Below are 55,749 nucleotides of genomic sequence, written 5' to 3' on the forward strand. Positions count from 1 at the left end.
GCAGCGTGGTGGCAGGCTTCATCGACGGCGCCCTCAGCCTCAACCGCAATGAGTACGGCATCAAGACCTTCCCCGGCGTCATCGGCGAGACCGTGGCCGTCAGCCTGAACGCCGAGGCCGGCAAGGTGGCCCCGGCCGCGAAGAAGTAATCCAGCCGGACCTATGGTCTTCACCGCCTCCGGCCGTTCCCTGGACGACCGGAGGCGCTCGTTTCCTGGAGGCAGCCCTTTCTGGAGGCACCCATGGCTCCATCGATCCAATCCCTCAGTGAGCTGCGGCAGGACGTCCCCTCGGGCCTGGCCTACCGCGTGAGGCTGCCGAAGCCCGCCCATCCCCGGGCCCTCGTGGTGCTCCTGCACGGCGTGGGAGGGCGGGAGACCGACCTTGCCGATCTCGCGGCCGGCGTGGGTCCGGACACCCTGGTGGTGCTGGTCCGCAGCCGCCTCCCGCTCGGGCCCGACCAGTTCGGCTGGTTCCGCGTGGCGTTCACCCCGGAGGGCCCGAAGATCGCCGCGGGTGAAGCCGAGGACAGCCGCCACGCGCTCATCCGCCTCGTCGACCACCTGCAGGCCGACCACGGCGTGGAGGCGCGCCGGACCGTCCTCGCCGGGTTCAGCCAGGGCGGCATCATGAGCGCCAGCGTGGCCCTCAGCGCGCCCGAGCGCGTGGGGGGCTTCGCCATCCTCTCGGGCCGCATCCTGCCGGAGCTCGAGCCCCGCATCGCCAAGCGGGAGTGGCTGGCGCACCTGCGGGCCTTCATCAGCCACGGCGAGCACGACTCCACGTTGCCCGTAGCCTGGGCCCAGCGGTCCGACCAGTGGCTGGCCGACCTCGGCATCCCCCATGTCACCCGGCTGTATGGCGCTGGCCACACCCTGAATCCCGAGATGCGGGCCGATGTCCTCGCCTGGATCGGCGGGCTGGCCGAGGCTGCCTGAACGACCCTTCGGCATCGGAAAATCCCTAAACGGGGATGAGGATGCCCGCGTATGGTATGGCACATGTCTCCCTGGAGGAGGGTCCGTATGTGCCATCATCCGCGCCTCACCGCGCTCCTGCCCCTGATCTGCCTGAGCCTCGCCGCCCAGGCCCCTTCGAACGGCGCCAAGGCTCCGGGAGCGGCGGCCGCCACGCCCGCGGCAGCCCAGGCGCCCGGGGCCCTGAAGCCCTTCGCCGAGGTCATCAAGGACGCCAAGGAGCAGAAGGGGTTCTTCACCCTCTGGACCAAGGACGAGAAGGTCTGGATCGAGGTGAAGCCCGAGCAGCTGGACGCGCCCTTCTTCCTCGCGATCAGCAGCACCCGCGGCCTGGGAGAGCGCGGCCTCTATGGCGGCATGATGGATGCCAGCTACCTCGCCAGCTTCCGCCGCGTGGGGAACTCCCTCCAGCTGCTGGCGAAGAACACGACCTTCACAGCGCCCGAGGGCTCGGCGGCGGCGCGGGCCGTGGCGGAGGGATTCACCGACAGCCTGCTCTCCAGCGCCCCCGTGCTCAGCCAGCCCCATCCCGAGCGGAAGTCCTTCCTGGTGGAGGCCAACGCCCTCCTGCTGAAGGACATCCCCATGGGCGCCACCCGGCTGGAGGCGGCCTATCGGCAGCCCTACGGCTTCGATGCCGCCAACAGCTTCTTCGAGAAGGTCCGCGGCACCGAAGACCAGGCCGCCTTCCGGATCCAGGCCCACTACGCCCTGGCCCGCGTGATCCTGCCGCCGCCGCAGATGCCGGGCGCCCCGCCCATGCCCTTCACGCCGCCCCCGGCCACGCTGGAGGACATCCGCAGCCTGTTCCTGGGCTGGCACCTCTCCTTCGCCAAGCTGCCGGATCAGCCCATGACTCCGCGCCTGGCGGATGACCGGCTGGGCTACTTCGCCACCACCCGCTGGGACTTCGGCGACGACACCCGGGTGGATCCTAAAGTGCACTACATCCACCGCTGGCGCCTGGAGAAGAAGAACCCCGCCGCCCCGCTCTCCGAGCCGAAGCAGCCCATCGTGTTCTGGCTGGACCGGAACATCCCCGAGAAGTACCGTCCGGCCGTCACGGCCGGGGTGCTCGCCTGGAACAAGGCCTTCGAGGAGCAGGGCTTCAAGGACGCCATCCAGGTCAAGGTGCAGCCCGCCGACGCGGACTGGGACACCCACGACGCCCGGCATGCCTCTCTGCGCTGGCTCACGGGCACGGACATCGGCTTCGCCATCGGGCCCAGCCAGGTGGATCCCCGCAGCGGCGAGATCCTGGACGCGGACATCGGCATCGGCGAGGTCTGGGCCCGCGGCACCCGCACGGACGCCCGCGAGACCCTGCCGCCCCGGGCCCAGGAGCCCTTCCTCTACCGGCGCGACCAGGACCTCTGCACCTACGCGGCCGAGGCCCAGCAGGAGATGGGCTTCGCCCTGGACCTCCTGGAGACCCGCGGCGAGATCGCCCCGGGAAGCCCCGAGGAGGACGCCTACGTGGCCGCCGTGCTCAAGGACGTGATCACGCACGAGGTGGGCCACACCCTGGGCCTGCGCCACAACTTCCGGGCCTCGACCATCTACTCCCTGGACCAGGTCTCGGATCCGGAGTTCACCAAGTCCCACGGCCTGACCGGCTCCGTCATGGACTACAACGCGCTGAACCTGGCGCTCAAAGGCCAGCGCCAGGGCGAGTACGTGATGAGCACCCTGGGCCCCTACGACCACTGGGTCATCGAGTACGGCTACAAGCCGCTGGCGCCCACGGAGGAGAAGACGGCCCTCGCCAAGATCGCCGCCCGGAGCTCCGAACCGGAGCTGGCCTACGGTACGGATGAGGAGGCGCTGGGCTTCATGGGCCTCGAGGGCATGGACCCCGAAGTGAACCGGCGCGATCTCGGCTCGGATCCACTGGCCTTCTACCAGAAGCGCCTGAGCCTCTCCAAGGAGCTCTGGGACCGCCTGCAGGCCAAGACGTTCAAGGATGGGGAGGAGTACCAGCCCCTGCGCCGGGGCCTGCTGCGGGCCCTGGGCCAGGTGGGTCTCTCGGCCAACTTGAGCGCCAAGTACATCGGTGGTGTGGTCCACCTGCGCGACCACGCGGGCACGGGCCGGGCGCCCATCACGCCCGTCCCCGCCGCCCGCCAGCGCCAGGCCCTGAAGCTGCTGGAGACCGGGATCTTCTCCGTCGACGCCTTCCGCTTCAAGCCCGAGTTCCTCTCGCGGCTCACCACGGACCGCTTCGCAGGCCCTGTGAACGCGGATCCCTCGCCCGCCCAGTGGGTGCTGCGGACCCAGACCCAGGTGCTGGCCCAGCTGTTCCAGCCCGCCGTGGCCCAGCGCATCCTGGACGCGCCGGACAAGCTGGCGGATCCCAAGGGGGCCTTCCGCCTCTCGGAGCTCTACGACGCCCTGCAGGGCGCCATCTGGACCGAGTTGAAGAGCGGACGCGAGGTCTCGGTGATGCGGCGCAATCTGCAGCGGGAGCATCTGCGCCAGCTCAGCGCCCAGGTGCTGAAGGCCAATCCCCTCACGCCGGCCGACGCGCGGGCCCTGGCCCGGGAGGCCCTGCGCACCCTCCAGCCCGCCCTGAAGGCTGCGCCCCTGAAGCCCGGCTTCAGCAAGGAGACCAAGGCCCACTTCGCCGACTGCCTCGCCATCGTCGACGAAAGCCTCAAGGCCAGCCTGCAGCGCATGACGCTCTAGCCATCTGCAGAACACGGCGGCGCCCCGGGGTCATCTCCCGGGGCGCCGCCGTGTCTGGGCGCCGAGCCTTAGAATCTCCGCCCGATACCCAGCCACACGTTGGGACCGGTGGAATCGGTGTCGGCGGTGACCGTGGGCGGGGCCAGGGAGCCGCTGGCGGCGACGTCGTGCTTGAGGCGGGCCCAGGTGTAGCTCACGCCGGCCTCCGCGTACCAGGTGCGCTTCTCCGAGAAGTAGACGTCCACGCCCACCCCGAGGGTGTACATGGGGAACCAGCCGTCGTTGTCGACGCGGATCAGCGTCTCGTCCAGCACAGGATTGCGGAGGGTCAGGAGCGTGCGGTCCTTCTCGTAGGCCAGGCCCAGGCCGCCCTGGAGGAAGGGGATCACGCGCCGGTCCTTCCCCAGCGGGCGGAACTGGGCGAGGACCAGGAGGTCCGCGTAGACCGTGTATTTCTGCTCGAAGCTGAGCGTCGCGGGGCCCACGAAGGTGTCCACGGTGGCCGCGCCGTCGATCTTCCCCCGGGAGTAGTCCAGCTCGAGCCCCACCTTCCAGCGGGGATCCAGGTCCCGGAAGACCTGCAGACCCAGGTTGAGGTTGGCCACGTCGTCCCAGGTCTTGAACGACTGGCCCGTGGCCGCGTTGATGTCCTTGATCTGGCGGTTGGTCTCTGTCTGCTTGGGCCAGCTCTGCTGGAGGTAGACGGTCATGGTCCAGGGCGTCGCCTCCTGGGCGGCGGCTGGCGCTCCCGTCAGGAGGAGGAGGGCCGCGCCAAGCAGGGTGGAGATGGGCAGGCCGGAAGCGGGCAGGCGGAGGCGTGCGGAGGGCGTCGTCATGGGCTCACCGGAAAAGGTGCCCCATGGATAATCCCGACCCGAACAAGTGTCAATGTGAAAAGAGGATTCATGGGTCGTCTTGACAGGGGGAGCCCGGATGACAACCCTGGTCCATGCCCCTCTTCTCGCGTCCCGATGGTGATCTGATCCGCGGCGAGGATCCCGTGCGGCGCATCATGCCCTACCTCATGCGGGGTCGGAACGAGAGCTGCGTCTACCAGGAATCCGTCTACCGCATCGCGGCCGCGCGCGTCTGGCTCAAGGCCTACAACCGCACCCACCATCCCCGCGCCACGCTCTTCCACTTGGTGGCCTACGCCACCGCCGTGGCGCTCGAGACCCGCCCGCGCCTGAACCGGTTCGTCTCGGGCGGGCGAACCTACCAGCGCCGCGGCGTGTCCATCTCCTTCGTGGCCAAGCGGGAGTTCACGGACGACGGGGCCGATGTCACGGTGAAGCTGGCGTTCCCCAAGGGCGAGAGCTTCCCGGACTTCTCCCGGCGCATCTCGACGCGGGTGGACGAGGCGCGGGAGAAGGACTGCGCCGTGGACAAGGAAGTGGCGCTGATCATGCGGTTCCCCGGCCCGCTGGTGCGCGGGCTGGTGGCCCTCGCGCGGGGGCTGGACCGCTGGAACCTCTTCCCGGGCTTCATGATCCGGGACGACCCCATGTTCGCCACGGTCTTCCTCGCCAATCTGGGCTCCGTGGGCGTCTCCGACGTGTTCCACCATCTGTATGAATACGGCACCGTCTCCATCTTCGGGGCCGTGTCGGCCCCCCGGCGCGCGGTCTTCGCCGGCCGGGACGGCGCGACCTCCGAAGAGGCCCTGTCCGTGCGCTGGACCTTCGACGAGCGCATCGACGACGCCTTCTCCTGTGCCCGCTCCCTGGCCCTGGTGCAGAAGATCCTTGAGGATCCGGCCCGCTGGCTGGGTCCGCCGGAGGGAACCCCCGTCTGGTCGGGCGTGGACCCGGGGACGCCGGAATCATGATCGCCGGGGCGATCGCCGCCCTGCGGCCCTCCGAACGGATGACGACCCTGGTCCTGGCGGGCCTGCTGCTGCTCATCGTGCTGGTCCGGCCCGACGGAGGGATTCCCCGGGCCGCCACCTTCGCAGGGCTGCTCCTGGCGGTCCTGCTGGTGGGCCGGGTGAAGGGGAAGGCGGCCGCGGTGCTACGTGACTTCCTGCCGATCCTGGTGGTCCTCCTCGTGTTCCTCCTGCTCCAGCCGCTGGTGGTGGCGGTCAACGTCCACCGCTGGGACGCGGCGCTCGCCGCCGCCGACGCCCGCTGGTTCGGCCGCCTCGCTGAGGCTTGGCACGGCGCCTTCGGGCGGCCCGCCGCGTTCACGGATCTGATCTACCTCGCCTACGCCAGCTTCTACTTCCTGCCCATCACGGTGGCGGCGCTGGCCTGGCGGCGGCTCGGCCCCGAAGGCTTCGAGCGGGTGGCCTTCCGGATCTTGCTGGGCTTCTACCTGTCCTTCCTGGGCTACTTCCTCTGGCCTGCGGAAGGCCCCCGGGTGCCGGAGGCGCTCGCGGCCGCGAAGCTGGGCGGCGGCGCCGTTTCCCAGGCCGTCCGCGCCTTCCTCCACAGGGCCGAATCCACCACCCTGGACGCCTTCCCCAGCGGCCACACGGCCCTCTCCGTGCTGCCGGCCCTGCTGGCCACGCGACCCTTCCCGCGCCTGGCGCCGCTGCTCTGTGTCTGGGCCCTGGGCGTGGTCTTCGCCACGGTCTACATCGGCGTGCACTACGTGGTGGATGTGGCGGCGGGCCTCCTGCTGGCGGGCATCACCCTGGCCTTGGCCGCTCCGCTGTCGCGCTGGATGGGAGCTGCCACCGGCCTTTTCACCGATTCGGAATGAACCTCAACGCCCGGTCTGTGGTCCGCCTGCGGGGCCCTTCCGATCCGGAGCCGGACTGCCCAACATGTGGGCAGGAGCCCCCATGCGCCTGCCCCTGCACCAGATCGACGCCTTCGCCTCTCGTCCCTTCGAGGGGAACCCTGCGGCCGTGATGCCGCTGGATAGCTGGTTGCCAGATGCCCTCATGCAGTCCATCGCGGCGGAGAACAACCTTTCTGAGACGGCCTTCCTGGTGAAGGAAGCCACAGGATGGCGTATCCGTTGGTTCACCACTGTCTCTGAGGTGGATCTCTGCGGTCATGCCACCCTGGCGAGCGCCTGGCTCATCCTCCACGAACTCGAACCCGAGGCGAGAAGCGTGTCGTTTCATAGCCGCAGCGGTTCCTTGACGGTGAACTGCGAGGGAGAGGAACTGGTTCTGGACTTTCCGTCCCGTCCCGGCCGGACCGCACCTGAGTTGGCGGATGCGTTGGCGAAGGCCCTGGGTGTCCGTCCCCGCGAGGTGCGCCTCGCCCGGGATGCGATGGTGGTCCTGGATGACGAAGCCGCGGTTCGTGAGGTGCACCCTGACTACGAGGCCCTCAGGGCGCTTCCCGCCATGGGCACGCTCATCACAGCTCCCGGCCGGGCCTACGATTTTGTCTCTCGATGTTTCTTTCCCGGGGATGGGGTGCCGGAGGACCCCGTCACCGGCAGCGCCCACTGCACGTTGATTCCCTACTGGGCCGAGCGCCTGGGGAAGACACGTCTGCGCGCCTTTCAGGCGTCGCTCCGCGGTGGAGAACTGGCCTGCGAACTTGCCGGGAATCGCGTCCGGATCGGAGGCCGGGCCGTGAAGGTGCTGGAAGGCCACTTCCTCTTGCATTGACTGTGGCGAATCCAGCTGGGCCCCTTCAGCGCTCGAGGATGAAGGTCACGGGACCGTCGTTCACCAGCTCCACCTCCATGTGTTCCTGGAAGAAGCCGGACTTCACGCGGGGATGCTGGGCCTTGAGCAGGTCGAGGAACCTGCGGAAGAGCACCCGGGCCGCGTCCTGGGCCATGGCCTGATCGAAGGAGGGGCGCCGCCCCCGCGCGACGCTGCCCGCCAGCGTGAACTGGCTGATGGCCAGGATCTCGCCGCCCACGTCGGCGAGGCCGAGGTTCATCTTCCCGGCATCATCCTCGAAGACGCGCAGGGAGGCGATCTTGGCGGCGGCCCAGGCGCAGGTCTCCTCCGTGTCGCCGGTCTCCAGGCCCGCGAGTACCAGGAGGCCCGGCCCGATGGCGGATTCCAGCTCTCCGCTGCGCACCGAGGCCCGCTTCACGCGCTGGATGACGGCTTTCATGGAATGCCCCCCTCCGAACTGTGCCATGGCGGAGGGGGGCGGGGCCATCGGGTGGATCCGGAGTTGGCCGCATTCATGCTGAACCTTCAGGTCTGCTTCGGCGTAAGCTGGGTTTCCCACCCATTCTTTCCAAGGAGCTCGAGCCCATGAAACGTCATGTGTCCCTGTCCAGCCTCCTGGGGTCTGGCCTTGTCCTGGCTCTGGCGCTGCCCCTGGCCGCCCAGGGGGCCAAGGCCCCGGCCGCCGCGGTCAAGAAGAGTCAGCTGCCGCCCCTCATCGACCGGGACAAGTTCTTCGGCAACCCCGAGATCGCCGCGGCCCAGATCTCCCCCGACGGGAAGTGGATCGCCTTCCTCAAGCCGTACAAGGAGACCCGCAACATCTGGGTCAAGAAGGTGGGCGAGCCCTATTCCAAGGGACACCTGATCACCGCGGATCCCAAGCGCCCCATTCCGGCCTTCTTCTGGAGCCGGGACGGCAAGCAGATCCTCTTCGTGCAGGACAAGGACGGCGATGAGAACTACAACGTCTATGCCGTGGATCCGGCGGCACCCGTCGCGGCGGGCAAGGAGGTCCCCGAGGCCCGCAACCTGACGGCGGCCAAGGGCGCCCGGGCCCAGATTCTCTCGGTGCCCAAGGGCGATCCGGACACGATCTACGTGGGCCTCAACGACCGCGATGCCGCCTGGCACGACGTCTACAAGGTGAAGATCTCCACGGGCGAGCGGACGCTCCTCCGCAAGAACACCGAGCGCATCGCCGGCTGGGTCTTCGACAAGCAGGCGAACCTGCGCCTGGCCCTGCGCACCACCGACAAGGGCGACACCGAGATCCTCCGCGTGGATCCCGATGGCTTCAAGAAGGTCTACGAGTGCTCGGTCTTCGAGTCCGCGGCGCCGGTCAACTTCCACAAGGACGGCAAGCAGGTCTACCTGGAGACGAACAAGGGCGCCCGGAACCTCACGGAGCTGGTGCTCTTCGATCCCGCCACCGGCAAGGAGGAGAAGCTCGAATCCGATCCCAAGGGCCGCGTGGACTTCGGGTCCGCCGTGTTCTCCGACCTGACGGACGAGCTGATCGCCACGACCTACGATGATGAGCGCACCCGGATCTACTGGAAGGACAAGGCCTGGGAGGCGGACTACAAGCTGCTGCAGAAGAAGCTGCCCGGCCGGGAGATCAGCCTGGGCTCCATGACCACTGACGAGCAGCTGGTGATGGTGACGAGCACCAGCGACCGGGATCCCGGCACGCGCTACCTCTTCGACCGCCGCACCAAGAAGCTGAGCCTCGAATATGTCTCCCGCGAGGACCTGCCCCGGCAGGACCTGGTCGCCATGCGGCCCATCCGCTACAAATCCAGCGACGGCCTCGAGATTCCCGCCTACCTGAGCCTGCCCAAGGACGTGCCTGCCAAGGGGCTCCCCCTGGTGGTGGTGCCCCATGGTGGCCCCTGGGCCCGGGACAGCTGGGGCTACAACAGCCTGGCCCAGTTCCTGGCCAACCGCGGCTATGCGGTGCTGCAGCCCAACTTCCGCGGCTCCACGGGCTACGGCAAGGCCTTCCTCAATGCCGGCAACAAGCAGTGGGGGGACCTCATGCAGGACGACATCACCTGGGGCGTGAAGCACCTGGTGGCCCAGGGCATCGCCGATCCCAAGCGGGTGGGCATCCTGGGCGGCTCCTACGGCGGCTACGCCACCCTGGCCGGCGTGACCTTCACGCCGGACCTCTACGCCGCCGCCGTGTCCATCGTCGGTCCCTCCAACCTGCTGACCCTGCTGGAGACCATCCCGCCCTACTGGGAGGCCGGCCGCATCGTCTTCCACGAGCGCATGGGCAACCCCAACACGCCCGAGGGCAAGAAGCAGCTGGAGCGCCAGTCCCCGCTGAACTCCGCGGCGAAGATCCACACCCCGCTCATGGTCATCCAGGGCGCCAACGATCCCCGCGTGAAGAAGGCCGAGAGCGACCAGATCGTCATCGCCCTGCGCGACCGGGGCTTCCCGGTGGAGTACCTCTGCGCGCCGGACGAGGGCCACGGCTTCCAGCGTCCTGTGAACAACCAGGCCATGTTCGCTGCCGCGGAGACCTTCCTGGCCAAGTATCTCAAGGGCCGCTACCAGGAAGGCGGCAAGCCCGATGTCATGAAGCGCCTGCCGGAGATCACTGTCGATCCCAAGACCGTGGTGCTGGCGAAGAAGGCCGACGCGGCATCCGTGACCGTCCCTAAGCCCATCGGCAAGCCCACGGCCGGCACCTTCACCTACGCGGGCGCCTTCGCCATGGGGCCTCGCTCCATGGCCATCTCCATGGTCCGGACCGTGAAAGAGGAGGGCGGCGCCTGGGTGGTGACCGATGCCACCAAGCTGCCGGGCGGTGACGCGATGGACACCACCACCATGGCCCTGGATACCCTGGCGCCCCTGAAGCGCCAGGTGAAGCAGGGTCCCGTGGTCATCGACATCGCCTTCGATGGCGCCAAGGCCGCCGGGACCATGGCCATGGGCGGCAACGCCAAGCCCTTCAGCATCGAGCTGGGCGGCGGAGCCTACGCCGAAGGCTCTGGCGCCGAAGACGCCCTGGCCTGCCTGCCCCTGGCGGAGGGCTACACCGTCACCTTCCGCAACGTGGACATCCAGCGCCAGAAGGTCCAGCTCAAGCAGGCCAAGGTGCTGGGCCAGGAGGACCTGAAGGTGCCCGCGGGCAGTTTCAAAGCCTGGAAGGTGGAACTCACCTCCGCCGAGGGCGATCCCGGCACCAAGACCCTGTGGATCGACACCGCCACCCGCAAGCTGCTCAAGACCGTGGAGACGAGCCCCCGGATGGGCGGCGCGGTGGTCACGGTGGAACTGCAGAACTGAAGGCCGACAGGCGATGGAAGGGGCCGGGCCGGTGCCCGGCCCTTTCTATCTCCGCACCTTCCGCAGGATCTTGCCGGATAGCTCGCGGGCCTCGGGGTGGCCAAGGGCCACCGCGGCCAGGCCGTAGGCGGCGGCGCAGGCGCCGATGAGGGGCAGCAACCGCAGGGCCAGGCTCGCCCGGCGGAACCCATGAGGGGCGTCCATTCCCAGAAGGCCCGCCCCCGCCCAGGCCAGCAGGCCCATGAGGACTGAGGCGGCCAGGGCGCGGGCGGTGGCCTTCAGGAGGGGGCGCAGGTCCAGGCCCGGCAGGCGCGGGCGCAGGCGCAGCAGGACGCCCAGCAGGCCCGCGAGGCTCGCCAGCCCATTGGCCAGGGCCAGGCCGCCGGTGCCCAGGGGCTTCAGCAGCGCGAGGCTCAGGGCCACGTTCAGCAGCAGCGTGCCCGCGGCCAGGGCGGCGGGGCCACGGTAGTCCTTGAGGGCGTAGAGGGCCTGGTTGCCCAGCCGCTGGGCCGCCACGAAGACCAGGCCCACGGACTGGAACACCAGCGTCAGGGCCGTCCAGTCCGAGGCCGCCGGCGTGTAGGCGCCCGTGCGGAAGAGCAGGGCGCAGATGGGCCGCGAGAGCACCGCCAGGCCCACCGAGGCGGGCAGCACCATGAGGGCGGAGGCGGAAATGGACTGGGTGAGGCTGCGGTTCATGCCCTGCCAATCCTGGGATTCGGCCTGGCGGGAGAGGGCGGGCAGGCTCGCGGTGGCGAGGCTCATGGCGAAGAGGCCCAGCACCATCTCGCCCATCATGCCGCTGTTGTAGAGCACCATCTGGGCGCCGTTGGGCAGCATGGAGGCCAGCATGGCGCTGACCAGGGCGTTGATGGGATAGATGCCTGCCGCCAGCAGGCCTGGCCCCATGCGCTTGAGGGTCTTGAGCACCCATGGATCCCGCAGGTGAAGGCCGAAGGAGAGGCCGAACCCCTCCTTTCGCACGGCGGGAAGCACCACCAGCAGCTGGAGCGCTCCGCCAGCCAGTACGGCGATGGAGCAGACGACGGCCACGGTCTCCAGGGGGATGGTGCCCTTCAGTCCCAGCACTCGCAAGGCCGTCCATCCGAAGGCGATGAAGGCCAGATTCCAGAACACGGATACCGAGGCCGCCAGGGCGAAGCGGTGGCGCAAGTTCAGCAGGCCCGTGAAGCCCGCGGTGAGGCTCACCAGAGCCAGGTAGGGGAACATGATGCGGCCCAGTTTCGTGGTGAGCTCGCCCTGGACCTCGGGGCGCCCCATCATGAGCAGGCCTGCCAAAGGCCCCATGAGCAACAGCACCAGGACCACACCCAGCAGCAGGATAGCCAGCAGCGTGCCCAGGAAGCGCGCCGCCACGGCCCGCACGGCGGCCTCGCCCTCGGCGGCTTCCGCTTCCGCCAGCGTGGGCAGGAAGGCGGCCGTCATGGTGCCCTCAGCCGTGAAGCGGCGCAGCAGGTTGGGCAGGCGGAAGGCTACGGCATAGGCATCCGCCGCAGCGCCCGCCCCCAGCACGTGGCTGAGGAAAAAGGTCTGGAGCAGCCCCGTGAGGCGACTCAGCAGCGTCATGAAGCCCACGACCCCCGCGGAGCGGAGCAGGCTGGGGCGGGTGGGGGTGGGATCGCTCATGGTCGGCACAGGGCGTGGTGGTCCATGAGGCTCCCAGAAGACTGGAGCCGCTAGTCGGAATTGAACCAACGACCATCCGCTTACAAGGCGGGCGCTCTACCAACTGAGCTATAGCGGCACGGGGTCCAGTCTATCGGGTTTTGGGGCTTTCCTGAACGGCGCGGGGGGGAGGTGGAGGCCGACCTGGGTCTTATGGATCCAAGAGCGCATTCCCCGCTCGGAACGGCGCGAGCGTGGTGGCCAACCTGGTTGTTATGGATCCGCGGACGGGGCCCCGCTCGGAACGCTGCACTGCAGCGTCCCTCGCGACCCGTCAGCGCGGATCCCCAGCGGGATCCCGCTTCAGGTCTTCCATGAACGTCTCCATCCACTTCGTGGAGAAGGCGCCGGAGATGAAGTCGGGGTGGTCCATGATGCGGCGGTGCAGGGGGGCGGTGGTCTTGATGCCCTCGATGACCAGGGTGTCCAGGGCGCGCCGCATGCGGGCGATGGCCTCGGTGCGGTTGGCGCCGAAGGCGATGAGCTTCGCCACCATGGAGTCGTAGTGGGGCGGGATGACCGCGTCCTGGTGCATGGCGGTATCCACGCGGATGCCGGGGCCGCCGGGGAAGTGCAGGGCGCTGATGCGGCCGGGGCAGGGCGTGAACTTGAAGGGGTCTTCCGCGTTGATGCGGCACTCGATGGCGTGGCCCTTCTGGATCACGTCCTCCTGGCGGAAGCTGAGCTTCTGGCCCGCGGCGATGCGGAGCTGCTCCTTCACGATGTCGATGCCCGTGACCAGCTCCGTGACGGGATGCTCCACCTGGACGCGGGTGTTCATCTCCATGAAGAAGAAGTCGCCGCGCTTGTCGAGGAGGAACTCGATGGTGCCGGCGTTGTAGTAGCCCACGGCCTGGGCGGCCTTGACGGCCGTCGCGCAGATGCGCTGGCGCAGCTCCGGCGTCAGCGCCGCGCTGGGGCTCTCCTCGATGAGCTTCTGGTGGCGGCGCTGGATGGAGCACTCGCGCTCGCCCAGGTGCACCACGTTGCCGAAGAGGTCGCCCATGATCTGGACTTCGATGTGGCGCGGTTCCAGGAGGTACTTCTCCATGTAGACGGCATCGTCGCCGAAGGCGCTCTTGGCCTCGCTGCGGGCGGTGTTGTAGAGGTCCGGCAGCTCCTCGGGGTTGTTGACGATGCGCATGCCGCGTCCGCCGCCGCCGGCGCTCGCCTTCACGATGACGGGGTAGCCGATCTGCTCGGCCACCACCAGAGCCTCTTCCACCGTCTCGATGATGCCCTCGCTGCCGGGCATGAGGGGCACGCCCGCCGCCAGCATGGTGGCCTTGGCTTGGGCCTTGTTGCCCATCTTCCGGATGATCTCGGCGTTGGGCCCGATGAAGGTGATCCCGCAGGCCTGGCAGACCTCCACGAAGTGGGGGTTCTCACTGAGGAAGCCGTAGCCGGGATGGATGGCCTCGGCGCCGGTGACCTCGGCGGCGGCGATGACCTGGGGGATGTTCAGGTAGGACTTGGAGGACGGCGGAGGCCCAATGCACACCTCCTCGTCGGCGAACCGCACGTGGAGGGCGTTGCGATCGGCCTCGGAGTAGACGGCCACGGTCTGGATGCCCATCTCCTTGCAGGCCAGGATCACGCGCAGCGCGATCTCACCCCGGTTGGCGATGAGGATCTTCTTGAACGGCGGTTCGTCCGGCGCGGTGGGTGCGGGCTGCGAGCCCTTGCGCTTGATGGCGGAGGCCATGGCTAACCGATCCGGACCGCGAAGAGGCGCTCGCCGTATTCGACGGGGGTGCCGTTCTCCACCAGCACCTTCACGACCTCGCCGGAGACGTCGCACTCGATCTCGTTCATGAGCTTCATGGCTTCGACGATGCAGAGCGTCTGGCCGGGCTTCACGAAATCGCCGGGGGACACGTAGGGCGCGGCGGTGGGGTTCGAGGCGCGATAGAAGGTGCCGACGATGGGGCTGGTGACGTAGTGGATGCCGGGCTCATCCGCGGGGACGGCCGGCTGGGCCGCGGGGACCGCCGCGGCGGGGGAGGGCTGGGCCGCGGGGACGGCGACCACCATCTGAGGGGCGGCCATGGGGGTGGCCTGGACCACAGGAGCCGGGCCGTCCTTCCGGATGCGGAAGCGCATGTCGCCGGCTTCGAACTCGAATTCCTGGAAGGGCTCGCGACCCACCAGGGCGATGAGGGCCTTGATCTCCTCCAGGCCCAGGGGGGCGCCGGGGGCGGTCCGGGGGGCCGCAGCCTTGGGGGCGGTCTTGGGGGTGGCCTTGGCGGCAGCGGGCTTGGGGGCCAGGGCGGGCTTCTTGGTCGCAGGGGATTTCTTGCGTGAAGGGCTCATCAATGCTCCAACGGTCGGATCAGGCTGGGGAAGGGAACGAGCATAGCAAACCAGCCGGACAGGGTCAGGTCACGATTCTTCCGGGGGATCCACGGCCACGGCTTTCTTGCGCAGCCGGGGGCCGGTTTCTTCGGGGCGGAATTCTTTGCGCGCGGCATCCAGGATGCCGTTGAGGAATTGCGTGCCTTCCTGGTCGCTGAATTCCTTCACGATCTCCAGGGCCTCGTTGATGACGATGGGGAAGGGCACTTCCTTCACGTACATCAGCTCGAAGAGCCCCAGGCGCAGCAGGTTGCGGTCCACGGCCGCCATGCGGTGGATCTTCCAGTGCTCGGCGTATTTGGCCAGCACGTCATCGATCTCCTCCATGTGGCCGTACACGCCGTCCACCAGGCGCCGGGCATAGTAGAAGGCATCCCGGTTCAGGTCCTGGATGGCGTAGAACCCGGCGAACACCTGGTCCGGCTGGTAGCCGGTGAGGTCCATGGCGTACAGCATCTGAAGGGCGTACTCCCGCCCCCGGCGGCGAACTCCCATCTACTTGCGTCCCTTCGTTCCGGCCTTGAGGGCGTGCGCGAGGTCGGCCATCTCGAGGACGCTCTGGGCGGCCTCCCAGCCCTTGTTGCCCATCTTGGCGCCGGCCCGGTCGATGGCCTGCTCCACGCTGTCGGTGGTCAGCACGCCGAAGGCCAGCGGCAGGCCGGTGTCCAGGGCCACCTGGGCGGCGCCCTTGGTGACCTCGGCGGCGATCATGTCGAAGTGGGGCGTGCCGCCGCGGATCACCGAGCCCAGCACGATGACGCCGGCGTAGCGGCCGCTCTGGGCCGCCAGCTTGGCCGCCTGGGGCAGCTCGAAGCTCCCGGGGACGCGGATGAGGTCCATCTGGTCTTCATGGCCGCCGTGGCGGAGGATGCAGTCCTTCGCGCCCTCGATGAGGCGGTCGACGATGAAGTCGTTCCAGCGCGAGGCCACCAGGGCGAAGCGGTCGCCGTCGTGGACGCGAATGTGGCCCTCAAAGATCCCCATGGGAACCCCCCGAAAGGTGGTCAAGAACTGATGAGACTAGCACAAAAGAATCCCATTGCCACAGATGAACACGGATGAACGCGGATCGGCTCCGGCTCATCCGTGTTTATCTGTGTTCATCCGGGGCAAAAAGCTAGACCTGGACGGTGTCGGCCACTTCGCGGAAGTCCGCGATCTGGTCGAAGTTCATGTAGCGGTAGATGTCCTTCGCCTTGGCGTCCACGATGCCGATCTGGGCCTTGTACTCCTCCACCGTGGGGATCTTCCCGAGGAGGGCGCAGATGGCGGCCAGCTCGGCGGAGCCCAGGTAGACGCGGGTGTCGAGGCCCAGGCGGTTGGGGAAGTTGCGGGTGGAGGTGGACATGGCCGTGCTGCCCTTGCGGACCTGGGCCTGGTTGCCCATGCACAGCGAGCAGCCGGGCATCTCCATGCGGGCGCCGGTGCGGCCGAGGATGCCGTAGTAGCCCTCCTGGGTGAGGATGTAGGCGTCCATCTTGGTGGGCGGGGCGATCCAGAGGCGGGTGGAGAGGTCGGTCTTACCGTCCAGCAGCTTCCCGGCGGCGCGGAAGTGGCCGATGTTGGTCATGCAGGAGCCGATGAACACCTCGTCGATGGTGTCGCCGGCCACGGTGGATAGCAGCTTCACGTCGTCCGGATCGTTCGGGCAGGCCACGATGGGCTCCTTCACGTCCGCGAGGTCGATCTCGATGACGGCGGCGTATTCCGCGTCCGCGTCGGGGGCCAGCAGCTCGGGCTTGGCGATCCAGGCCTGCATGGCCTTGATGCGGTTCTCCAGCGTCTCCCGGTGCTCGTAGCCGTTGGCGATCATCCACTTCATGAGCGTGATGTTCGAGGTCATGTACTCGATGATCGGTTCCTTGTCCAAGCGCACGGTGCAGCCTGCGGCGGAGCGCTCGGCGGAGGCGTCCGTCAGCTCGAAGGCCTGTTCCACCTTCAGCTTGGGCAGGCCCTCGATCTCGAGGATGCGGCCGCTGAAGATGTTCTTCTTGCCCTTCTTCTCGACGGTGAGCAGCCCCTGCTGGATGGCGTAGTAGGGGATGGCGTTCACCAGGTCGCGCAGGGTGACGCCGGGCTGCAGCTCACCCTTGAAGCGCACCAGCACGGACTCAGGCATGTCCAGCGGCATGACGCCCGTGGCGGCGGCGAAGGCCACCAGGCCCGAGCCCGCGGGGAAGGAGATGCCGATGGGGAAGCGGGTGTGGGAGTCGCCGCCGGTGCCGACCGTGTCGGGCAGGAGCAGGCGGTTCAGCCAGCTGTGGATGACGCCGTCGCCGGGCTTCAGGGACACGCCGCCGCGGTTGGTGATGAAGGGGGGCAGCTCGCGGTGGGTCTTCACGTCCACGGGCTTGGGATAGGGCGCGGTGTGGCAGAAGGACTGCATCACCATGTCGGCGGAGAACTGGAGGCAGGCCAGGTCCTTCAGCTCGTCGCGGGTCATGGGGCCCGTGGTGTCCTGGGAACCCACGGTGGTCATCTTGGGCTCGCAGTAGGTGCCGGGGCGGATGCCCTTCACGCCGCAGGCGCGTCCCACCATCTTCTGGGCCAGGGAGAAGCCCTTGCCCGTGTCCTTGGGCACGGCCGGCAGGCGGAAGGCGGTGGAGGCGGGCAGGCCCAGGGCCGCGCGGGCCTTGGTGGTCAGGCCGCGGCCCACGATGAGGGGGATGCGACCGCCGGCGCGGACCTCGTCGAAGATCACGTCGGACTTCACCTTGAACTCGGCGATGACCTTCCCGTTCTTCAGGGCCTTGCCTTCGTAGGGACGCAGCTCGATGACGTCGCCCATCTCCATGCCGTTGACGTCCAGCTCAATGGGCAGGGCGCCGGCGTCTTCCATGGTGTTGTAGAAGATGGGGGCGATCTTGGTGCCGAGACACACGCCGCCGAAGCGCTTGTTGGGCACGAAGGGGATATCCTCACCCGTGAACCACAGCACGGAGTTGGTGGCGGACTTGCGGGAGGAACCGGTGCCCACCACGTCGCCCACGTAGGCCACCAGGTTCCCCTTGGCCTTCAGGGCCTCGAGCTGCTTGAGGGGGCCCACCTTGCCCGGGTCGTCAGGATTGATGCCGGGCCGGGCGTTCTTCAGCATGGCCAGGGCGTGGAGCGGGATGTCGGGGCGGCTCCACGCGTCGGGCGCGGGGGAGAGGTCGTCGGTGTTGGTCTCGCCGGTCACCTTGAACACGGTGAGCGTGAGGCTCTGGGGCACCTCGGGCCGGCTGGTGAACCACTCGGCTTCGGCCCAGGACTTCAGCACGGTCTGGGCATTCTGGTTGCCCTTGTCGGCCTTGGCCTTCACGTCCGCGAAGGCATCGAAGACCAGCAGGGTCTTCTTGAGACCCTCCGCGGCGATCCCGCCCACGGTGGCATCGTCCAGCAGGTCGATGAGGGGCTTGACGTTGAAGCCGCCCAGCATGGTGCCCAGCAGCTCCGTGGCCTTCTCGCGCGAGACCAGAGCCACCTTCTCCTTGCCGCTGGCGACCGCGGCCAGGAAGGCGGCCTTCACGCGGGCGGCGTCGTCCACGCCGGCGGGCACGCGGTGGGTCAGCAGGTCGAGAAGGAAGGCCTCTTCGCCCTTGGGGGGATTGGCCAACAGGTGGGTGAGCTCGTCGGTCTGAGCCTCGGTGAGCGGCAGGGGCGGGATCCCGAGGGCGGCACGCTCGGCAACGTGTTGGCGATAGGCTTGCAGCACGGTCAACTCCCCCAGGAAACGCCGCTTGGCGCGAACGATATGACTTTGGCGGGGCACCATCCCCCGCAGAGGGCAGGCATAGACTCCCGCCAGGTCCATTCTACATGGGCCGCTCTGGGGAGCGCCCACCGGCGCTGTTGTGGGGGCTAACTTCGGGGCTAATTCCTAGTAGCCTGCCGCCTGACCGTCCTTCCGCGACTCGCTGGCACCGAAGTAGACCTTCTGCCTGGGATCCCAGCGGATGGCCTGGTAGCCGCCGTAGCCGCCGAACATCCAGCCCACGCCATGGCCGCGGTTCATCAGCTCGCGGACCGTCTCGTATGGGAAGCCACTTTCCAGTTGGATGGTACCCGGCAGCCTCCCCTTCTCGCCGGTGGGCTCCGGCGAACCGTCGTGGCTCATGCGCGGGGCGTCACCAGCCTCCTGGGCGTTCATGCCGAAGTCGATGAGGTCCATGACGATCTGCGCGTGGCCGATGGGTTGGAACTCACCACCCATGACGCCGTAGCTGAGGAAGGGCTGGCCATCCTTGGTAATGAAGCCAGGGATGATGGTGTGGAAGGGCCGCTTGCCGGGGGCGTAGGTGTTGGCGTTGCCTTCTTCGAGGTTGAACAGCTCGCCGCGGTCCTGGAGACAGAAGCCCAGGTCGCCGGGCGTCATGCCGCTACCCATGCCGCGGTAGTTGCTCTGGATGAGGCTCACCATGTTGCCTTCGCCATCGGCGGTGGTGAGGTAGACCGTGTCGCCTTCCTTCAGGGGCGGGTGGCCCGCCTCCAGGCGGCGCGAGGCGCGATCGCCGATGAGGGCGCGGCGCTGGGCCGCGTAGTCCTTCGACAGCAGCCAGGAGAGCGGAACCTTCATGAAGGCCGCGTCCGCGTAGAACTTGGCCCGGTCCTCGAAAGCCAGCTTCTTGGCCTCCGTGAACAGGTGCACGTGCTGCGGGCTGCCGAAGGGGATCTTCGAGAAGTCGTAGCCCTCGAGGATGTTCAGCATCTGGAGGGCGGCGATGCCCTGGCCGTTGGGGGGCAGCTCCCACACGTCGTAGCCGCGGTAGTTCACGCTGACGGGCTCCACCCAGTCCGAGTGGTGGGCCGCCAGGTCCTCGTAGCTGAGGAAGCCGCCGTTGGCCTTCATGTAGGCGTCGATCTTCCGGGCGATCTCGCCCTTGTAGAAGGCATCGCGGCCGTCCCGGGCCAGGATCTCCAGTGTTTTCGCCAGGCGCGGGTTGCGGAACACTTCTCCGCTCACGGGGCCGCGCTTGCCGTCCACGGTGAAGGTCTCGAGGAATCCGGGGTACTTGCCCAGCACGGGCACGCTGCGGCCCCAGTAGTAGGCGATGAGCTCGGAAACCGGGAAGCCCTCCTTGGCGTAGCGGATGGCGGGCGCCAGCACCTGGGCCATGGGGAGCTTCCCGAACTTCCGGTGCAGCTCGAACCAGCCGTCCACGCAGCCGGGCACGCTCACGGGGAGCGGCCCCTGGGGTGGGATGTGCTTGAGGCCCAGCTTCTTGAAGTGCTCGAGGGTGAGTGACTGCGGCGAGCGCCCGCTGCCGTTGAGGCCGTGGAGTTTCTTCGTCTTCGCGTCCCACACGATGGCATAGAGGTCGCCGCCCATGCCGCTGCCGGTGGGTTCCATGAGGCCGAGCGCCGCGTCCGCCGCGATGGCCGCATCCACCGCGGACCCGCCCTGCTTCAGGATGTCGAGCGCGATCTGGGTCACCAGGGCCTGGCTGGTGCAGGCCATGCCGTGCTGGGCCGCCACCTCGGAGCGGGTGGCGAAGGCCCGGCCCGTGACGCGGTCGCCGGCGAGCAGGGAGAGGGCCGCCACGGAGAGCGCAAGGCAGGCCACAGGAAGGCGCGTCGAGAAGCGCATGGGGAACTCCGGGAGAGGTCCCCATTGAATCCCCGGTTGCCTCGCAAGTCGAGGCTTCATTTCAGGGCCCGCTGCGCCATGCTGGTGTCGAGGTGTCCCATGACGTTCGATGCTGCCACCCGGGAAGCTCATCTCCTGCGTTACCGTACGGGCCCCGCCCTGCTGCGCCGGGTCTGGGAGGAGGTGCCGGCGGAGGCCCGCACCTGGCGGCCCGCCGAGGGAAAGTGGAGCGCCCACGAGGTGGTGGTCCACTGCGCGGATTCCGAGACCTATGGCGCCATCCGCATCCGGCTCCTGTTGGCGGATCCCGAGCCTCTCATCGTGGGCTACGACGAGAACGCGTGGGCGCAGCGCTTCGACTACCATGCCTCGGATCCGGAGCTGGCCCTGCGGCTGATCGAGGCGGCGAGGGCACACACGATCACCCCGCTCGAGCGGCTTCCGGAATCGGCCTGGGGTCACATGGGACGTCACACGCACAGCGGTTCCTACGGCACCGATGACTGGCTTCGGAACTACGCCGCCCACCTGGAGGTCCACGCCGCCCAGATCCGGCGGAATGTGGCGGCCTGGAACAATCGCTGAACCTCCGTCGCCAAGTGTCGTAACATCCTCGCCGGCCACGGCTAGAATGAGCGACTCCCTGAAGGAGATTCCATGCCTCTCGTACGCATTTCCCATCGTTCCGGCGTGAGCGACGCCTACCGGCAGGCCTTGTCGGATGGCGTCCAGGAGGCGCTCACCGCGACGGTGAACGCCCCTGCCGACGACCGCTTCCATATCCTGACGGAGCATGCCTCAGGCTTGATCTTTGATCCCCATTACCTGGGCATCGATCGATCGCCGGAGTGGGTGGCCATCCAGATCACGCTCCGGAAGGGACGCACCGTGGAGATGAAGCAGGCGCTGTACCGCCGGATCGTGGAGAACCTGGCAAGGAATCCCGGTCTCCGTCCCGAGGACGTGATGATCTGCCTGGTGGAGAACGAGCTGGCCGACTGGTCCTTCGGGAAGGGTGAAGCCCAGTATGTCCGCTGATCTCGACCTGGACGCCTACCTGCGGCGCATCGGCTTCGCGGGCGAGCCGCGACCCGACCTGGCCACGCTGCGGGCCCTGCATCTGGCTCACGCCTCCACCATCCCCTTCGAGAACCTGGACATCCAGATGGGGTTGCCCATCCGGCTGGACCTGGCCTCGCTCAAGGCCAAGCTCGTGCAACGCCGTCGCGGCGGCTACTGCTTCGAGCAGAATGGCCTGTTCCTGGCGGTGCTGCGGCGGGTGGGCTTCGAGGTCATCCCCTGCGAGGCCCGGGTGCGACGGGGCGCGACTGCCCTGCTCCCCCGCACCCACATGCTGCTGCTGGTGCTGCTGGAGGGCCGCCGCTGGCTCTGCGACGTGGGCTTCGGCGGGGAGGGGCTGCTGCAACCCCTGCCGCTGGATGGCCAGCCCCATGTCCAGTTCCAGCGCCGGTACCGCGTGGTCGAGGAGGCGGATGGGGAGCCGCTGAACGTGCTCCAGTGCTTCCAGGACGGCGCCTGGGTGGACCTCTACGCGTTCCGGGCCGAGGAGCGGTTCCCGGTGGACTACGAGATGGCCAACCACTACACCAGCACCCATCCCGAGTCCCGCTTCCTGGCCACCCTCACGGCCCAGCTCCCGGGCCCCGAGGTGCGCCGGATCCTCCGCAACCGCGCCTATGCCGAGATCCGGGGCGACGCCATCGATGGCCGCGAGCTGGCGCCGGAAGAGGTCATCCCCGTCCTGAGGGAAGTCTTCGGGCTGGACGTGCCCGAGGGCGCGAGCTTCCGGGCCTTCGGGGGCTAGCCCCCGTAGCGCGTGGGAAGTGCCGCCAGTTCCCGCAATACTTCGCCGGCCAGGTGCCTTCTCTGAACCTCGGGGAGCTGGTCGGCCACGGGGTAGATCCGCTCCTCCTCCAGCGCGTTATGGGCGGCCAGGCGCCGCTGGACTGCCTCGGCCGCGGTCCGAGCCGCGGCCCAGTCCAACCCGGGTCCCTTGAGGGCGTTCACGGCCGTGGCCAGGGTGGCCATGAAGAAATCATGATCCTCGCGCAGGGTCCGGAGGGCCTCCGCCAGGTCCGGGCGGGCCTCGGCCACGGCGGGGAAGAGGGCCTTGTGCTCCGCGCGGATGTGCACGGCCAGGCGCATCCAGATCCGGTCCAGGGCGCGGTGCGCCTCCGGCTGGAGACTGCGATCCATGGCCATCCGGGCCTCTCCGAAGAGCGCATCGATCTCGGCATGGTCCGCCGCCAGGTGGCCTGCGATGGGGTCCGGGCTCTCCTTTCCGGCATTCGCCTGGGCGGCGATGACATGCTCGGCCTTCCCTGATTCGAAGATCTTCTGCAGCTCGAGGAAGGTGGCGCCCAGGGCGGAGCCCTGCGCCCGCCGCCGTCGCCAGTAGATCCAGCCGCGGGCCTCCATCCATAGCCCCAGTCGGTCCAGCAGGCCCAGGGCCACCACAACGAGGGCGAGGGCCAGGAGGGGGTCGGGCGGTGAGATGGACACGGAGTCTCCTGCCGGAGCGTGGGATCATGGTGCCATGACCAAGGTTGTGCCATGAGCGCCAAGGCGCCATCCACCAACGCCACGCGGCTGCTCAGGCAGGCGGGCGTACCCTACACCGAGCACCTCTACCGCTACGAGGACCACGGCGGCACGGCTGTGAGCGCGCGGGAGCTGGGGGTGGACGAGCACGCGGTCGTCAAGACGCTGGTGATGGAGGACGAGAAGGGCGCGCCGCTCATCATCCTCATGCACGGGGACCGCGAGGTGAGCACCAAGGAGCTGGCCCGCCAGATCGGCGCGAAGTCCGTGCAGCCCTGCAAGCCCGAGGTGGCCAACCGCCACAGCGGCTACCTGGTGGGCGGCACCAGCCCCCTGGGCACGAAGAAGGCCATGCCCGTCCATGCCGAGGCCACGATCTTCGACCTGCCGAAGATCTACCTCAACGGCGGCAGCCGCGGCTTCCTCGTGGGGCTGGATCCGAAGGATCTGGAGCGGGTGTTGAAGATCGTCCGGGTGAACGTGGCGATTCCGTAGGCGCCGACTTTCGGAGGTTTCGATGATGCACACCAAGCGACTCCTCGGCCGGACCGGCCTCTCCATTTCCCCGCTGGTTTTCGGTGGCAATGTGTTTGGCTGGACCATCGACAAGAAGGCCTCGTTCGAGATCCTGGACCGCTTCGCGGGAGCGGGTTTCGAGGCCTTGGACACCGCCGACGTCTACTCGATCTGGAAGCCCGGGAACCAGGGCGGCGAATCCGAGACGATCATCGGCGAGTGGATGCGGGACCGCCGCTGCCGCGACCGGATTGTCCTCATCACCAAGGTGGGCATGGAGATGGGGCCGGATCGGAAAGGCCTGTCCGCAGCCTGGATCGAGCGCGCGGTGGAGGATTCACTGCGCCGTCTCCAGACGGACCACATCGACGTTTATCTCTCCCACAAGTTCGATCCGGGCACGCCCCATGAGGAGACCCTCGCCGCCTACCAGAAGTTGATCGCCGCCGGGAAGGTGCGGGCCATCGGCGCCTCCAACTACGACGCAGGCCAGCTGGGCGCGGCCCTCAGCGCGTCCGCCAAGGGGCTTCCCCGCTACGAGGTGCTGCAGCCCGAGTACAACCTCTACGACCGCCAGAGCTATGACGGCGCCCTGCGGGACCTCGCCATGGCCGAGGGGCTGGGCGTCATCACCTACTTCAGCCTGGCCAAGGGCTTCCTCAGCGGGAAGTACCGCAGCGAGGCGGACCTGGGGAAGAGCCCGCGGGGGAAGGGGGTCAAGGGCTACCTGAACGAGCGGGGCTTCCGCATCCTGGGAGCGCTGGACACCGTGGCCGCGCGGCACGGGGCCAAGCCCGCGGAGGTGGCCTTGGCCTGGCTCATGGCGCACCCCGGCGTCACCGCCCCCATTGCCAGTGCCACCAGCCTGGAGCAGCTGGACAGCCTGATCCGCGCGGCATCGCTGACGCTGACCGCCGAAGACATGGCCGCCCTGGAGACCGCCAGCCGGTACTGAGTTTTGCCAGAGCTCAGCGCTCAGGCTTTGACATCCCGCTCATAGGCGTGCCGGAGCCAGGGCTGGACCCCATCGAGATCCGCCTCCGTGGTGATCTCCAGCTTGTGCGTGATCCGGTCCTTCTTCGGGAAGCCACCGGTGTCCTTGAGCCGCCCGAAGGGGTCCCTGACGGTGGCGGGATCGCCCAGCGCCAGGCCCAGATCCAGGCGCGAGGCGAAGGGCTTCACTTCGGCGAAGACGTGATGCCGGTAGAGGGGGACGATGGTCTCGCAGGGGCAGACCTTCACGTCGGAGCCGAGGCTCCGGGCCCGGAGGACGATGGCCTCGAAGAGCGGCCGCAGGGCGGCCCTCTTCCCCGCGTACTGGGCATCCACGTAGCCTGGTGCGGCAGCGAGGTAGCCTTCCGCCGTATCGTCGAAGGCGTGGCCGGGGGCGGCGCAGGCCCTCTGGGCCACCAGGCCGGCCTGGTTGCCGCCGAGACCCTGGGCCTTCAGCCAGACGGCGCAGCCCTTGAGGTGGGCCGGGGCCGCTTTCCGGGCCAGGGCCACCCAGGCCGCCAAGTCGCGGCCCGAGTTCCGCTCGAGGTTGGCGAGGATGGCCTGGATGTGGGCCACGCTGGGGTGTAGGTCATAGGGGCAGGGGACTTGGGATTGAACGGCCATGGAGGCTCCTGCCCGGAAGTCTAGCTGTGATCCCTGTCATGGGTTCCAGGTTCCACGACCGTGCTACCTTCCCTCCCAACCTTCCAATCCAATCCACCTCACCCCGTTCTCGGAGCCCTCCATGAGCGACGTGGAAATCAGCATCACCCAGCAGAAGACCATCCAGGCGCTGCAGAAGGGGGAGGCCCCCATTCCGATGAGGGGCTGGCTCGCCAAGCAGGCGGCCATCAACTACGAGGTGGAGCGGACCCTGGCAGAGGCCGATCCCGCGGCCTTCTGGGCCGACAAGGCCCGGGGCCTGGACTGGGCCGAGCCCTGGAAGGAGGTCTTCCAGTTCAACGCCCCCAACCACGCCTGGTTCCTGGGCGGGAAGCTCAACGCCACCGTGAACTGCATCGACCGCCACGTGCACAGCGACCGGCGCAACAAGGCCGCCCTGCTGTGGGTGGGCGAGGACGGCGACGAGCGCTCCTACACCTACAACCGCCTCTACCGCGAGATGAACCGCTTCGCCAACACACTCAAGCGCCTCGGCGTGAAGAAGGGTGATCGCGTCATCCTCTACATGCCGCTCACGCCCGAGGGCATCATCTCCATGCTGGCCTGCGCCCGCATCGGCGCCATCCACAGCGTGGTCTACGCGGGCATGGGCGCCCTGGCCCTGCGCACCCGCATCGAGGACGCCGGCGCCAAGGTCGTGGTGTGCTCTGACTTCACCTACCGGCGCGGCAAGGCCATCGCCCTCAAGCCCATCGTGGATGAGGCCGTGCGCGACCTGACCACCGTGGATCACGTCATCGTCCACCGCCGCGGATCGCGTCCCGGCGACGCGCTCGTGACCTTCGCCAGCGAGCGCGAGAAGGACTTCTACGATATCCAGCAGGGCCGCGACATCCACTGCGAGCCCGAGATGGTGGACGCCGAGCATCCCCTGTTCATCCTCTACACCAGCGGAACGACGGGGAAACCGAAGGGCGTGGTGCATGCCACCGGCGGCTACATGGTGGGCGTCAACTACCTGAGCAAGGCCTTCTACCAGATCCAGGAGCGGGACATCTACTGGAGCACCTCCGACATCGGCTGGATCGTGGGCCACAGCTTCATCGTCTACGGTCCCCTCAGCATCGGGGCGACCGTGCTGTGCCGCGAAGGCGCGCCGGACTACCCCAGCCCAGAGGTCACCTGGGAGCTCTGCGAGCGCTTCGGGGTGAACGTCATGTTCACGGCCCCCACGGCCGTGCGCATGTGGATGAGCCATGGGGCCGAGGCCCCCGGGAAGTTTGATCTGAGCAAGCTGCGTCTCCTGGCCTGCGCCGGCGAGCCGTTGAACCCCGAAGCCCACCGCTGGGCCCAGCAGCATCTCGTCGGACAGGGAAACGGCCAGGTGGTGGACAACTGGTGGCAGACGGAGATCGCCGGACCCGTCATCGGCACCCTGCCCACCTTCGAGGTCCGGCCGGGTAAGGCGGGCAAGCCCATGCCCGGAGCCCAACTCGCCGTGGTGAATCGCGACGGGAGTCCCGTGCCCGATGGCCAGGGCGGTCTTTTGGTGATCAAGTTCCCGCTGCCCTACATGCTGCGCACCGTGTGGAACGATCCCAAGCGCTACGAGGATTACTGGCGTGACATCCCCGGCTGCTACAGCGCCGGGGATGTGGCCGTGCGGGATGCCGATGGCTACATCGCGGTGCTGGGCCGCTCCGACGATGTGCTCAATGTGGCGGGCCACCGCATTGGCACTGCCGACATCGAGGGTTCGCTCATCCGTCATCCGGCTGTGGCGGAAAGCGCCGTGGTGGGCATCCCCGACGCCATCAAGGGCGAGAGCATCAAGGCCTATGTGGTGGTCAAGGCCGGCGTCGAGGCGGGACCCGGCCTCATCGCCAGCCTCAAGGACCATGTCCGCGAGGACCTGGGCGGCATCGCCACCCCCTCGGACATCGAGATCCGAGCCAGCCTGCCCAAGACGCGCTCAGGCAAGATCGTCCGCCGCGCCCTCAAGGCCTGGGCCCTGGGGCAGGATCCGGGGGATCTGAGCACGCTCGCGGATTAGCCCTATCCGGGGGTTCTCCTCGCGGCGCGTGCGCCGCAAGGATCTAAGGTCTCGCTCCGCTTCGCTGCGCGCCTCCGTCTGACGCCACGCTACGCGTGGCTCCCGCCCGCCCGAGGGCTCGCGGAGACGGAGCCTCCCCCCGGACTCCCGCGCTCGGCTCGGCGGAGCCGTGCCTCGCTTTTGCTCTCCGGGGGGTCCCCCCGCAGCGCGTGCGCCGCGAGGATCTAAGGTCTCGCTCCGCTTCGCTGCGCATCTCCGTCTGACGCCACGCTACGCGTGGCTCCCGCTCGCCCGAGGGCTCGCGGACACGGAGCCTCCCCCCGGGCCCCCGCGCTCGGCTCGGCGGAGCCGTGCCTCGCTTTGCTCTCCGGAGGTTCCCCCCGCGGCGCGTGCGCCGCGAGGGTCCGAGGTCACGCGTTGGCTTTCGCTTCCAGGAAAAGATTCACCTGAATCTTGCATGAGATGCAGGTGAATCTATCTTGGGGCGGGGTGACCCATGTCCGATCCGCTGCGGTGGATGCTCCTCTTCCACCAACTCCCCGCCCAGCCCGCCTACCTGCGGGTGAAGGTCCGCCGCCAGCTCCAGTCGCTGGGGGCCGTCGCCCTCAAGAACTCGGTGCACGCCCTGCCGGCTTCGGAGGAGTCCACCGAGGATCTCCAGTGGATGGTCCGCCAGATCGAGGGAGCCGGCGGAGAGGCCTCCGTGGTGGAGGCCAGCCTGGTGGAGGGGCTTTCGGACGCGGACGTGGTGGCCCGGTTCCGGGCCGAGCGGGACGGGGACTACGCCGCCCTCGCCGGGGAGCTCCGCACGGCCCTCGAGGCGCCCGCGGAGGCGGACGCCGGCGCCCTGGCCCGCTTCCGCCGCCGGCTGGAGGAGATCCAGGCCCGGGACTTCTTCGGGGCCCAGCGTCGGGCCGAGGTCGAGGACCTGCTGGCCACCTGCGAGGCCCGCCTCCTGCCCGCGAGGGAAACCCCGCCTTCCGGCCCCGCGGAGGAGCTGCGCGGCCGCACCTGGGTCACCCGGAAGGGCATCCATGTGGACCGGATCGCCTGCGCCTGGCTCATCCGTCGCTTCATCGACCCGGAGGCCCGCCTCCGGTTCGTGGATCCGAAGGCCTACCGGCACCGGCGGGGGGACCTCCGCTTCGACATGGCCGAGGGCGAGTTCACCCACGAAGGCGACCGCTGCAGCTTCGAGACCTTCCTCCACCACCTGGACCTCCCCGCGCCGGGGCTCCGGCCCCTGGCCGAGCTGATCCACGACGTGGATCTGAAAGACCGCCGGTTCCAGCGCCCGGAAACCGAAGGCTTCGCGCGGGTCATCCAGGGCGTGGCCCTCCGGCACGCCGCGGATGAGGACCGGCTCGCGGCGGGCTCCGTGGTGCTGGACGCCTTCCTGGAAGCCCTGGCGCGGAGTCCCGCGTGACCGCCGCGGATGGGCGCTCCCCCTTGCGGGCCTTCGTCCTCTACTTCCTGAAGCTCGGCGCCTTCGGGTTCGGCGGTCCCATCGCGCTGGCAGGGGCCATGCACCGGGACCTGGTGGAGGCGCGGGGCTGGATCAGCGAGGCGGACTACCAGGAGGCGCTGACCCTGGCCCAGCTCGCGCCCGGACCCCTGGCGGCCCAGCTGGCGATCTACCTGGGCTACGTCCGGGCCGGCGTGCTCGGGGCCACGCTCGTGGGGTTCACCTTCATCCTGCCGTCCTTCCTGATGGTGATCGGGCTCTCCGTGCTGTACGTGGCCTACGGCGGGCTCCGGTGGATGCAGGCGGTCTTCTACGGCGTCGGGGCGGCGGTCATCGGCATCATCGCCCGGTCCGCCTTCAAGCTCGGCAAGGCCACCCTGCGGAAGGACCCCCTGGCCTGGGGGATCTTCCTGGTGGTGGGCGCCACGACGGCCCTCACGGGGCGGGAGTGGGTCTCCCTGGTCCTGCTGGGGGGCCTCCTGGCCTGGATCCTCCGGGCCCGTCCCGGTCGGCGGCCGGTGGTGACGGGCTTCGCGCCCTGGCTGCTGACGGGGGCCCAGGGGGCGGTCCCGGCGGCCACGGCCGGGACGGTGCTCTGGTTCTTCGCCAAGGCGGGCCTCTTCGTCTTCGGCTCGGGCCTGGCCATCGTGCCCTTCCTCCACGGCGGCGTGGTCAACGAGTGGCACTGGCTCACGGAGCGCCAGTTCCTGGATGCCGTGGCCGTCGCGATGATCACGCCGGGGCCCGTGGTCATCACCGTGGCCTTCATCGGCTACCTGGTCGCCGGGCCCCTCGGTGCCTGCGCGGCGGCGGTGGGCGTCTTCCTCCCCGTCTACCTGATGGTGGTGCTCGCGGCGCCGTTCTTCCGGCGGCACGGGAAGGACCCGGGCCTGAAGGCCCTGGTCACGGGCGTGACGGCCGGGGCCACCGGGGCCATCGCCGGCGCGGTGCTGGTGCTGGGCCGGGGGGCCATCCGCGACCTGCCCACGGCCCTCATCGGCCTCGGCACCCTCGGGCTCATCTGGAAGACCAAGATCCCCGAGCCCCTGCTGGTGCTGGCGGCAGGCCTGCTCGGTCTGGGCCTCTACCATGGCTAGGCGCGTGGCCCTGGCGCTCCTGGGCGGCCTGGGCGGCAGCCTGTGGGCGGAGGCCCCGCCCACAGTGAGGGCCGCCCACGCCTCCACCCCGATCCGCGTGGACGGCCGTCTGGACGAGGCCGCCTGGCTCGGGACGCCGGAGATCCGCCTCACCCAGCAGGCGCCGGTCCCCGGCGCGCCGACGCCCTTCGCCACCACCGCGAAGGTCCTGGTCGCCCCGGAGGGCCTGTACGTGGGGATCCGGTGCGCGGATCCGGATCCGTCGGGGATCGTCGCCCACACCCTCCAGCGGGACGGGGACTTCAGCGGCGACGATGCGGTGACGCTCGTGGTGGACACCCTCGGCGATGGGCACACGGCCTACAGCTTCCAGGTGAACGCGTCGGGGGCCCGCGCCGACGGCCTGGTCTCAGGCCCCGAGTCCGTGTCCCTCGACTGGGATGGCCTCTGGGAGGCGGCCACCGCCCGGGATGGCACCGGCTGGAGCCTCGAGATCTTCATCCCCAGCCGCACCCTGCGCTTCGATCCGGCGCGGGACCGGTGGGGCTTCAACCTCGAGCGCCAGGTGGCCCGCGAGCGCCTGACCCTGCGCTGGGCCTCCCCCATCCTCGACGCCAAGCTGCCGGACATGGGCCGGGCGGGCCTCCTGGAGGGCGTGGCCGGCCTGAAGCGGGGGAGCGGGCTCTCCGTGAGCCCCTTCCTGCTGGCCCAGCGCCAGGCGGACTTCCAGGAAGGCAGACGCTCCGCCCGGGGCCGGATGGGGCTCGACGTGGAGGCGTCGCTCACGAACCAGCTGTCCGGCATGCTCACCTACCGGCCGGACTTCGCGGAGACTGAGGTCGACTCCCGCCAGATCAACCTGACGCGCTTCCCGCTCTACTTCCCCGAGAAGCGGGCCTTCTTCCTGGAGGGCGCGAACCAGTTCCAGTTCGGCCTCGGCCTGGACAGCGACTTCATCCCCTTCTTCTCCCGCACGGTGGGGCTGGCCGCGGGCGCGCCGGTCCCCCTCAGCGGCGGCGGCAAGGTCATCGGCCGCGTGGGGCCGGTGTCCGTGGGCGCCCTGAGCATCCGGCAGGAGGGCTCCGCGGTGCGCGGCGGAACGGACCTCTCCGCCGCCCGCGTGAGCTGGGATGTGGACGAGCACCTCCGCCTCGGCGCCATCGGCACCCAGGGGAATCCCCAGGGGCCGGGAAGCAACCGCCTGGCGGGGCTGGACGCCGTGTGGCAGACCTCCCGGCTCTTCGGCGACAAGCTGTTCGAGGTGGGGCTGTGGACGGCCCGGAGCGCCGGGACCGCCCTCCCGGAAGGCGACCCCGGGGGCTGGGGGTTCAAGGTCGACTATCCGAACGACCTCTGGGACATCAGCCTGAAGGTGAACCGCTTCGGGGAGGCGCTGGATCCCGGCATGGGCTTCCTCCCGCGGCCGGGGACGCGGCAGCTGTCCGCGGGCCTCGCCTACCAGCCGCGTCCGGCCTCGCCGTCGCTGGCCTGGATCCGGCAGGCCTTCTACGAGGTGAGCCTCTTCCGCGTGGAGGACCTCCGCGGGAACCTCCAGAGCTCGGAGCTCTTCACGGCCCCCTTCAATGTGGTGACCGCCTCGGGAGATCACTTCGAGGCCAACTGGCAGCCCCAGGTGGAGGTGCTGGCCCAGCCCTTCGAGATCAGCCCCGGCGTGATCATCCCGGCCGGAGAGTACCGCTTCGACCGCTGGCGGCTGCTGGCGGAGAGTGCGGCCACGCGGCTGTGGCAGGTGGGGACGACGGTCTGGTTCGGCGAGTTCTACGGCGGGCGCCTCTTCCAGTGGATCCAGTCCGTGGGCGGGAACGCCCGGGACGGCCACATCCGGTGGACCGCCTCCGCCGAGAACGACTTCGCGCGGCTGCCCTGGGGGAACTTCACCCAGCGGCTGCTGCAGCTCCGCGGCGAGTACGGATGGGGCCCGGGCCTGATCCTGTCGGGCCTCCTGCAGTACGACACCGCCTCCCGAAGCCTGGGGTCGAACCTCCGCCTGCGTTGGGAGGTCCGTCCCCAGGCCGAGGCTTTCCTGGTCTGGACCCGAGGCTGGGAGCGGCCGGACCTGAACGGGCCGCTGCGCTTCCTGCCCCGCCAGGAGGTCCTCAGCGCCAAGCTCCGCTGGACCTTCCGTCCTTGAGTCATCCGGGAGTCCCCATGACCTTCCTGCCGGTTCCACCCTCCAAGCGTTTTCCCTGGACCCTCCTCATGCTGCTGGCGCCCGTGGCCTGCCAATCGAGGCCCAAGGCCCCCGCGCCGCTCGTGTCCGTCGCGGAGGTGCCCCTGCCGGGCGCCGCCTCCCGGTTCGACTACGCCAGCCTCGACGCCGCGGCCCACCGGCTCTACCTCGCCCACATGGGCGCGGGCGAGGTGGTGGTCTTTGATACCGCCGCCCGCAAGGTGCTGGCGGTCCTGCCGGGCTTCCCGAGCTGCACCGGCATCCTCGCGGTCCCCGGCCGCCACGAGCTGTATGTCAGCGTGGCCGGCGAGGGGAAGGTGGCGATCCTGGACACGGACACGCTGCGCGAGCTGGCCCGGGTGCCGGCGGGGCGGTTCCCGGACGGGCTGGCCTTCGATCCCGAGCACGGGCGCGTCTTCGTGTCGGACGAGCGGGGGGGGCAGGTCGTGGTGATCGACGCGGCCTCCCGCCGGGCCATCGCCGCCATCCCCCTGGGCGGCGAGGTGGGCAACACCCAGTACGACCCCGTGTCCCGGCGCATCTACAGCAATGTCCAGACCCGGAACCAGCTCGTCACCATCGACCCGGCGGCCTTGTCGGTGGTGGCCCGCCTGGACCTGCCCGGCGCGGAGGGGAACCACGGCCTGGCCCTCGATCCGGAACGTCACCTGGCCTTCGTGGCCTGCGAGGGGAATGCGAAACTCCTGGTGGTGGACCTCGCGGCCGGCAAGGTCACCGCCTCCTTCCCCGTGGGCCGGGATCCCGATGTGCTCGCGTTCGACCCCACGGCCCGGCGGCTCGTGGTCGCTGCCGAGTCGGGCCCGACGGTCGTTTTCCTGGGCGAGGGCGCCACCCTCCGCCGGGAGGGAGACCAGGACGTCGGCCCCAACGCCCACGTCGTGGTCATCGATCCTGGAACGCACTGGCTCTATGTCCCCCTGAAACGCATGGGCTCCGGGCCCGGGCTCCGTATCTTGGAGCCCAGGCGCCCCTGAGCCGGCTTCCTTCGAAGCCAGCATCCTAGAAGATCCGCACCAGGTTGAACCCCAGGGCCCAGCGCCCCGGGGGTCTGGGGCCGCCGGCGTAGTCGCCGCCCAGGACCTGGTGGGCGGTGGTCCCCTGGACGTTGGTGGCCAGGAGGGTGAAGCGGTGGCCCTTGGTCTGGAAGCGGTAGCCCACGGCGTAGCCGGGCTCGTAGGTCGCACGATCCAGGCGGGAGGGGCGGGGGTAGTACTCGGCCAGGACCGACTGGCTTTCGGCGAAGCGCCACCGGAAGCTCGCCCCGGCGGTGAAGAGCGCCTGGTCCCTAGTGGTGGTGCGGGACAGCCAGGTGGGCACGAGACTGACCGTGAAGGCGCCCGCCGCGAACTCCGCGGGGAGCTGCACGGCCGCACCGGAGATGCCCACGGTTCCGAAGGCGTAGGTGGTCCGCTGGATGGTCTCGTCGAAGCGCTCCACCCGCACTGCCAGGCGGACATGGGGGCGGTTCAGGATCCGCTCCTGGAGGGCCAGGGTGACGGTCTTGCCATCCGCCGTGCGGTAGATCTGGGCGTTGAGCCCCGGCACCGCGGCGATGCCGAGGTCGAAGCCCAGGCCCGGGAAGTTGCCGCCATCCAGGCCATAGAGATCCTTCGAGTTCCCCTTGGCGGATTCGGTGAAGCGGTGCGTGAAGCGGATGGCGGGCTGCCAGCCCTCGAGGTGGTCCGCCGTGGGCAGGTTGAGGCCCAGGGGCAGATCCGAGTCCTGGGCCGACAGCCCGGCGGGGAGGAGCAGGGAGAAACAGAGGAACGGGAGGATCGGCTGGAGCGTCATGGGCGGCACCGGCCGGGTCAGGTCAGCCGCGTGGCGGCGGAGACGGGCTTGGAAGGATCGATCACCAGGGCCCCGCCCGGCGTGGCTTCGCTGACTTCGTAGTGCTGGAGGGTGGATCCCACCGGGGCCGGTCCCTGGGTCACGGTGCCGTTGAGATCGTACTGGCTGCCGTGGCAGGGGCAGCTGAAGCCGGTCTGCGTGGGGCCGAGGCGTCCGCCCTGGTGCAGGCAGCTCGCGTTGAAGGCGTAGATGCCGCCGCTGTCCCGGACGAGGTAGTAGCCCTGGGCGGCTCCGAAGACCAGCGGGCAGCTCCCGGAGGCGGTGGTGGTGTAGTCCTTCACCGTTCCCGACGGCTGGGCCAGCATGCTGGCCTTCGTCTCCGAAGTGGTGACGGGGCTGGGCGGGGGTGGCGGAGGCGGCGGCGGTGGCGCCGAAGCGGATCCCCCACCGCCCCCTCCGCAGGAGACGACGGCGGCCGCGGCGGCCACGGCGAGGGCGCAGGCGCAGAACTCCCGGCGGTCGAGGCTACTGGATGGAGCAGAGATGGGGGTGGATGGTTCGGGGCGGGACATGGGACCTCCTCAAGGGGGACCGCGGCCGTGGCCACGGGACCTGCGGGCGAGGATGCAGCGCGGCCCACGACGGTCCCAGATCCGGATGGCAGAAACCGGCCCCTCCGGTCTGGCGTCCGCCCTGGCCGTGGGCGCATCCTGTTCGGGACATCCCGCCGATTCCGCCCCGGAGCTCCCGTGCCCCCCTTCAACCACCTCCATCCCGCCATCGTCCACTTTCCCATCGCGCTGCTGATGACGGCGCCACTCCTCTTCCTCATCGGCGCACTCTGGCCCGCCCAGCGCCGGGGCATCCACGCCATGGCGCTGCTCCTGCTGCTGCTCGGGCTCGCGGGAGCGCTGCTGGCCCTGGCCACGGGGGACGCCGCGGAGAACCTCGCGCACCGGACGCCGGCGCTGCGGGCCGCGCTGGACCAGCATGAGGAGTCGGCCGAGTGGACCGTGGCCATCTTCAGCGTTCTGGCGGGGACCTGGGTCCTCCGCCTGGGGGTCTCCCGGTTCCTCCATCGGGATCTGCCGCCGCGCCTGGCCCGGGTCCTGTTCATCCTCTGGCTGCTGGTCAGCGCCATGGGCGTGGCGGCCCTGCTCCGCACGGGCCACCTGGGCGGCCACATGGTCCACGACCTGCACACCCACGGGGGCGAGCCCTGAGCGGTGGGTGACTGCGGTTAGGCTGGTGGGATGAAGCCCCGCCAGTATGCCGTCCTCCTGCTCCTCGGCTTCGCGTCGGGGCTTCCGCTGTTTCTCACGGGTTCGACGTTGAAGGCCTGGATGACGGACGAGAAGCTGAGCCTGGCCACCATCGGCCTCTTCAGCTTCGTGACGCTGCCCTACAGCCTGAAGGTGTTCTGGGCGCCCTTCCTGGACCGTTTCTCCCTGCCGGGCCTGGGCCGGCGGCGGGGCTGGATGCTGGTCATGCAGGCGGGCATGGCGCTCGCGCTCGCCCGGCTGGCCCTCATCCAACCGCACCTGGACCTGCTCCGGGTGGTGGTCTTGGCGCTGGCCGTGGCCGTCACCAGCGCCACCTTCGACATCGCCGTGGATGCCTGGCGGGCCGAGGCCCTGGACCAGAAGCACCTGGGCCTGGGCAACAGCATCCACATCGCCGCCTACCGTGTGGCCATGCTGGTGAGTGGCGGCCTGGCGCTCATCCTGGCGGACAAGCTGGGCTGGCGGGCCACCTACCTCGCCATGGCCGGCCTCACAGTCCTGGGCATGATCGGCACCTGGATGGCGGAGAACACCGACGCCGTGGCCCGGGCCCCGCGCACGCTGCGGGAGGCCATCTCCGGGCCCCTCAAGGATCTGCTCCAGCGCCGGGGCATTGCCTACCTGCTGGCCTTCGCCGTGTTCTACAAGCTGGGCGACTGGCTGGCGGAATCCATGACCATCCCCTTCCTGCTGCGGGGCATGGGCTTCACGAAGACCGAGATCGGCTTCGTGCAGAAGACCACGGCCATGGTGGCCATCATCCTGGGCGGCCTGCTGGGCGGCTGGATGCTCACGCGCATGAGCCTGCGCAAAGCGCTCTGGATCTGCGGCTTCGTGCAGGCTGGTAGCATCCTGGGCTTCTGGACCATCTCCCTGCTGGGCCGCCACCTGCCCCTGCTGGTGGCCGCCAACACGCTGGAGAACCTTGCCTACGGCATGGGGGGCAGCGCCTTCGCGGCCCTGCTCATGGGGGCCTGCAACCGCAGCTACACCGGCACCCAGTACGCGCTGTTCAGCGCCCTCATGGCCCTGCCGCGCACGCTCTTCGCGGGCCTCACGGGCTTCATGGCGGACTGGTACGGCTGGAAGCTCTACTTCCCTGTCTGCGCCGCGGCGGCCATCCCGGGCCTTCTCCTGCTGCTGCTCTGGGACCGCTGGGGGCTGCAGGAGACAGACGGGGCCTGATCACTTCACCATTGGCCGGCTCGCCCCGCGCCAGGCCCGCATCCCGCCCTGGAGGACGTAGACCCACTCGAAGCCCCGGGCGGTGAGGAGCCTGAGGGCGCGATGGGACAGCGCGTCCGTCTCGTCCACGAGGACGAGGGCGCGCTTGGCCTGAGGGTCCGGGGATCCGAAGCGCCGGGTGAGTTCCGCGAAAGGCACGTGCAGGCAGCCCCGGATGTGGCCCTGCCGGAAGGCCGCCTCGTCCCGCAGGTCCACCAGCAGGACGCCGGGGCCCTGGAGCAGCTCCTCGACCTGGAGGGGATCGAGCACGGGCCGTCCGCGGCCCCGGCGCCAGGAGCGGAGGCGCGGCAAGGCCACCCCGAAGAGCAGGAGGAGGCAGAGGGCCGCGAAGACCAGGCCCGGCAGGAAGGGGTACGTCTCCATCCAGCCTCTCAGCGTCGTCAGGGCCTGTGCGTGCGGAGACATGGCACCTCCCGGTACGGGGATGATGCCCCGGCCTCAGACCTCCGGCAAGCCCAGAGCGGCCGCGAGGGCACGGAAGGCCTCGGGGATCGGCGCCACCGCGTCGATGCGGGCGCCGGTCAGGGGGTGGTCCACGGACAGCTTCCAGGCGTGGAGGGCCGGATGGGGCAGCAGCAGGGCCCCGCCGTCCAGGTCCTTCCAGCGGCCGGGGCCGCCGTAGAGCGGGTCGCCCATGAGCGGGGCCCGCAGGTGGGCGAGGTGGACCCGGATCTGGTGCGTCCGGCCCGTGAGCAGCTCGCACTCCACCAGGGCCACGCTGGTGGTGCGGGCCAGCACGCGGATGCGGGTCTGCGCGGGGCGCCCGCCCTCGGCCACCACCATGCGCAGGCGGTCCTGCTTGTGGCGGGCGATGGGCTCGTCGATGAGGAGGCTGCCCAGCTGGGGCAGGCGGGGCGAGTGGCGCACCAGGGCCAGGTAGCGCTTCTCCACGGTGCGGGCCTTGAACTGGGCCTGGATGGCCCGCTGGGCCTCGGCGGTCTTGGCCAGGCAGAGGCAGCCCGTGGTGTAGCGGTCCAGGCGATGCACGAGGCCGGGCCATCCGGAAGCCAGCTCCTCGGTGTCCTCGCCTTCCTCGTCAGCGCCTTCGAGGATCACGGGCGCCTTCAGCCGGTGGAGGAGCGCGTTCACCACCGTGCCGCCGGCATGGCCCGGCCCGGGGTGCACCACCATGCCCGCGGGCTTGTCCACGATCCACAGCTGGCCGTCTTCGAACAGCGTGGGCAGGTCGATGGCCTCGGCCTCCAGGTGGGCGGCCGGGACGGCGATGATGGGCAGTTCCGTCTCCACCAGGTCGCCGGGGCGCAGCTTCACGCCGCCCTTGGACACCGGCTGTCCGTTCACCTTCACCTCGCCCGTGCGCACGTGGGCGTCCCAGCGCGCCCGGGGCACCTCGGGGAAGCGGTCCGCCAGGAAGCGGTCCAGGCGGGGGGCGCCGTCCTCGGCGCGGAGGCTGATCATCGGGTCGCTTCCTTCCGGCGGCTCCAGAAGAGCCAGAGGCCCGCGCCCAGCATCATGAAGGCCACGCCCGTGAGACGGCCGGTGCTGAGCCAGGCCCAGCCCAGCCAGCCCGTGCCGCGGTCTCCGTCGCCGCGCCAGGTCTCGGTGACAATGCGGCCCAGGCCCTCCACCAGGAAGTAGAGGGAGAAGATCTGGCCCTGGAACTGGCGTTTCCCGCGGGCCAGCAGGAGGACGGCCATCACCGTGAGGTTGGCGAAGCTGTTGTAGAGCTGCACGGGGTGCAGGGGGATGTCGAGCGGGGTGCCGCTGAAGGCGTGGGCGATGGGGTCGGTGAAGGTGGCGGCCCAGGCCACGTGGGTTTCCGTGCCGTAGCAGCAGCCGGCGGAGAAGCAGCCCAGGCGGCCGATGGCCTGGCCCAGGGCCACGCCGGGCACCAGGGCGTCGCCGGTGAGGCGCAGGGGCAGGCCCTGGCCCTTGCGGAGCTTCCAGAAGAAGGTGGCCGTGGCGGCGATGATGCCGCCATGGATGGCCCCGCCGGCCCGCAGCGTGGACATCGTGAAGATCTCGCGGAAGGTCATGGCGCCTTCCTGGCCGGCGGGCGTGAAGAGGCCCACGATGATCATCAGCAGCTTGGAGCCCAGGATGGCGGCGATGAGGACGGCGATGGCCAGGTCCGTGATGGCGGCCGGGTTCAGCCCATCCAGCTTCGCCTGCCGCTTGGCCAGGGCCGTGCCCGCGAAGAAGGCGATGGCCAGCAGCAGCCCGTAGGTGCCCAGGGGGAAGGAACCGATCTCGAAAAGAACTGGATGCATGCGGGATCCCGACGGGAGACTGGAAACTGAAGGCTGAAGGCTGAAGACTGAAGACTGAAGACTGACGAGGAGGGTGCCATGCCGATCATCACAGCCCATGAGCTGGCGGAACGTCTGGGCGGCAGCCTCGAGCATTGTCCCCCGGATCGGCCCATTTCCGAAGTGAAGCCCCTGGAAGAGGCGGGGGCGGGGTCGGTCTCCTTCCTGGCCAATCCCAAATATGCCGCGAAGGCCAGGGAAAGTGCCGCGGGTCTGATCTTCGTGGACGCGGCGGCGGACATGGGCGAGCATCCCGTGCTCCGAGTGAAGCATCCCTACTGGGCCTTCGCCCAGGCCATCGGCTGGCTGCACCCGGAGCCCGCTCCCGAGTGGAGCGATCGCCCCGTCCATCCCGCGGCGGTGATCGGGGAAGCCTGCCGCATTGCCCCCGGCGCCACCGTGGGGGCCCGCACCGCGCTGGGGAAGGGCTGCGTGCTGCACCCCGGCGTCCATGTCGGCGACGACTGCGTGCTGGGCGAGGGCTGCGAGCTGTTCTCCGGCGCCGTGCTCTACCGCCGCACCCGGCTGGGGAACCGCGTGGCCATCCACGCCAACTCCGTGGTGGGCAGCGACGGCTACGGCTACGTGCTGGTGGAGGGCCGCCACGCCAAGATCCCCCAGGTGGGCTGGGTGGAGGTGGGCGACGACGTGGAGATCGGCGCCTGCGTGTGCATCGACCGCGGCGTGCTGGGCCCCACCCGCATCGGCACGGGCACCAAGATCGACAACCAGGTGCAGGTGGGCCACAACGTGCAGGTGGGGAACCACTGCCTGCTGGTGAGCCAGACCGGCATCAGCGGCTCCACGAAGCTGGGCGACTACGTGACCCTGGCGGGCAAGGTGGGCGTGGTGGGTCACATCGAGATCGGCAGCCGCAGCGTGGTGGGCGGCAACAGCGTGGTGGCCAAGAGCCTGCCCGAGGACAGCTTCGTCACCGGCTTCCCCGCCCGGCCCCACAAAGAGTGGACCGAGGCCCAGGCAGCCCTGAACCGCCTGCCGCGGCTCATGAAGCAACTGCGGAAGGGCTGATCGAATCAACGCCTGCTAATCGGCGAGCCTTAGCCAGACAAGCAGGGACACGGAAGGCACAGAAGCGTCAGGTGCCTTTTCTTTTCCTCCGCTATCCTCGGCTCCTCCGCAAACCTCCGCTTATGGACGCCTTTTCTGTTGAGCGTGGGAGTAGCTGGGGATCAGTCTTCGAGGATGACCACGGCCACGGCCAGGTCCCCGTCGTGGCTGACACTGCCGTGGAGCTTCCGGATGCCGCGGGCCGCCAGCAGCTCCGCCAGGGCCCCCACGGCCCAGAGCCGCCCGTTCACGTAGCGCAGCTCCTTCCAGGACCAACCGTCCAGCCCCGTGCCCAGGGCCTTGCCGAAGGCCTCCCGCAGGGCCCAGCGCCCCGCCAGCCGCTCCGGCAGGCGCTCCCGGTTGCCCCCCAGCAGATAGTCCGCCTCCTCGGGGTGGAGGATCCGCCGCGCGCCCTTCTCGGCCCCGAAGCGGTCGATGAGGTGCCGCCAGCGGCTGGGTGGGCAGAGGTCGGTACCCAGTCCGAGGATCACATCAGCCTCCCGTTCCGTGAGGGCCATCGGGAGACAAACATCCGATTCACCAGGGAGAGCATGCTGTTGTCTTCATCACCGTTTCTCACTGTTCATCACCGGTTGAACTTTCTTTTTCTTTGGAAGAGGCCCCAGCGAGAAGCAAACAGAGACATTTAGAAACCGGTGATAAACGGTGATGAACGGTGAGAAAAGCAATGGTCCGGTGGTGGGCTTTCATCTCAGTTCCAAAGCGTACCAGCGGTCGCAGCCGCCGTGGCCGGTGCGGCCCAGGGGAGCGCAGAGGGGCTGGAAGCCCACCTTCCCGTAGAGCTTCATGGCCTGGTCCATACCCGTGAGGGTCTCCAGGTAGCAGGTGCGGTAGCCCAGGCCCTTCGCCACGGCCAGGCAGTGGCGCAACAGCGCCTCGCCCATGCCCTTCCCCCGGGCCTCGGACAGGAAGTACATCTTCCGCAGCTCGCACACGCCGGGTTCGCCGCCCTCCAGGGCCGCGACACCGGCGCCGCCCACCACCTTCCCCGCCTCGTCCTCCACCACGAAGTAGGCCGCGCCCGGAACGCCGTAGGCCCGGCTCATGAAATCCACTTCGGGATCATGGAGGGCGAAGCCCGGCCCGTCGGCGCCGAACTCGGGCATCACGGAGCGGATGAGGGCCGCCATGGCGGCGTCGTCCTGGGGCCGGATGGGTCGGAAGGTCAGCATGGGTCCAAGGTTACCAAACCGGTCCCGTCCGGATCGGATCCAGTCCACCCTGGAGGGTGGAGGTGAGCATGTCCCCGACTTCCTTCCGCGACCGTCTCCGCGCCGGCGAGCGCCTGCTGGGCACCCTGGTGCAGATTCCGAGGCCGGAGGTTGCCACGGCCCTGGCCCGGGCCGGCGTCGACTGGCTGTTCCTGGACGGCGAGCACGGGGGCTATGGCCCCGCTGAGACCTCACGGACCCTGGCGGCCCTGAAGGGCACCGTGCCCTGCCTGTTGCGGGTACCCTCCCTGGATCCCGAGGTCCTCGCCGACGCGGTCGCCGTCGGTGCCGAGGGCCTCATCGTGCCCCACGTGGACACGGCGGCCCAGGCGGAGGCGGTCGTGCGTGCCGTCAAGGGCCGGGGCCTGGTGGTGGTGCAGGCCGAGTCCAAGGAGGCTCTGGCGGACATCGGCGCCCTCGCCCGGGTGCCCGGCGTGGCGGCGGTCTTCGTGGGTCCCTACGACCTGAGCGCCAGCTTGGGGATCTCCGGGCAGTTCGATCATCCCGCCTTCCTGGAGGCGGTGGATCGCATCGCCCGCGCCTGCCGCGAAGCCGCCATGCGCCTCGGCATCTTCCGCATGACCGCTGCGGAGATGCGGCCCCACGCGGCCGCCGGTTTCACCCTCCTGGCCACGGGCTTGGACAGCACCCTACTGGAGACCGGGGCCCGGGCGATGCTGGCCGACCTGCGTGCTTGAGCCTCACTCCGGCCAGTGGTGCTTGGGATAGCGCCGCGAGAGCGCCGGCCGCAGTTCCTTGTAGGCGCGCTGCCAGAAGCCGGCGAGGTCCGTGGTGACCTGCATGGCCCGCATGTTGGGGGCCAGCAGGTGGAGCACCAGGGGCACGGCGCCGCCGGCCACGGCGGGCGTTTTCTTGAGGCCCCAGAAGTCCTGGAGGCGCGAGGCGATCCAGGGCGGGTCGTCCTCGTAGTGGACCTTGGTGGGCCGGCCCTTGGGCAGCTGGATGGCCTCCGGGGCCCAGGTGTCCAGCAGGCGCAGGGTCTCGGCGGGGAAGGCCTGGCGAAGGGCCGCGGGCCAGTCCACATCCTGCACCTCCCGCAGCGTCGTCCGGCCCGCGCAGGCCCCCGCCAGCAGCGGGCCCAGGAGGTCCTCGGGCAGGTCCAGCTCCGGCCGGTGCTTCCGCAGGAAGGAGAGGCGGGCCAGGTACCTCGCGGGCACTTCGTCCAGGGGACGGCCGCGCAGGGCCTCGGCCAGCAGGGCCGCCACGCGCGGATCCGCAGGATCCGCGGGACCCCGGCTCGCGTCGATCACCAGGCCGTCATAGCGGATCTCCGACAGCCGCTCCACCCGTCCGGCCGAAGTGTTGAAGCGCAACTCGTCCACATCCTCCAGGCGCTCGGGGAAGGCATCCAGCAGCCAGTCCGCCTCGCAGCGGGAGGCCAGGCGGATGAGCGTCTGCCCACCCGTGCCTTGCTTCTGGGCCTCGGCCTCCAGGGCCAGGATGAGGCCGGGGCGCCGCACGCGGCTGGCGGGATCCAGCTTCGCCCCTCCGCCCCCGGCAAAGGCGCAGGTGCCGTTGGTCGAGAGCTGGCCCACGCGATCCGGGTAGGCGGCGAGGAGGGCCTTCAGCAGGCGCGGCTCGGCATCCGCGGGTTCTGGCGCGGCCGGCAGCAGGCGCGACAGGGACTGCACGGCCCGCTTCGCGCGGTGCACGGCGGAGGCGTCCAGCCCCGCGGCCCGGCAGGCGCCCGCGCCGAAGCCCGCCGCCTCGGCCTCCTCGAACTGGTCCAGGCGCAGCAGCAGGTCCGAGTCGGCGCCATGCCCGGTCTTGACCGGCGCCCGGTCGAGGCCTTGGCGGGCCGACAGGCTGCCGGTCTCCAGGAGGGCCGCGGCGCGCAGAGCCAGCCGCGGGATGCCCAGGTCCTCGCCGGCCACCGCCAACCGCGCAAGGCGCGGGTGCAGGGGCAGGTCCGCCATGCGCCGGCCCAGGGGCGTGAGGGCGCCGTCCGCCAGGGCGCCCAGGCGCGTGAGCAGACCCTCGGCGGCGGCCACGGCGGCCTCGGGAGGTGCCTCGAACCAGTGGAGATCGGAAAGCCGCGTGATGCCCATGCCATGCAGGGCCAGCAGAGGTTCCGCCAGGTCCGCGCGCTGCAACTCCGGCGTGTCGAAGGTGGGCCGGGCCTGGAAGTCGGCTTCCGTGAAGAGGCGCAGGCAGCGGCCCGGGCCCGTTCGGCCCGCGCGGCCCGTGCGCTGGGTGCAGCGCGCCTGGCTGATGCGCACGGTGCGCAGGCCCGAGAGGCCGGACCAGGGCGAGTGGGATGCCTCCCGGCCCAGGCCCGTGTCCACCACGGCGCCGATGCCGTCCAGGGTGACGGAGCTCTCCGCCACATTCGTGCTGAGGATGACCTTGGGCGTTCCGGTGACTTCCAGCGCGAAGGCCTGGGCCTCGGGCGACAGCTCGCCGTGCAGGGGCCGCAGGCTCAGGCCCCGCCGCGCGGCCAGGGCCTCGCAGCCCTTCAGGCAGGCGCGGATCTCCGCCGCGCCGGGCAGGAAAACCAGGGTGTGGCCCTTCAGCCCGTCGCCGTAGAGGCGGTCCAGGGCGTCGGCCACCTGCAGCTCCACGGGCCGGTCGTCCGGGCGGGGCAGGAAGGCCGTGTCCACGGGGAAGGCCCGGCCCGCGCTCTGTAGCACGGGGGCGTCCAGGTAGGCCGCCACGGGGCCGGGGTCCAGGGTGGCGGACATGACCAGGAGCTTCAGGTCTGGCCGCGCCGTGCGCTGGAGGCGCCGCAGGAGCGTGAGGGCCAGGTCCGTGTGCAGGTGCCGCTCGTGAAACTCGTCCAGCACCACGGTGGTGATGCCCTTCAGCTGCGGATCGCCGTGGAGCCGCCGCAGCAGCAGGCCTTCCGTCACGAAGCGGAGGCGCGTGGCCTTCGAGACCTTCTGCTCGAAGCGCACGGCGTAGCCCGCCCGCTCGCCCAGGGCCTCGCCCAGCTCCTCGGCCACGCGGGCCGCGGCGAGCCGCGCGGCCAGGCGCCGGGGCTCCAGGATCCAGCACTCGCCACTCCCGAGGAGCCCCGCCTCCAGCAGGGCCGGCGGCACCCGCGTGGTCTTGCCCGCGCCGGGATCCGCCTGGAGCACCAGGTTCGGGTTCCCTTCCAGGCTCCCCATGATCTGGGGCAACAGAGGGTCGATTGGGAGGGGCGTCAGCACCCACCCAGCCTAACGGAACTGCCTGATCAGCCCGGGAAGTCGCCGGGGATTTGGATGCTTTGACCTAGTTTGAAGCACCGGCCTGATTCAAAATGGGACCTCTGAATACTCTATCCACGCCCTTCCCGCCGGCTCCCCAAGGATCCTATGTCCCCTTTGTCCTGCCTCCGCCCCGCCGTCCTCCTCCTGTCCGTCCTGGCCCTCGCATGCGGGGGCGGCGGCGGGAGCAAGCCCGACGACATCCCGGCAATCCTCACCTTCACGGCGGAGCCCAACCCCGTGGTGGCCGGCGCCAAGGCCACCCTCACGGCCACCTTCCGGAACGGCTCCGGAGAGATCTACGACGGCGCCATCTACCGCCAGGTGGAAAGCGGCGTCCCCGTCCAGGTCCAGCCCGGAGCCAGCACCACGTACCGTCTCACCGTGGACACGCTGATCTCGACCACCAAGGCAGTGAAGGATCTGCGCCTGAAGGTCCTCCCCAGCGCCGCCATCACTGTCTCCGGGCAGCCCAACCCGCCCTACGTGTCGGACGGGATCGCCTACACGGCCTCCGTCCCGACCCAGCCCGGGGCCACCTTCCATTGGAGCATCACGGGCGGGCGCATCCTCGCGGACTACGGCTCATGGGTGCAATTCGCGGGGAGCATCGGGTCCGGCACACGGCTCCAGTGCCGGGTTACCGGCTCCGAGGGGGACGTGGCCGACGGCGCCCAGGACTTCACCGTCGTGCCTACCCCAAGCGCCCAGGTGACCTACAACTGGCCCCAGGCCCCCTACGCCACCATTGGCCAGGGCGGCTACGCCGTCAGCGCCCAGGTGAGCCCCGGCATCATCGTCACCGGTTACGTGGCCCGGGGCGTCCAGGTGGACGGGAGCCTGGTGGACGGCACCCTCCACTTCACGCCGCTGGGGAGCTTCGGCACCTGCTCCGTGACCATCAACCTCAGCAATAAGGCCGGGTACGTCGTGGACGCCACCGGGGTCATCCAGGCCGTCTCCGCCCCCGCCATCAGCCACTTCAAGGCCGATAGGCCCGTCATCACCGCGGGCGAGGGTACCGCCCTCAGCTATAGCTTCACCGGGGGTCAGGGAGTCGTCAGCCCGGGGGGAGTCCTCGCCTCTGGCTACGGTCAGCTGCCCGTGACCCCCGCCGCGGACCAGGCCTATACCCTCACCGTAACCAACCTTGCCGGCACCACGGCCACGGCCCAGGCCTCGGTGCAGGTGGCCCCCGTGCCCGTCATCCAGGGTTTCACCTCCGACCTAGCCGCGGCGACGCCTCCCGGGGTGGTCACCCTGACCCCGGCCTTCACCGGCGGAACGGGGCTCATCGAGCCCGGCGGCCTCACGGTGGCCAGCGGCCAGGCCGTGACCGTGCAGCCCCGGGTGTCCACCCGATACATCCTCACGGTCACCAACGATGCGGGCCGCACGCTAAAGGCCCGCCTGGTGATCCACGCCGGCGGCGTCGTGGAGACGGAGGGCAATTCCACCGCCGGCTACGCCATCGATCGCCAGGGCGGCGCCTGGTCCTGGGGCATGAACGCCTCCGGCCAGCTGGGCAGGGGCGGTTGGGCCCCCGATACGGTCCCGGGCCCCATCCAGGGCCTCACGGGCGTCCGGAGCCTAGTCTCCAGCGCCTTCGGCACCTCCCAGCCCCTCGCCAAGCGGGCCTTCTGCGCCGCTCTCCTTTCGGACGGCACCGTGTGGACCTGGGGGGCCAACCTCAACGGCCAGCTGGGGGATGGCTCCACCGTGCGGGAACGGAACACGCCCGCCCAGGTGGCCGGCCTCTCGGGCATCGTCCAGATCGCCGCGGGGGACGCCCACCTGGCGGCCCTCAAGGACGACGGCACCGTGTGGACCTGGGGCGCCAACGCCCACGGACAGCTGGGCACTGGGGACCGGGTGGATCGGAGCGTCCCCGTCCAGGTGGCGGGGTTACCCCCTGTCGCCCTCATCGCCTGCGCGGGCCTGGCCACGGAAGCCAGCGCCCAGGACGGCACCACCGCCCGCTGGGGCATGGCCGACTACCACGATGACCTCCAACCGGTGAACGCCTACCTGACCGACGCCTACGCCATCAAGGGCATGAACGCCTGGATCGGCACCGGAACTCCGGGGGTGGGCGCCCTGGGTGGGTGGACGACGCCTGCGGACATGGTGGGCTACACCGACGGCACCAGGATCATCCTCCGCCAGGGGGGGCGCATGGCCGCCCGGCAGTACAACCCGCCAACAGGGTTCACGGACGTTGCGGGTCTGATGGGCATGGACCAGGTGTGCGCCAATCCCTGGACCACGACCATGGTGGGATCCGAGGGCCAAGTGCTGGCCAGCGGCCTCCCCGCTTGGGGCGTCACCGGGGGCGCCCTGCCCCTGGCCCGGAACATCCCCACGGCGGTGCCGGGGCTGGGTCCGGTGGATTCCGCCCTGGCCGGCCGGGGCCTAGGCGCCGCCCGCTCCCGGGACGGCCAGGTGTACGGGTGGGGGAGGCTGGCGGGGCCCTTGATCACCAATTGGACGCCCGTCTGTTCCGGGACGCCCGCGCCCCTTCCGGCGGTCAGTTCGCCTCTTACCCCCTGGGCCTTTGACACCAGCAGCTGGGGCCAGGCCAGCCTCCTCCTCTGGGGGGGCGGATCCTGGTGGTCCTGGACCGGCGGCCAGGCGCCTACGGTCTTCACCAGCACTCCCTGGACCACACTGACGCCCGCTGCCGCTGCCCATGGTGGGGCCCATCGGCTCATTGTCGCCCAGGACGGGAGGGTCTATGGCTCCGGCGAATTCCGCAGCGGTCAGCTTGGCCTGGGCGCCGCGGAGCTTTCCAGTTCGCTGGCTGAGCAGTCCATGGCGGTCGTACCGGGCCTGATGGCCACTTCCGCCGCTTGCGGCGGGGAGCATTCCCTGGTCCTGCTGCCGGACGGCACGGTCCAGGCCTTCGGCCGCAACGCGGAGGGCCAGCTGGGCACCGGCTCGGCCGGCGCCCTGGCCCCCAGTCCCGTCCCCGTGCCGGGGCTCACGGGCGTCACCGCCGTGGCCGCAGGGGGCAACCGCTCTTACGCGCTCCTGGCGGACGGCACCGTGGCCGCCTGGGGTGAGGATCTGGGCCCGGCCCCCGCCGCCTTACCCGGTTTGGCCGGCGTCACCGCCCTCTCCGCCGGGGAGCGCCATCTCTTGGCCCTGAAGGCCGATGGCACCGTGTGGGCCTGGGGGGACAATCACCAGGGCCAGCTGGGCCTCGACACCTGGGAGAACGTGGGTCAGCCCACCCAGGTCCCCGGCCTCGCCGGCATCCGCCAGGTGAGCGCATGGGACGATCATTCCTTCGCGGTGGGCCTGGACGGAACGCTGTGGGTGTGGGGTTCCGACGCCCCCGCCGGCCAGCTGGGTTTGGGCCGGGCCTTCCCGACCCTCGGCCTGGGCGAGGTGAAGGCGGGATTCCGCCTGCCCTGAGGTGGCGATACTACGATCAGCCATGATCCTCACCGATGGCGCATCCATCCCTGATACCGGCTTCGGCACCTGGCAGATCCCCCAGGGCTATCCACCCAAGGAACGAGGCCATGAAGCCTCCTTCCGTTTGAGTGGTGGCCCGCGGGATGGTGTCCTGGCCCAGGCAGGACAGTCCTTTCCCAGCCGGTGCCAAGCCCGGATTCCACATTCCTGAGACCCCTCGCCGGGACCTCCGTCGCCCGGGGCGGTGCCGGTCGTCCCCCCTCGCGTAGAATGGATCCTTCAAGGAGCAATCATGGCGGGCATGGAGACGGCGGGCGTGGGCGGCAAGGCGGGCGTGGCGATGGACAGCCTGCGGGACGCCTACGGGGACACCCTGGTGGAGCTGGGGAACGAAGGCGCCAACATCGTCGTCTTCGACGCGGACCTGGCCGGCTCCACCCGCACCAGCAAGTTCGCCAAGGCCTTCCCCGAGCGCTTCTTCAACATGGGCGCCGCCGAGCAGGGCATGGTGGCCGCCGCCGCCGGGGCCAGTACCACGGGCGTGGTGCCCTTCGTGAGCACCTTCGCCATGTTCGCCACGGGCCGGGCCTACGAGTTCGTCCGCCAGGCCTGCGGCGTGGGCCACCAGAACGTGAAGATCGTGGCCACCCACGCGGGTCTCACCGTGGGCGAGGACGGCGGCACCCACCAGTGCCTGGAGGACCTGGCCCTCATGCGCATGATCCCGGGCATGACGGTGATCTCGCCCGCCGACGGCATCGAGACGAAGCAGGCCATCCGCGCGGCCTACGCCCACCAGGGCCCCGTCTACGTCCGCCTCACCCGGGACAAGTTCCCGCGCATCCACTCGGAGGACTACCGCTTCCAGATCGGCAAGGCCGTGATGATGCGGCCAAGCGCGGAAGCGCCCAGCGCTGGCACGGACGTGCTGCTGGTGGGCTGCGGCCTGGGCACGTCGATCTGCCTCGCGGCCGCGGAGCTGCTGGCCGCCGAAGGCATTGAGGCCACGGTGCTGCACTGCCCCACCATCAAGCCCTTCGACCGGGAGACGCTGGTGAAGCTGGCGAAGGCCCACCGGGCGGTGGTCACCTGCGAGGAGCACCAGGCCCACGGCGGCCTGGGCGGCGTGGTGGCGGAGATCCTGTCGGAAGCACACCCCATGCCCCTGCGTCGGGTGGGCGTGCAGGACCAGTTCGGCCAGAGCGGCAAGCCCGACAAGCTGCTGGAGGCCTACGGCGTCACGCCCCAGGCCGTGGTCGCTGCCTCGAAGGCCGCCCTCTGATGGCCACCGAGACCTTCCAGGCCAGCCGCTGGACGAAGGGCAACCACCTGTTCACCACCGTGATCGAGGTGACGGACAGCGCCGTGATCCGCCGCAAGCGGTCCTGGTTCACCGTCAACGAGATCAGCATCCATCTGTCGAAGGTGGCCAGCGTCCGCATCGAGACGGGCCTGCTCTGGTCCGACCTCACCGTCGAGAGCACCGGCGGCAGCGACCCCCTCACCAGCCACGGCCACACCAAGGCCGACGCCCGCCGCATCAAGGAACTCATCGAGGCCGCCCAGAGCCGGGGCATGCGCTAAGAGGGGAGGCCATGCCGCCAGCGACGCCAGCGCCTCCCGATCCAGAGTCCCGGCGCCCTTCCGGGGCCGGCGTCCTGCCCGCGGGGTCCAGAATCGGCCGCTTCCAGGTGCAGGCCCTCCTGGGGCGGGGGGGCATGGGGGCGGTGTACCTGGCCTGGGACCCCGTGCTGGAGCGGAGGGTTGCCCTCAAGGCGATCCACCTGGGCGAGGACGGGAAGGTCATGGCCAAGGCCAGGTTCCGCCGTGAGGCCAAGGCGCTGGCCCAGCTCAACCACCGGAATGTGTGCCAGGTGCACGACTGGGTGGAGGCGGACGGGAGCGCCTACATCGCCATGGAGTTCATCGAGGGGAAGACCCTGGCCGAGCTGGCGAAGGGGCTGGACCTCCGGCGCAAGCTGCAGGTGGTGCGTTCCATCGCCTACGCCCTGGAGGCGGCCCACGCCAAGGGGATCATCCACCGGGATCTGAAACCGAGCAACGTGATGGTGGATGCCGATGGCCAGGTCAAGGTCCTGGATTTCGGTCTGGCCAGGCTCGTGGATTCAGCCTCGGACGAGGGGGAGGATCCGACCGGGAACGCCCTCAACCTCGCGGGTCTGCACCCGCAGGAGAGCGGGCCGACGCTGGCGGCTGTCCCGGCCCCGGACTGGGAGGAGCGGACGAGCGTGGGCTCCGCGCCTCCCTCTCCGTCACCTTCCGACTGGGGCGAGATGACGGAAGCCGGCGTGTTCATGGGCAGCCCCACCTACGCGTCTCCGGAGCAGATGCGCGGGAAGCGCGCCGGTCCGGCGAGCGACGTGTTCTCCCTGGGTGTGGTCGCCTGGGAGCTTCTGCTGGAGGACCACCCGTTTCCCGGCGAGGGCCGGGAGAGGATGGTGGCCACCATCCAGGGCGACCTCCGGCCGCTGCGGGGCCGGGGGCTGCCCCGATGGCTGGGGACCCTGCTGCGGACCATGCTCCTGCGAGAAGCAGCCAAGCGGCCGACGAGCCGCCAGGTGGCCGATGCCATCAGCCGCCATCTGGCGGGGAACCCCGCCGCCCGGTGGGCCGCCGGCCTCGCCATCGGCCTCGGCGTGGTGGCGGGGGGTGGCTACTACCTGTTCGGACGCAGCATCATCGGGGACCTCGGCAGGGGACGTCCGCCGCGGATGGCGGTCATGCCGATCCGCAACGCCACGGGGGATCCGGCCTTCGAGGCCCAGGTGGGCGTGGGCATGACGGAGCTCCTGTCGACGGCCCTGCGGGGCTCGCCCCACATGGACGTGGTGGAACCCGAATCCGTGGCCCGGGTGCTGTCGACCCTCCGGATCTCCGCCTCAGAAGCCCTGGATCCGGCCAGCCAGCCTCGGATCGCCAACGCCCTGGGCGCCCAGCTGTTCCTCCGGGGAACCCTGGGCCGGGACCCCGCCGGGCAGGTGAATGTGCTGACCTACGAGCTGGTGGACGGATCAGGACGCATCCGCTTCTCGGGGGCGGCTCGGGCCCCTCGCCAGGATTCGTTCGCGCCCTACGAGCTGGTGGATCCCGCCGCCAGCGACCTGCTTCGGAAGGTGGACCCGCTTCGGGCAGGCACGATCCAGAACACGCCGGTGCCGCCGCAGGCCTTTGCCGCCTATGCCCAGGGGAAGGCTCTGTTCCTGAAGGGGGACTTCAAGGGCAGCGAGCCCTATCTCCAGGACGCCGCCATGAAGGCCCCGGCCTTTTCCAGCGCCGTGTCGGCCTATGCCGCCTGCCTCCGCCGCCTTGGCCGGGATCAGGCGCCCGCGGTCGCCAACTGGGCGCTCATGTCCGCGAAGGCCACGGGGGACCGGTGGGCCGAAGGGCGGACTTTGGGCCTGAAGGCCTACCTGGCCAAGGATCTCGGGCAGCTCGATGAATCCGAGAAGCTCCGCGAGGCCACCCTGGCTCTGGCCCAGGCCATCGGCGACCGGGATGGGGAGATCATCGCCTACAACCACCTGGGGCTGATCGCGGCCGAGCGGGGGAAGTCCAAGGCGGCCCGGGAATTCTACGAGCGATCCCTCCAGCTCAGCCAGCAGACCGGGGACAAGGTGTACCAGTCCCTGGCCCAGAACAACCTGGCCAACCTGGCGCTGAAGCGGGGCGATCTCGGGACCGCCGAAGCCCTCTACCAGAGCAACCTGAACCTCCAGCAGGGGTTGGGGAACCGGTGGGGCGAGGCCCTCGCCCAGAACAACCTGGGGGTGGTCGCGCTCATGGCCCGGGACCTGCCGGCGGCCGAAGCGCGGCTGACCGCGGCCCTGGCGATCCGGGAATCCGTGGGCGACCGGGTGGGCCGCATCACCTGCCTGCGGAACCTCGGCATCCTCGCCCAGATGAAGGGGGACCTGCCTGGTTCCGCGGCCTTCCACCGCCGCGCGCTCGACCTCGCGGAGACCTCGGGGCTGCGGACCATCGAGGCCGAGTGCCGGTTCTACGCGGCCGAGCTGGATCGCCTCCAGCAGCGATTCGGCCCGGCCCTGGCGGGCTACCGGCAGGTCCTCGAGCTCCTGCCGGAAGGGGTGACTCCGGATGTCCGGGCGAACGCCCAGGCTGCCGCCGCGGAATGTCTGATCCGCAGGCCCCGGCCCGATCTGAAGGAAGCAGGGAGGTGGCTCCTCGCCATTCCGGCCGGGTCCGCGGGCTCGCCCTACGTCTACCGGGCCAAGGCCTGGCTGGCGGCCCGGTCGGGCCAGCGCGAGGCGGCCCTGGCCGAGCTGGTGCGTGCGACCGAGGACCCCAGCCGCCAGGCTCCGGAGATCCGGGCCGAACTCGAAGCCGCACGGGCCGCCTTTCTGGCGGAGCCCCGCTAGCGTGATTCAGTCCGGGCGGTGCCCGCGAGCTTCGCCGCCACGGCCTTGAGGTCCTCGTCCGGCGAGAGGTGATGCCGCACTTCCTGGTCGCCCTGGCTGAGGGCGACGCAGATCCGCCCGAAGGGGCAGTTCTGCAGGCAGGATTCCCGGACGATCTGGAGCCCCTGAAGCCGCTTGCGGCCGAGGAGCAGCTGGGTGAGGCAGGCCAGGGCTTCGGTCATGGCCTTGCCGCGTCGGGGGCTGCGGAGGGCCTGGCGTTCGCAATCGGCACAGATGGTGAGGACGGGCGGCATAGACATAAAAATCTAGCACAATGCCGGTTTGCACCACACCGGATGGAGGATCAGGCGAATCGGGGCGCCCGCTTCTCGAAGAAGGCGGCCAGGCCCTCCTTGGCGTCGGGGTGGCGCATGGCGGCCTTCATCTGGGCGCCTTCGGCCTGGAGGCGCGCCCGCAGGGTCTCGGCGTCCAGCCCCTGATTGCGGAGGAGCGTCGCCTTGATGCGGGCGAAGGTTTCGGCGGGGCCCGCCGCCAGCCGGTGGGCGAGGGCCTCCACGGCAGCCTCCAGCTGGTCCGCAGGCACGATGCGGTTCACGAGGCCCAGAGCCTGGGCGCGAGCGGCGTCCAGGGTGTCGCCGGTCATCATCAGCTCCGCCGCCACGGCCGGATTCACGAGCCGCGAGAGCATGACGCTGCCGCCCCAGTCCGGATGGAGGCCGATCTTCACGAAGGCCATGCCGAAGGCGGCTTCGGGCGTGGCGATCCGCAGGTCGGCGCAGAGGGCCAGGCTCATGCCCGCACCGGCGGCGGGCCCGTGGACCACGGCCACCACGGGCTTCGGCAGGGTGGCCAGGCCGTGGGCCACCGCGGCGCCCAGGTCCAGCAGGGACTCCAGCTCCGCCCAGCGCTCCTCGGCCAGGGCCGCGGAGATCCACCCAAGGTCGCCGCCCGCGCAGAAAGCCCGCCCCGCGCCCCGCAGGAAGAGCGACTTCACGCCCGGTTCAGCGGCCTTCGCCAGCGCCTCCTCGAAGCCCTCCTTCATCTCCGGCACCAGCGCGTTCAGCTTGTCCGGCCGGTCCAGCGTCAGCGTGGCGACGCGGTCGCGGAGCTCGAAGCGGATGGGAGAGGGCATGGGAACTCCAGGGAATCAGCCACGGATGAACACAGATGAACGCGGATAGAGAAAACTACCATCTGTGTTCATCTGTGTTCATCTGTGGCCAATCGCTTTGACGAAGGCCGCGAAGAGGTCGCGGGCGGCGTCGCCGGCGGGGCCCTTGAGGCCCACGAGGTTCTCGGGGTGCCACTGGACGCCGAAGACCCAGCGGGCGGGATCGGCGGCCTCCACGGCCTCCACCAGCGGGCCGGTGGCCGCGTGGACGGTGTCGAGGTGCCAGCCCACGGCCGCCAGGATCGGCGCCACGCGCTTCACGGCCTGGTGGTGGCGGCTGTTCACGAGGAAGACGTCCTCGCCCAGCAGGGCCCGCAGGCGCGAGCCCGGGGCGAGCTGCACACGGTGGCGCATGTCCGGGATCTCGGGCGTGCCGTGCTGGTGGCGCGTGGGTTCACAGCCGTAGTGGTCCGGGATGTCCTGGATCATGCTGCCGCCCAGGGCCACGTTGAGGACCTGCTCGCCACGGCAGATGCCGAGGATGGGCAGGCGCCGCTCCCAGGCCGCCCGGATGAGGGGAATCTCGAAGGCATCGCGGCCGGCGTCCACGTCGGCCTTGGGATGGACGTCTTCGGCCTCGTCCCAGTGCCGGGGGTGGATGTCGTCGCCGCCCGTCAGCAGGAGGCCGGCGATCTCGGCCAGATTCGGCAGGGGATCATCCGGGGTCACCAGCAGGATGGGCCCCGCCCAGCCCGCGGCCTTCAATGCCGGAAGGTAATGCTTCTCGGCGCCGGACTTGTTTTTACAGCTCACCAGAAGATTTGAGTTGCCGCTTGACATGCCTGGGCCCCGGGGGAATCGTGATTACCCTACCACCCCCTCAGATGGTCTGAGTCGACGGTGAGGCGGAGAGCTCCGCCGGTACAAAGGAGGACATCATGTCCGGTTCATTGAACAAGGTTCTGCTCATCGGCAACCTCGGGCGCGACCCCGAGCTGAAGTCCACGCCCTCGGGCCAGAGCGTCGCCCGGTTCTCCGTGGCCACCACCGAGACCTGGAAGAACCAGGCCGGCGAGAAGCAGAGCAAGACCGAGTGGCACAACATCGTGGTGTGGGGCAAGCAGGCCGAGATCGCCGAGAAGTACCTGCGGAAGGGCAAGCAGGTGATGATCGAAGGCCGCATCCAGTACCGCGAGTACACCGACCAGGCCGGCGTGAAGAAGACCGCCTGCGACATCCGCTGCGACAACTTCGTCATGCTGGGCCGCATGGAGGATGGCGGCGGCAGCCGGGAAGGCGGCTACAGCCGCGGCGGCGCCCAGGATTTCGAGGACCACGGTGCCCCCAGCCCGGCCGCTGGCGGCGGTGGCTTCCCGGACGACGACATTCCGTTCTGAGGGGAGAATTCGCCCATCAATGGAACGGCGCCTCCGGGCGCCGTTCCATTGATGGGCCGTGTCTCCAGAGGTCAAGGCCGATGAGGCGGGGGGAGCGGTGGGACGGGCGGGGCTTTCGGTTCCGAGTATCGCGGCCGGCTGATGTCAGGCATGGTTTCGTTGGGCCGGGTCCAGGGATACTGCAGGCGCCAGTGGATCACCCGATCCTGGTCCATCAGCAGGGTGAAAGCCTGGCGGGTGGTACGCGCCGCATTCTGGGGATCCCGGGATAGGGTCTCGAAGTCGATCAGCCAACCCTCGATGTCCGGGCCGATGGCCTGGATCGCGCGATCCTTTCCTTCCGACCTGGGCCAGTGGTCCGTGAAGGCGCGATTCCACCGCCCCTTGCCTCGAACCTTCAGCTCCACGATGGTCGCTGTGGCACCCCAGGTGGTCTTGTCCACGACGGTCCGGACGAGGGGGCGGACCTCCTCCAGGGTGGGCTGGGGGCCGCTGTCCAGGGTCACGGGAGTGCCCGGCGTTTCCGCCGAAGCCGGGGCGTCAGGTCGGGGTTCCTGCGAAGGCGCGGCCGGGGCCAGGGGCTCGATGGTCAACAGGATCTGGATCTTTCCGTCGCTGGGGTACCCAGTTCTCGTCCACACGACGAAGTAGACAGTCGTGGGCGTGTCGCTCGTGTTGAGGAAGGCGGCTTCCGGGGTTCCGAGGCCATGGCGGCTGCCCTCGAACGGGGCGCCCCACTTGTTGAGGGCCCGGACCTCGAAATAGGCCAGGCTGGACTCGCTCTGGAGGGTGGCCCTGGCCAGAGACTGGCCAGGCACCTGCACCGCATAGCCCTTCTTTGGCCAGGTGAGCAGCTCGTCCCTGATGAGGACGGGGCACGGGGGCGCCTGGAGGGTACGGACGGCCGTCCCCGGAAGGATGGACAGACTCTTCGCATCGACCACCGGGATGGCGATGGGCGCGGGATGGGCTTTCGCGGGAGCAGGATAAAACGTCTCTTTGACGGGCGGCTGGGCCAGGGCGGGCTGCGTCTCGAAACCTGCCGGGGACGGAGGAGGTGTCACCACCGGCTCCTGGGCGACCGGGAGGGTGCCGGCAGGCCCCGCGGCACCGGGAAGCGACATGGACCCGAAGGGTGGAATGACCTGTGGGTTCGAGGCGAAGGGGTCCTGGGGCATGCCGGCCGGGACCGGTATCGCAGCGGGCCGATGAGACACGGCTTCCTCGATCCGGGTCAGGGCGGCTTCCAGCCGCTCCGCCTGGGCGGGGAGTGATGAGACCAGGGCCAGGGCGGCGACAAGGAGCAGGCTGGGTGTGGCGAAGCGCAGCTGGGGCGGGTCGGCGAGGAGCAGGCGGCGCAGGCGTTCCATGAGATTGCCTCCTCTGGCGCGGAGCGCCAGGGACGGGGGCCGGTCGCGGAATTCATCGAGGCGGCTCAGGGTTTCGGCGTAGAAGACGGCGTCACCGCAGGCCAATACGGCGGCATCGTCACAGCAGTGTTCCCGTTCGGTCCGGATCCGGCGGGAGATCCACCACACAGCGGGGTGGAAGAAGAAGAGCACTTCGATCACGCATTGGAGGCCGTTGACGAGGCTATCCAGGCGCTTGATGTGGGCGAGCTCGTGGGCCAGGACCGCCTC

48 protein-coding genes and 1 tRNA gene (1 of these 49 only partly in view) are annotated in these 55,749 nt (G+C 69.8%); 25 read left to right on the forward strand and 24 right to left on the reverse strand.

Annotated features, from left to right (window positions below):
* Positions 1 to 242: 242 nt before the first annotated feature.
* Together MLG87_RS14355 and MLG87_RS14360 are read left to right on the forward strand one after the other, a co-directional pair.
* Positions 243 to 938, forward strand: a complete 696-nt coding sequence (locus MLG87_RS14355; protein ID WP_243295783.1) for an alpha/beta hydrolase — start codon at positions 243 to 245, stop codon at positions 936 to 938.
* A gap of 87 nt (positions 939 to 1,025) precedes the next feature.
* Positions 1,026 to 3,662: a zinc-dependent metalloprotease gene (locus MLG87_RS14360; RefSeq protein WP_243295784.1), complete on the forward strand. Its 2,637-nt coding sequence runs from the start codon at positions 1,026 to 1,028 to the stop codon at positions 3,660 to 3,662.
* Between the two features lie 68 nt (positions 3,663 to 3,730).
* Here MLG87_RS14360 and MLG87_RS14365 read toward each other — a convergent pair whose 3' ends face one another.
* Entirely contained in the window at positions 3,731 to 4,498 is a 768-nt protein-coding gene (locus MLG87_RS14365; RefSeq protein WP_243295785.1) for an outer membrane protein, read from the reverse strand.
* A 113-nt stretch (positions 4,499 to 4,611) separates the two neighbouring features.
* Here MLG87_RS14365 and MLG87_RS14370 point away from each other — a divergent pair, with 113 nt between their 5' ends.
* The 3 genes from MLG87_RS14370 to MLG87_RS14380 all read left to right on the forward strand — a co-directional run bounded on the left by MLG87_RS14370 (position 4,612) and on the right by MLG87_RS14380 (position 7,233).
* Positions 4,612 to 5,490, forward strand: a complete 879-nt coding sequence (locus tag MLG87_RS14370; RefSeq protein WP_243295786.1) for a 2-oxo acid dehydrogenase subunit E2 — start codon at positions 4,612 to 4,614, stop codon at positions 5,488 to 5,490.
* Complete coding sequence (locus MLG87_RS14375) at positions 5,487 to 6,365, forward strand: phosphatase PAP2 family protein (RefSeq protein ID WP_243295787.1); 879 nt, start codon at positions 5,487 to 5,489, stop codon at positions 6,363 to 6,365. The genes MLG87_RS14370 and MLG87_RS14375 overlap by 4 nt, the downstream gene beginning before the upstream one ends.
* An 82-nt stretch (positions 6,366 to 6,447) precedes the next feature.
* Positions 6,448 to 7,233 carry a PhzF family phenazine biosynthesis protein gene (locus MLG87_RS14380; RefSeq protein WP_243295788.1) on the forward strand — a complete coding sequence of 262 codons (786 nt, stop codon included), beginning with the start codon at positions 6,448 to 6,450 and terminating at the stop codon, positions 7,231 to 7,233.
* A gap of 25 nt (positions 7,234 to 7,258) precedes the next feature.
* On the opposite strand, the gene dtd is transcribed toward MLG87_RS14380, so the two are convergent.
* Positions 7,259 to 7,693, reverse strand: coding sequence for a D-aminoacyl-tRNA deacylase (gene dtd, locus MLG87_RS14385; RefSeq protein ID WP_243295789.1), 435 nt, complete (start codon positions 7,691 to 7,693; stop codon positions 7,259 to 7,261).
* A gap of 146 nt (positions 7,694 to 7,839) precedes the next feature.
* Here dtd and MLG87_RS14390 point away from each other — a divergent pair, with 146 nt between their 5' ends.
* Entirely contained in the window at positions 7,840 to 10,557 is a 2,718-nt protein-coding gene (locus MLG87_RS14390) for a S9 family peptidase (RefSeq protein ID WP_243295790.1), read from the forward strand.
* 45 nt (positions 10,558 to 10,602) lie between these two features.
* Here MLG87_RS14390 and murJ read toward each other — a convergent pair whose 3' ends face one another.
* From murJ to ggt, 8 genes are all read right to left on the reverse strand, one after another.
* Positions 10,603 to 12,204 carry a murein biosynthesis integral membrane protein MurJ gene (gene murJ / locus MLG87_RS14395; RefSeq protein ID WP_243295791.1) on the reverse strand — a complete coding sequence of 534 codons (1,602 nt, stop codon included), beginning with the start codon at positions 12,202 to 12,204 and terminating at the stop codon, positions 10,603 to 10,605.
* A gap of 42 nt (positions 12,205 to 12,246) precedes the next feature.
* Positions 12,247 to 12,322, reverse strand: a tRNA-Thr gene (locus MLG87_RS14400).
* Positions 12,323 to 12,517: 195 nt separating this feature from the next.
* On the reverse strand, positions 12,518 to 13,948 hold the full coding sequence (gene accC, locus MLG87_RS14405) for an acetyl-CoA carboxylase biotin carboxylase subunit (RefSeq protein ID WP_243295792.1): 1,431 nt from the start codon (positions 13,946 to 13,948) through the stop codon (positions 12,518 to 12,520).
* 2 nt (positions 13,949 to 13,950) lie between these two features.
* Entirely contained in the window at positions 13,951 to 14,556 is a 606-nt protein-coding gene (gene accB, locus MLG87_RS14410; protein ID WP_279341317.1) for an acetyl-CoA carboxylase biotin carboxyl carrier protein, read from the reverse strand.
* Positions 14,557 to 14,625: 69 nt separating this feature from the next.
* Entirely contained in the window at positions 14,626 to 15,093 is a 468-nt protein-coding gene (gene nusB / locus MLG87_RS14415) for a transcription antitermination factor NusB (RefSeq protein WP_243295794.1), read from the reverse strand.
* On the reverse strand, positions 15,094 to 15,582 hold the full coding sequence (ribH, locus tag MLG87_RS14420; RefSeq protein WP_243295795.1) for a 6,7-dimethyl-8-ribityllumazine synthase: 489 nt from the start codon (positions 15,580 to 15,582) through the stop codon (positions 15,094 to 15,096).
* A gap of 133 nt (positions 15,583 to 15,715) precedes the next feature.
* Positions 15,716 to 18,292, reverse strand: coding sequence for a bifunctional aconitate hydratase 2/2-methylisocitrate dehydratase (acnB, locus tag MLG87_RS14425; RefSeq protein WP_243295796.1), 2,577 nt, complete (start codon positions 18,290 to 18,292; stop codon positions 15,716 to 15,718).
* A gap of 165 nt (positions 18,293 to 18,457) precedes the next feature.
* Positions 18,458 to 20,164 (reverse strand): gamma-glutamyltransferase, encoded by a 1,707-nt coding sequence (gene ggt, locus MLG87_RS14430; protein WP_243295797.1) that lies wholly within the window; start codon positions 20,162 to 20,164, stop codon positions 18,458 to 18,460.
* A 99-nt stretch (positions 20,165 to 20,263) separates the two neighbouring features.
* On the opposite strand from ggt, the gene MLG87_RS14435 reads away from it, so the two are divergent.
* From MLG87_RS14435 to MLG87_RS14445, 3 genes are all read left to right on the forward strand, one after another.
* The gene (locus tag MLG87_RS14435) at positions 20,264 to 20,749 is read left to right on the forward strand and encodes a DinB family protein (RefSeq protein ID WP_243295798.1); all 486 of its coding nucleotides are present in this window, start codon (positions 20,264 to 20,266) and stop codon (positions 20,747 to 20,749) included.
* Positions 20,750 to 20,821: 72 nt separating this feature from the next.
* Positions 20,822 to 21,202 (forward strand): tautomerase family protein, encoded by a 381-nt coding sequence (locus MLG87_RS14440; protein ID WP_243295799.1) that lies wholly within the window; start codon positions 20,822 to 20,824, stop codon positions 21,200 to 21,202.
* Positions 21,192 to 21,989, forward strand: coding sequence for an arylamine N-acetyltransferase family protein (locus MLG87_RS14445; RefSeq protein ID WP_243295800.1), 798 nt, complete (start codon positions 21,192 to 21,194; stop codon positions 21,987 to 21,989). The genes MLG87_RS14440 and MLG87_RS14445 overlap by 11 nt, the downstream gene beginning before the upstream one ends.
* On the opposite strand, the gene MLG87_RS14450 is transcribed toward MLG87_RS14445, so the two are convergent.
* Positions 21,986 to 22,687, reverse strand: a complete 702-nt coding sequence (locus MLG87_RS14450; protein ID WP_243295801.1) for a hemerythrin domain-containing protein — start codon at positions 22,685 to 22,687, stop codon at positions 21,986 to 21,988. The two genes, MLG87_RS14445 and MLG87_RS14450, sit on opposite strands and share 4 nt — an antisense overlap.
* 51 nt (positions 22,688 to 22,738) lie before the next feature.
* On the opposite strand from MLG87_RS14450, the gene ybaK reads away from it, so the two are divergent.
* Entirely contained in the window at positions 22,739 to 23,221 is a 483-nt protein-coding gene (gene ybaK / locus MLG87_RS14455) for a Cys-tRNA(Pro) deacylase (protein WP_243295802.1), read from the forward strand.
* A gap of 25 nt (positions 23,222 to 23,246) precedes the next feature.
* Positions 23,247 to 24,197, forward strand: a complete 951-nt coding sequence (locus MLG87_RS14460; protein WP_243295803.1) for an aldo/keto reductase — start codon at positions 23,247 to 23,249, stop codon at positions 24,195 to 24,197.
* A gap of 20 nt (positions 24,198 to 24,217) precedes the next feature.
* Here MLG87_RS14460 and MLG87_RS14465 read toward each other — a convergent pair whose 3' ends face one another.
* A complete protein-coding gene (locus MLG87_RS14465; RefSeq protein ID WP_243295804.1) occupies positions 24,218 to 24,859 on the reverse strand; it encodes a DUF5655 domain-containing protein in 642 nt (213 codons plus the stop codon).
* Between the two features lie 121 nt (positions 24,860 to 24,980).
* Between MLG87_RS14465 and acs the strand changes: the two genes are divergently transcribed.
* The 5 genes from acs to MLG87_RS14490 all read left to right on the forward strand — a co-directional run bounded on the left by acs (position 24,981) and on the right by MLG87_RS14490 (position 32,660).
* Positions 24,981 to 26,912: an acetate--CoA ligase gene (gene acs / locus MLG87_RS14470; RefSeq protein ID WP_243295805.1), complete on the forward strand. Its 1,932-nt coding sequence runs from the start codon at positions 24,981 to 24,983 to the stop codon at positions 26,910 to 26,912.
* Positions 26,913 to 27,408: 496 nt separating this feature from the next.
* The gene (locus MLG87_RS14475; RefSeq protein ID WP_243295806.1) at positions 27,409 to 28,338 is read left to right on the forward strand and encodes a chromate resistance protein ChrB domain-containing protein; all 930 of its coding nucleotides are present in this window, start codon (positions 27,409 to 27,411) and stop codon (positions 28,336 to 28,338) included.
* Positions 28,335 to 29,474, forward strand: coding sequence for a chromate transporter (locus MLG87_RS14480; protein WP_243295807.1), 1,140 nt, complete (start codon positions 28,335 to 28,337; stop codon positions 29,472 to 29,474). The genes MLG87_RS14475 and MLG87_RS14480 overlap by 4 nt, the downstream gene beginning before the upstream one ends.
* Entirely contained in the window at positions 29,467 to 31,626 is a 2,160-nt protein-coding gene (locus tag MLG87_RS14485; protein WP_243295808.1) for a carbohydrate binding family 9 domain-containing protein, read from the forward strand. Before MLG87_RS14480 ends, MLG87_RS14485 begins: the two co-directional genes overlap by 8 nt.
* Positions 31,627 to 31,643: 17 nt before the next feature.
* Positions 31,644 to 32,660 (forward strand): YncE family protein, encoded by a 1,017-nt coding sequence (locus tag MLG87_RS14490; protein ID WP_243295809.1) that lies wholly within the window; start codon positions 31,644 to 31,646, stop codon positions 32,658 to 32,660.
* Positions 32,661 to 32,685: 25 nt separating this feature from the next.
* Here the strand turns inward: MLG87_RS14490 and MLG87_RS14495 are convergent, their stop codons facing one another.
* Positions 32,686 to 33,477, reverse strand: coding sequence for a DUF5777 family beta-barrel protein (locus MLG87_RS14495; RefSeq protein WP_243295810.1), 792 nt, complete (start codon positions 33,475 to 33,477; stop codon positions 32,686 to 32,688).
* Between the two features lie 17 nt (positions 33,478 to 33,494).
* A complete protein-coding gene (locus MLG87_RS14500) occupies positions 33,495 to 34,049 on the reverse strand; it encodes a Rieske (2Fe-2S) protein (RefSeq protein ID WP_243295811.1) in 555 nt (184 codons plus the stop codon).
* A gap of 177 nt (positions 34,050 to 34,226) precedes the next feature.
* On the opposite strand from MLG87_RS14500, the gene MLG87_RS14505 reads away from it, so the two are divergent.
* Both MLG87_RS14505 and MLG87_RS14510 read left to right on the forward strand, forming a co-directional pair.
* Positions 34,227 to 34,700 carry a DUF2231 domain-containing protein gene (locus MLG87_RS14505; protein WP_243295812.1) on the forward strand — a complete coding sequence of 158 codons (474 nt, stop codon included), beginning with the start codon at positions 34,227 to 34,229 and terminating at the stop codon, positions 34,698 to 34,700.
* Between the two features lie 30 nt (positions 34,701 to 34,730).
* A complete protein-coding gene (locus MLG87_RS14510) occupies positions 34,731 to 35,945 on the forward strand; it encodes an AmpG family muropeptide MFS transporter (RefSeq protein WP_243295813.1) in 1,215 nt (404 codons plus the stop codon).
* Here the strand turns inward: MLG87_RS14510 and MLG87_RS14515 are convergent, their stop codons facing one another.
* The 3 genes from MLG87_RS14515 to MLG87_RS14525 are packed head-to-tail and all read right to left on the reverse strand — an operon-like array spanning position 35,946 to position 38,236.
* Positions 35,946 to 36,410 (reverse strand): rhodanese-like domain-containing protein, encoded by a 465-nt coding sequence (locus MLG87_RS14515; RefSeq protein WP_243295814.1) that lies wholly within the window; start codon positions 36,408 to 36,410, stop codon positions 35,946 to 35,948.
* A gap of 33 nt (positions 36,411 to 36,443) precedes the next feature.
* Positions 36,444 to 37,424, reverse strand: a complete 981-nt coding sequence (locus MLG87_RS14520; protein WP_243295815.1) for an RluA family pseudouridine synthase — start codon at positions 37,422 to 37,424, stop codon at positions 36,444 to 36,446.
* Positions 37,421 to 38,236: a prolipoprotein diacylglyceryl transferase gene (locus MLG87_RS14525; RefSeq protein WP_243295816.1), complete on the reverse strand. Its 816-nt coding sequence runs from the start codon at positions 38,234 to 38,236 to the stop codon at positions 37,421 to 37,423. Before MLG87_RS14525 ends, MLG87_RS14520 begins: the two co-directional genes overlap by 4 nt.
* A 78-nt stretch (positions 38,237 to 38,314) precedes the next feature.
* On the opposite strand from MLG87_RS14525, the gene lpxD reads away from it, so the two are divergent.
* A complete protein-coding gene (lpxD, locus tag MLG87_RS14530) occupies positions 38,315 to 39,304 on the forward strand; it encodes a UDP-3-O-(3-hydroxymyristoyl)glucosamine N-acyltransferase (RefSeq protein WP_243295817.1) in 990 nt (329 codons plus the stop codon).
* 161 nt (positions 39,305 to 39,465) lie between these two features.
* On the opposite strand, the gene MLG87_RS14535 is transcribed toward lpxD, so the two are convergent.
* Positions 39,466 to 39,861, reverse strand: a complete 396-nt coding sequence (locus MLG87_RS14535; protein WP_243295818.1) for a holo-ACP synthase — start codon at positions 39,859 to 39,861, stop codon at positions 39,466 to 39,468.
* Between the two features lie 189 nt (positions 39,862 to 40,050).
* Positions 40,051 to 40,536, reverse strand: coding sequence for a GNAT family N-acetyltransferase (locus tag MLG87_RS14540; RefSeq protein ID WP_243295819.1), 486 nt, complete (start codon positions 40,534 to 40,536; stop codon positions 40,051 to 40,053).
* Positions 40,537 to 40,604: 68 nt separating this feature from the next.
* Here MLG87_RS14540 and MLG87_RS14545 point away from each other — a divergent pair, with 68 nt between their 5' ends.
* Entirely contained in the window at positions 40,605 to 41,273 is a 669-nt protein-coding gene (locus tag MLG87_RS14545) for an HpcH/HpaI aldolase family protein (RefSeq protein ID WP_243295820.1), read from the forward strand.
* A 3-nt stretch (positions 41,274 to 41,276) separates the two neighbouring features.
* Here MLG87_RS14545 and hrpB read toward each other — a convergent pair whose 3' ends face one another.
* The gene (gene hrpB / locus MLG87_RS14550; protein WP_341848588.1) at positions 41,277 to 43,745 is read right to left on the reverse strand and encodes an ATP-dependent helicase HrpB; all 2,469 of its coding nucleotides are present in this window, start codon (positions 43,743 to 43,745) and stop codon (positions 41,277 to 41,279) included.
* A gap of 147 nt (positions 43,746 to 43,892) precedes the next feature.
* Between hrpB and MLG87_RS14555 the strand changes: the two genes are divergently transcribed.
* From MLG87_RS14555 to MLG87_RS14570, 4 genes are all read left to right on the forward strand, one after another.
* Positions 43,893 to 47,201 (forward strand): RCC1 domain-containing protein, encoded by a 3,309-nt coding sequence (locus MLG87_RS14555; RefSeq protein WP_243295822.1) that lies wholly within the window; start codon positions 43,893 to 43,895, stop codon positions 47,199 to 47,201.
* A 295-nt stretch (positions 47,202 to 47,496) separates the two neighbouring features.
* On the forward strand, positions 47,497 to 48,486 hold the full coding sequence (locus MLG87_RS14560) for a transketolase family protein (protein WP_243295823.1): 990 nt from the start codon (positions 47,497 to 47,499) through the stop codon (positions 48,484 to 48,486).
* Positions 48,486 to 48,788: a PH domain-containing protein gene (locus MLG87_RS14565; RefSeq protein ID WP_243295824.1), complete on the forward strand. Its 303-nt coding sequence runs from the start codon at positions 48,486 to 48,488 to the stop codon at positions 48,786 to 48,788. The genes MLG87_RS14560 and MLG87_RS14565 overlap by 1 nt, the downstream gene beginning before the upstream one ends.
* Positions 48,789 to 48,799: 11 nt before the next feature.
* Positions 48,800 to 51,601 (forward strand): serine/threonine-protein kinase, encoded by a 2,802-nt coding sequence (locus tag MLG87_RS14570; RefSeq protein ID WP_243295825.1) that lies wholly within the window; start codon positions 48,800 to 48,802, stop codon positions 51,599 to 51,601.
* Here the strand turns inward: MLG87_RS14570 and MLG87_RS14575 are convergent.
* The 3 genes from MLG87_RS14575 to MLG87_RS14585 all read right to left on the reverse strand — a co-directional run bounded on the left by MLG87_RS14575 (position 51,598) and on the right by MLG87_RS14585 (position 53,552).
* The gene (locus MLG87_RS14575) at positions 51,598 to 51,894 is read right to left on the reverse strand and encodes a hypothetical protein (protein ID WP_243295826.1); all 297 of its coding nucleotides are present in this window, start codon (positions 51,892 to 51,894) and stop codon (positions 51,598 to 51,600) included. The genes MLG87_RS14570 and MLG87_RS14575 overlap by 4 nt on opposite strands.
* A gap of 50 nt (positions 51,895 to 51,944) precedes the next feature.
* Positions 51,945 to 52,733, reverse strand: a complete 789-nt coding sequence (locus MLG87_RS14580; protein ID WP_243295827.1) for an enoyl-CoA hydratase/isomerase family protein — start codon at positions 52,731 to 52,733, stop codon at positions 51,945 to 51,947.
* A 78-nt stretch (positions 52,734 to 52,811) separates the two neighbouring features.
* The gene (locus MLG87_RS14585) at positions 52,812 to 53,552 is read right to left on the reverse strand and encodes a gamma-glutamyl-gamma-aminobutyrate hydrolase family protein (RefSeq protein ID WP_243295828.1); all 741 of its coding nucleotides are present in this window, start codon (positions 53,550 to 53,552) and stop codon (positions 52,812 to 52,814) included.
* A gap of 98 nt (positions 53,553 to 53,650) precedes the next feature.
* On the opposite strand from MLG87_RS14585, the gene MLG87_RS14590 reads away from it, so the two are divergent.
* Entirely contained in the window at positions 53,651 to 54,109 is a 459-nt protein-coding gene (locus tag MLG87_RS14590; RefSeq protein ID WP_243295829.1) for a single-stranded DNA-binding protein, read from the forward strand.
* 71 nt (positions 54,110 to 54,180) lie between these two features.
* Here MLG87_RS14590 and MLG87_RS14595 read toward each other — a convergent pair whose 3' ends face one another.
* A protein-coding gene (locus tag MLG87_RS14595; protein WP_243295830.1) for a M56 family metallopeptidase crosses the window boundary here: on the reverse strand, positions 54,181 to 55,749 show its 3' portion. It continues 621 nt past the right edge of the window; 1,569 of the gene's 2,190 nt are visible here — the last part of the coding sequence; the start codon falls outside the window, past its right edge — the gene reads right to left on this strand; it ends in the stop codon at positions 54,181 to 54,183.

It is taken from the genome of Geothrix mesophila (assembly GCF_022808835.1).
In the GTDB taxonomy this organism is placed as follows: domain Bacteria; phylum Acidobacteriota; class Holophagae; order Holophagales; family Holophagaceae; genus Geothrix; species Geothrix paludis.

What these genes read in the sequence shown, in the direction of transcription:
- MLG87_RS14355 (WP_243295783.1), top strand. Translation starts at nt 243, where the DNA reads ATGGCTCCATCGATCCAATCCCTCAGTGAGCTGCGGCAGGACGTCCCC.
- MLG87_RS14360 (WP_243295784.1), top strand. Translation starts at nt 1,026, where the DNA reads ATGTGCCATCATCCGCGCCTCACCGCGCTCCTGCCCCTGATCTGCCTG.
- MLG87_RS14365 (WP_243295785.1), bottom strand. Translation starts at nt 4,498, where the DNA reads ATGACGACGCCCTCCGCACGCCTCCGCCTGCCCGCTTCCGGCCTGCCC.
- MLG87_RS14370 (WP_243295786.1), top strand. Translation starts at nt 4,612, where the DNA reads ATGCCCCTCTTCTCGCGTCCCGATGGTGATCTGATCCGCGGCGAGGAT.
- MLG87_RS14375 (WP_243295787.1), top strand. Translation starts at nt 5,487, where the DNA reads ATGATCGCCGGGGCGATCGCCGCCCTGCGGCCCTCCGAACGGATGACG.
- MLG87_RS14380 (WP_243295788.1), top strand. Translation starts at nt 6,448, where the DNA reads ATGCGCCTGCCCCTGCACCAGATCGACGCCTTCGCCTCTCGTCCCTTC.
- dtd (WP_243295789.1), bottom strand. Translation starts at nt 7,693, where the DNA reads ATGAAAGCCGTCATCCAGCGCGTGAAGCGGGCCTCGGTGCGCAGCGGA.
- MLG87_RS14390 (WP_243295790.1), top strand. Translation starts at nt 7,840, where the DNA reads ATGAAACGTCATGTGTCCCTGTCCAGCCTCCTGGGGTCTGGCCTTGTC.
- murJ (WP_243295791.1), bottom strand. Translation starts at nt 12,204, where the DNA reads ATGAGCGATCCCACCCCCACCCGCCCCAGCCTGCTCCGCTCCGCGGGG.
- accC (WP_243295792.1), bottom strand. Translation starts at nt 13,948, where the DNA reads ATGGCCTCCGCCATCAAGCGCAAGGGCTCGCAGCCCGCACCCACCGCG.
- accB (WP_279341317.1), bottom strand. Translation starts at nt 14,556, where the DNA reads ATGAGCCCTTCACGCAAGAAATCCCCTGCGACCAAGAAGCCCGCCCTG.
- nusB (WP_243295794.1), bottom strand. Translation starts at nt 15,093, where the DNA reads ATGGGAGTTCGCCGCCGGGGGCGGGAGTACGCCCTTCAGATGCTGTAC.
- ribH (WP_243295795.1), bottom strand. Translation starts at nt 15,582, where the DNA reads ATGGGGATCTTTGAGGGCCACATTCGCGTCCACGACGGCGACCGCTTC.
- ggt (WP_243295797.1), bottom strand. Translation starts at nt 20,164, where the DNA reads ATGCGCTTCTCGACGCGCCTTCCTGTGGCCTGCCTTGCGCTCTCCGTG.
- MLG87_RS14435 (WP_243295798.1), top strand. Translation starts at nt 20,264, where the DNA reads ATGACGTTCGATGCTGCCACCCGGGAAGCTCATCTCCTGCGTTACCGT.
- MLG87_RS14440 (WP_243295799.1), top strand. Translation starts at nt 20,822, where the DNA reads ATGCCTCTCGTACGCATTTCCCATCGTTCCGGCGTGAGCGACGCCTAC.
- MLG87_RS14445 (WP_243295800.1), top strand. Translation starts at nt 21,192, where the DNA reads ATGTCCGCTGATCTCGACCTGGACGCCTACCTGCGGCGCATCGGCTTC.
- ybaK (WP_243295802.1), top strand. Translation starts at nt 22,739, where the DNA reads ATGAGCGCCAAGGCGCCATCCACCAACGCCACGCGGCTGCTCAGGCAG.
- MLG87_RS14460 (WP_243295803.1), top strand. Translation starts at nt 23,247, where the DNA reads ATGCACACCAAGCGACTCCTCGGCCGGACCGGCCTCTCCATTTCCCCG.
- MLG87_RS14465 (WP_243295804.1), bottom strand. Translation starts at nt 24,859, where the DNA reads ATGGCCGTTCAATCCCAAGTCCCCTGCCCCTATGACCTACACCCCAGC.
- acs (WP_243295805.1), top strand. Translation starts at nt 24,981, where the DNA reads ATGAGCGACGTGGAAATCAGCATCACCCAGCAGAAGACCATCCAGGCG.
- MLG87_RS14475 (WP_243295806.1), top strand. Translation starts at nt 27,409, where the DNA reads ATGTCCGATCCGCTGCGGTGGATGCTCCTCTTCCACCAACTCCCCGCC.
- MLG87_RS14485 (WP_243295808.1), top strand. Translation starts at nt 29,467, where the DNA reads ATGGCTAGGCGCGTGGCCCTGGCGCTCCTGGGCGGCCTGGGCGGCAGC.
- MLG87_RS14490 (WP_243295809.1), top strand. Translation starts at nt 31,644, where the DNA reads ATGACCTTCCTGCCGGTTCCACCCTCCAAGCGTTTTCCCTGGACCCTC.
- MLG87_RS14495 (WP_243295810.1), bottom strand. Translation starts at nt 33,477, where the DNA reads ATGACGCTCCAGCCGATCCTCCCGTTCCTCTGTTTCTCCCTGCTCCTC.
- MLG87_RS14500 (WP_243295811.1), bottom strand. Translation starts at nt 34,049, where the DNA reads ATGTCCCGCCCCGAACCATCCACCCCCATCTCTGCTCCATCCAGTAGC.
- MLG87_RS14510 (WP_243295813.1), top strand. Translation starts at nt 34,731, where the DNA reads ATGAAGCCCCGCCAGTATGCCGTCCTCCTGCTCCTCGGCTTCGCGTCG.
- MLG87_RS14515 (WP_243295814.1), bottom strand. Translation starts at nt 36,410, where the DNA reads ATGTCTCCGCACGCACAGGCCCTGACGACGCTGAGAGGCTGGATGGAG.
- MLG87_RS14520 (WP_243295815.1), bottom strand. Translation starts at nt 37,424, where the DNA reads ATGATCAGCCTCCGCGCCGAGGACGGCGCCCCCCGCCTGGACCGCTTC.
- MLG87_RS14525 (WP_243295816.1), bottom strand. Translation starts at nt 38,236, where the DNA reads ATGCATCCAGTTCTTTTCGAGATCGGTTCCTTCCCCCTGGGCACCTAC.
- lpxD (WP_243295817.1), top strand. Translation starts at nt 38,315, where the DNA reads ATGCCGATCATCACAGCCCATGAGCTGGCGGAACGTCTGGGCGGCAGC.
- MLG87_RS14535 (WP_243295818.1), bottom strand. Translation starts at nt 39,861, where the DNA reads ATGGCCCTCACGGAACGGGAGGCTGATGTGATCCTCGGACTGGGTACC.
- MLG87_RS14540 (WP_243295819.1), bottom strand. Translation starts at nt 40,536, where the DNA reads ATGCTGACCTTCCGACCCATCCGGCCCCAGGACGACGCCGCCATGGCG.
- MLG87_RS14545 (WP_243295820.1), top strand. Translation starts at nt 40,605, where the DNA reads ATGTCCCCGACTTCCTTCCGCGACCGTCTCCGCGCCGGCGAGCGCCTG.
- MLG87_RS14555 (WP_243295822.1), top strand. Translation starts at nt 43,893, where the DNA reads ATGTCCCCTTTGTCCTGCCTCCGCCCCGCCGTCCTCCTCCTGTCCGTC.
- MLG87_RS14560 (WP_243295823.1), top strand. Translation starts at nt 47,497, where the DNA reads ATGGCGGGCATGGAGACGGCGGGCGTGGGCGGCAAGGCGGGCGTGGCG.
- MLG87_RS14565 (WP_243295824.1), top strand. Translation starts at nt 48,486, where the DNA reads ATGGCCACCGAGACCTTCCAGGCCAGCCGCTGGACGAAGGGCAACCAC.
- MLG87_RS14570 (WP_243295825.1), top strand. Translation starts at nt 48,800, where the DNA reads ATGCCGCCAGCGACGCCAGCGCCTCCCGATCCAGAGTCCCGGCGCCCT.
- MLG87_RS14575 (WP_243295826.1), bottom strand. Translation starts at nt 51,894, where the DNA reads ATGCCGCCCGTCCTCACCATCTGTGCCGATTGCGAACGCCAGGCCCTC.
- MLG87_RS14580 (WP_243295827.1), bottom strand. Translation starts at nt 52,733, where the DNA reads ATGCCCTCTCCCATCCGCTTCGAGCTCCGCGACCGCGTCGCCACGCTG.
- MLG87_RS14585 (WP_243295828.1), bottom strand. Translation starts at nt 53,552, where the DNA reads ATGTCAAGCGGCAACTCAAATCTTCTGGTGAGCTGTAAAAACAAGTCC.
- MLG87_RS14590 (WP_243295829.1), top strand. Translation starts at nt 53,651, where the DNA reads ATGTCCGGTTCATTGAACAAGGTTCTGCTCATCGGCAACCTCGGGCGC.